Genomic DNA, 57,671 nt, shown 5'->3' with positions numbered 1-57,671 from the left:
TGAACTGGCGCGGATCACAGATTTTCTGCCGGAACTGGACTTCGAAACCTTTCTCGAACGACGCCAGGAAATTCTGCTGGAAAACGGCCTTTCCGGCTTCAATGCGGAGAACAACGTTTTCGTCATGTCCGAACTGACCCGCCGCATGCGCTGAATACGCCGGGCGGCGCAGCCGCCCTACTCCGCCCCGACCCAATAGAACCGCGCCGCCCGCTGTACTTGCTCAGACATCGGCTCATCGCAATCCATCTCGCGCTGAAACACCAGCTCCTGCAAGTCCATCACCGCTTTGGAAATCTCTTCCGAGGCGGCGCGCATACGCTCCACCAGTTTTTCGCCGACCTCCGCCTCCAGCACCTGCAAACGGCTGCCGAACTCGCTGAAGAAACCGCTGATTACCCACTCGCGCAGATACAACGCCTGCTGCAATTGCAGCCAATGATCCTGCGGCAACTCGAGATCAAATATCAGCTCTTCCACGGTTTTTTCCACACCGCCGCTTTCTACGGTGTACAGCATCCTGCGCAATTCGCGACTCCATGTATCCCCCAGTCCATGAGGGCTCGCGCCGTATAAGCAGGCCAGCACATGTTCCAGAGCCTGCACCTCAAAAAACGCCTGCCCCAGCGCCTGCATCAACGCCCCATCCTGATGGATAAGCTCCGCCCCCTGCGACTTGGAGACTGCGGAGAGACTGCCGGTAGTTCCCTGACTCATTTCAGTTGCACCTTTATTATTGAATTTATTGGTTTGCTCAACGGAAGCCGAAGCTCGCCGGAGGTTAAGTAACAATATATTACCTTGCTGATAACCTTTGTGGCTTGTTGGTTACTCGCTTCACTGCTAAGTTTTTACTGGACTGCAGATTACTTCCAGTGTCTTCACGCTTTAATCAGACGTATCAGCCAATTAAACGCGCCCACATGGAAATATCGAACAACGTGAACTCAGATCTGATCTGGGACCTGGACTTGCTCGCCGATCGCAGCAAAGCCCAGGAGTTCGTCTTGAAGTTTGAGAACAAACTATGCGTCTTCTCAGGCTCCGTACGGCAAATCTATACCAATTACAGCATGCACTTCCCTGAAGACTATAACCGTAATCTGGTCATATTGCCCGATCCTTACGCCTTTCACGACACGTTCAACCATATTGAAGAAGAGGCCGTCACCCGCACCGGCTTTCATATTATTCCCGGCGAACTGATCAAACAGAAAGGGATGTTCATGCTGATACAGCCCAAAGACCCGGAAGCGCCGGCAAAGCCCATCGCTATGCGCAAAGCGCTGGAAGTGCTTAATAAAATGCGTACGGAGTCCGACCCTTTCCTGCCCATCCTGGTCAAAGGCGACCTGAAGCCTTTCCAGGACCAAATCCCCTGTCTGCACCTGCATCGCCTGCGCCTGCCTCTACTCCATCGCGCCAGCGAATTCGAAAAAAGCGAGCTGCGCCGGGTCATCCAAACCAAGATGCAGGACATCGGCGAACTCTAAAGCAAATTGATTTGTGACGCTTTTCCGTGACTGCGTTGACCGCTTAAGTCACAATCCCGAGCTATTGCGCCTCCACTCTGGCCGCATGCCGCACCGATAAAAACAACACATGGAAAGCAAAAAATAATGAAGCGCCGCATTCGTCATCCGCGTTCGATCACAACCGTTCTCACCGTATTGGCGGTTTTGCTGGCCAGTCCCGGCAGCCGTGCGGAGGGAGAAAAAGAAGGCAAATCTTATGTCGGGCTGAGCGCCACCCAGTTCGATTTCAAACGAGTCGACGGCAGCAGCAGCGCCAGCACGACAGGCGTCACGCTAACCTATGGCTCCTATCTTACCGACTACGTCAAAACCGAGTTTCGCGCCGGCATGGGACTGGATGAGGAAGAAGCAAAACCGGGGCTGGATATCGGCATGGATTATTTCGCCAGCTGGTATATGGGCGCGCAGTACCCAGCTACGAACTATCTGTCCGTATACGCTCTGTTCGGATTCACTCATATGAAAGGCAAGGTCTCCAAAGATGATCCGGACACATATCAAAGCATCCCAGAAGACCTCACCGAAAGCAGCTTCAGCGTCAGCTACGCGTTAGGAACGGAAATCAAGGTCACTGGCGATCTGTGGGGCGTCCTGGAGTTTGGCCGCATTCACCGCGATACGGAAACGGCGATCCGCACCATGCAGCTCAGCGCCGGCCTGAAATACGAGTTCTAGGCCCGGCGCCAAGCGTCACACGCTCAAGCGCTATGACGGATATGCCAGCACTGGTGAATCCGTTCGTTGCGCTTGAAGTCTTCAGGAATGCTGGCGGCGGTATGATTTTCCACCGCAAAACGCTCTTCAATGCCTGAATCCAGCTTGAAACGTCGATAGTTGCAGGAAAAGATCAACACCCCTCCCGGCGCCAGCAAGCGCATGCAATCTTCAATCAGCCCGGCATGATCCCGCTGGACGTCCAATACATCCTCCATTTTCTTGGAGTTGGAGAATGTAGGGGGATCAAGGAATATCAGATCATATGTATTGCGTTCGGCTTTCAGCCACTCCAGCACGTTGGCGCGCACAAAACGATGGGGACCACTCAGCTTATTGAGGTGGAAGTTGCGCTCCGCCCAACTCAGGTAGGTTTGCGACATATCCACACTGGTGGTGGTCGCAGCGCCGCCCGCCGCCGCATGGACGGACGCCGCTCCGGTGTAACAGAACAGATTCAAAAAGCGCTTACCCGAACTATGCTTTTGAATCCAATAGCGGGTTGGACGATGATCAAGGAAAAGCCCTGAGTCCAGGTAATCAGACAGGTTCACCCAGAACCGGCAACCATGCTCTTCTACTGTACGCTCCTTGCGACTGGAATCCGTTTTCTCATACTGCAGCATGCCTTTTTGTTTTTTACGCTGCTTGAGGAACAGTTGCCCGCCGTCGATTCCCAGCACCGCAGGGGTTACTTCCAACACATCCAGCAGGCGTTGCCGCGCTTTTTCTTCATCCACTGATTTCGGCGGCGCATATTCCTGCACGATGATTCCACCGTCATACCAGTCAATGGCGACAGCATACTCAGGCATATCCGCATCATAGATCCGATAAGCGCTAAGCTGCTGCTTCTTCGCCCATTTGCTCCACTTCGCCAAGTTCTTACTCAGTCGATTGCGGAACATTTGCGCCTGCTCGGAGATACCTTCAAGAGAGGCGTTCTGCGGCTTACGCGGCGCTTCCACTTCTGGCCGGTTACCGTAAACATCGAACAAATAAAGCGTTGTGGCCAGAGGTCCGTTGTAAAGATGGTATTGCTTGTCCGCCCGCAGACCGATTTCTTTCGCCAAGTTGACGCTGGAAGTAAAAATACCCGCTTTCCATTCACCGTATGCGGTTTTCAGCCTCCGTCCCAGCGCCCGGTACAGCGAGCGCAGCTCCAACTCCTGCCCCAAACGTTCACCATAGGGAGGGTTGCACACCAGTAAGCGCTGCCCACATCCTTCCGTATCTGGAGTGAAGTCCATGGCGCTGGACGTTTCCAGCTTCACCCAGCGATCAAGTCCGGCGCGAGACAGATTGCGCTTGGCTGTGCGGATAGCGGCGGGATTCAAGTCGCAGCCAAAGATGGCGCCGCGCCAGCGTCGCTTGCCCAGCACCGCCTTCTCCATCGCCTCTTCGTAGACTCCACGCCAGACTTCCGGATCATGCCAGGGCGCTTTTTCAAACAGAAAATGCGGGTTCAGCAGCCCCGGCGCAACATTCATTGCGATCATCGCCGCCTCCACCACCAAAGTGCCGGAACCGCACATGGGATCAACGAAGCATCCATCCTCTCCACACAACTCCGGCCAGCCGGCGCGATAAAGTATGGCCGCCGCCAAATTCTCTTTTAATGGAGCCGCCGCACCCTCTTGTCGATATCCGCGCTGATGCAGACTTCTTCCCGCCAAATCCAGACCTAGCGTGATAGTCTTCGCCAGATTCAACTGTACGGTCTGTACGCCGGACTGCTTGTCGATAACCGGCAGCTCCAGATCACGGTCGCGAAAATGGTCATTAATGGCGTCTTTGACCACCTGCGCGCCAAAGCGCGAGTGCCGGATATCGCCGCTGGAGCCGAACGCCGCGATCCAATAGCTTTCTCCCGGACGCAGATGCTCGCTCCAATTCACTTCAGAAGCAGCCTGATACAGACCATCCCGCGTGGCTGTGCGGGTGGACTGCAATAATCGCAGTACTCGGTTGGCGAGACGGGAGCCCAGGCAAATTCGGTAAACCCCGGCAAGATCCGCCTTCGCCTCAACGCCAGCGGGATTGGTTTTAAGCACTTCCGCGCCCAGAGTCTTTAATTCGTCTGCAAGCACATACTCCAGTCCTTTGGGGCAGCTCGCAAACAATGAAAATTCATTCATATTCCTACGCCGTTACAAATCGTTGCATATCAAGGGTTAAAGACGGTTCTAAGGCGATCAAGCGCTTAACCGTATTTAATTCCACAAAACTATAAAAAAACCGTCACATAGATGAAATAATTCGTGTACATCGAAATTAAATTTGGCTTAACTTGAAAGTGTAGCGCTATTACTCTGATATATATCCCTCGTACACGATCAGACGATAAGGAGATGCTTTCTAGTCCAAATTCCGATTCAAAAGTTTATCTGTTTGAATTCCTGTCTAACCCAGAAATTGGTGAGGTCATTAAAGAATGAGAAGACAGAAGCGCGATATGTTCGAAAGAGCGTACCTCAAGGGTTACCGTGCCGGCGTAAGCGGCCGGTCAAAAGATTTATGTCCCGCCGCCAATCCTCAAATGCGTCAAGAGTGGATTAACGGCTGGCGCGACGGCCGAGCGGACCATTGGGATGGTTACACCGGCGTATCAGGGATACATAGAAGCCCTGGCATAGCGTCCTGATTCACCTAGACACTCATTCATAAAGGAGGGGTTCACCCAACCCCATTTAGGCCCGCATCGCGGGCCTTTTCATTGAGGGGTTAGCCCTCCAGACCGCCAATCGCTTCAGCCGCTTCCCGCACGAGCACCGGCCCTCGATAGATAAGGCCGCTATACACCTGCACCAGTTTGGCGCCAGCACGTACTTTTTCCACCGCATCCTGGGCGCTCATCACTCCACCGGATGCGATGACAGGAATCCGCCCTTCCAGCGCCGCGCACAACTCTTTCACCACATGAGTGGATCGCTTGGTCAGCGGCGCGCCGCTCAGGCCGCCTTGCTCTTTTCCATGAGCCAGACTCTCAACGCCCTCGCGCGACAAAGTGGTGTTCGTGGCGATGGCGCCGTCCATGTTGTAGTCCAACAGGGTGCGCGCAACCATATGCACCTCGTCGTCAGACATGTCAGGCGCGATTTTTACGACAAAAGGCACATAGCGCCCATGCTGCTGACTCAAACGCTCCTGACAGTCCTTGATATCCTGCAACATGCTGCGCAAGGAGTCGCCGAACTGGAGTGCGCGCAATCCAGGGGTATTAGGCGAAGAGATGTTGATCGTGATATAGGAAGCATAGGGATACACCTTATTGATGCAGGTGATATAGTCCGAAGCAGCTTCCTCGGCGGGAGTGTCTTTGTTCTTTCCGACATTAACGCCGATCACCCCGTCGTATTTTTTCTTGCGCAAGCGCTCCGCCATGTAATCAACGCCATAATTGTTGAATCCCATGCGGTTAATAATTGCGTTGCGTTCCTCCAGGCGAAATAGCCGCGGCAGCGGATTTCCGTCCTGAGGCTTGGGAGTCACTGTGCCGACTTCGATAAAGCCAAAGCCCAGCTTACTCAGGCCATCGATGTAATCGCCGTTTTTATCCAATCCCGCCGCCAGCCCCACCGCGTTGGGGAAGGTAATTCCCATCAACTCGACCGGCCGGGAATACATTTGGGGCATAAACATTCCCAACATGCCGGCGTTATCAGCCATCTTAAGCATTTTCAGGGAAATATTATGGGAGGCTTCCGCTGGAAGGCGAAACAGAAACTGTCGGGCTAACTGATATGACATAAGGCTATTCCACTGCTGTAGAACAGTTTAAAAGAGGGGTGAACTTCAGGCGCGGTATTATAACCAACCAGAATCGCATTAAAAGGTTTATTTCCCATTACCCGCGCGACGCCTATCGGCTCCTGCTTCTCACGAAAAGTAACTTCACATCGCGTTTTGCACTGTTTTTGACCACTAGTCACTACATGTTGGGGATATCTGTGACAGAACTGTAATTTATCCACTAAATCTGTGGATAACTTTGTTAATATCGGTAGGGAAAAATCTCAGACCCCACGAAATTCCAGCTCTCCCAGCGATTTGATCACTTTTTAACCAGCTATTTTTTGCGCTTAAATTTCAACCACTTATTAACCCTGGTTCCCCGAATCCGGGAATAGCGTCATTTTTTGCACCGGAATAGGATACTCAAATCTACCGAAATCGCCGCTTAGGTTTGGCGCGAAATACGGGAAAGTTCGCCGGGATTTCCACAGATTTATATGTAAGTCATTCATTTATAGAGCATGACGAGTTATCCACAGCCGTCAGAACAACAAAAAAGGGAGCTGTCGCTCCCCTTTGTGTCTCAACTGAAAATGTTTAACGTGGGTTTAACCGATAAATGCAATGGCGGGCATCAAACAAAGTTCAAAGCCATTTCATTAGCGCCGCAGCGCACCACTTTCAACGGGACAGTCGGACTGCGTTCCTGCAACAAGCCAACGACTTTCAATGAAACCAGATCTCCGACCTCGGCATTACCGGTAAAGTCACCGGTCACCAATACGCCGCCTTCGGAAAGATCTACTGTTTTCAACTCGTGGAGCCCTGTCACAGGGTGATCAAGCAGAACGCTCATCGACGCGGGTAGTCGTTCAAAACGACGCCTTTCTGTGTGGGAACTCATAGTATGCACCTTTTCCGCTATTTATTATGGTTATTTTTTGACCAGTATAAAAAACTTAAAGCCTCTGGTTCAACTATTATCCTCAGCCCCATCCCACGTAACCACCGTCTCCTGCGCAGGATAGTTGGAACATGCTACAATTCTTCATCGCTCTCACGATAAAGCTTTGTAAAACAGCAGCATGACATACTCTACCCCCGCCGAAAAGACTCGCGCCGCCCATCGCGTCACCTTGATTGGAATGATTCTGGATATTGCGCTGGGGTTGTTGAAAATCATAGTCGGGGTCATCGCACAGTCTCACGCGCTTGTGGCGGACGGTATCCACTCTTTCACTGATGCGGGAACGGATATCCTGGTGATTGTCATCACTCGCTACTCCCACCAGAAGCCCGATCGAGAGCATCCCTACGGTCACGGAAAATTCGAAACGCTGGGCACGGTGGTGCTGGGCTCCATGCTTATCGCCGTCGCCGGGGCCATGGCTTATGACAGCATTCTGCGCCTGTGGGAGCAAGACGCCCAAGTCGCTCCTGGATGGCCAGCGCTACTGGCGGCAGCCCTGTCTATCGCCGGTAAAGAATGGATCTATCGCTACACGCTGGATATCGGCAAGAAACTACGTTCCGACCTGATTATCGCCAACGCCTGGCATTCACGCAGCGACGCCCTTTCCTCGGTTGTCGTTCTGGTCGCATTACTCGGCGTTATTGCCGGTTTCCCCTGGCTCGATGCGGTGGCGGCGATTATTGTGGCGATCCTCGTCGGCAAGATTGGCATTGAGCTGGCGGGCAAAAGCGTCAAAGAGCTGGTGGAAACCGCGCTTCCAGAGGAACAGGTCCGCGCTCTTCGGGAACTTGCGCTGTCAGTGGAAGGCGTTCGCGGCGTGCATGATCTGCGCGGACGTTATGTGGGACCGGACATTGTTATTGACCTGCACTTACAAGTGGACTCAGCGCTAAGCGTCTCTGAGGGGCACTATATTGGCGTGCATGTCGCGAGAAAGATTCAAGAGAAGTTTGAGCATATCAGCGACATCACCTACCACATAGACACAGAGAACGACACTGACGGCAAAAAACGGGCCGGCTCGCCGCTATTGCCGCTACGCCAAGATGTGACAGAGATCCTGCGACAACGCTGGCGCGACCTGACGCCCGAAGACTCAATCAAGCGGCTGATTTTGCACTACATCAATGGCCAAGTGCATGTGGAAGTAATGATTACAGAAAACGAGGACCATCTTTCCCGGGAGATAGTAAAAAGCATGCGGGAAAGTACCGCCGATCTGGCTTGGCTGGGCGAGATCAAAGTCTGGAGAGAAGCGCCCTGAACGGTATGCCCACGGCGCTTCCCTTTAGTTATTGGCTATGGTCCAAGTATGCGCTTTTTCTCCGCCTCAAACTCTTCCTGCGTGAGCGCTCCAGCATCCAATAACTCCTTCAGCTTTTTAATCCGGCTGAGATTATCCTCAATCGCAGGATTTGGCGTCGTAAAGTCAGCATCGCTGGGTGTAGAAGGGCCGGAAGCCGTGGAAAATGAACCAAATTGGTAACTCCCCACAGAAGGAGAAGGCTCCTTCTCTTTATCCACCAGTCCCAGAAAACCGCCAATCTTGCGCAACACCAGCTTCAGGAATCGCCATAATTTCGGCAGCAACCAAATCGCCAGCGCAATAAATAAGCCCAATAACACAAGGAAAACAAACGGGTGATTCAACGCCGCCCACAGACCGGCCAGAACCATGATGTCCTCGCCAATAGAAGCCGCCCAGTTAGTAAAAGGCTCAGGTGAAGTATTGATCGCAAGGCGCGTACCTGCCTTTGTGGCGTGAGACGTCGCCGCCATCGACGCGCCGACCAGTCCAGCCGCGATCTGCAACGCTGGTGAAATATCCCCCACTGCTCCCGCCGCCAGCACCGCGCCGGCAGGGATGCGTATAAAGGTATGCAGCGCATCCCAACCACTGTCCACGCCAGGGGTTTTGTCCGCGAAGAACTCCACACAGTACATAAATCCGGCAGCTGCGATCACCAGCGGATCCTGCAGAGTCTGCAAATCCGGCGGCAAATCGATATGTCCGGTGGCGCCGCCCAGCCCCAGCATCAGCACTGCGGCATACAGGTTCACGCCGCTGGCCCAGGACACGCCCATCATTAATGCAATTGTGGAGACCAAACTATCATAGGTTTCCATTAAACCACCTCAACCACTCTGGGTTATTCATCTCCCACCTGGGGCGCATCGTCAGCGCTACAGGCGGATTTGTCATTACTATCGCTATTACATCCTTTCTTACCTGAACCCTGACTGAATTCATCTTCAAGGTTCAGCATTTCAGGCGGAGAATCCTCGCCACCATAGCCACAACAAACGCAGCGCCAACAACGTCAGCACCCATTTGAACAGTGATTTAAAACGCGCTTCGGGCAGTTTACCGAGAATTTTCAAGCCGACTTTAGTGCCTAGAAACCCCGCCAGCACCATTAAACCCAACAAAGGAAGCCAGGGGGTGAACACAAACCCAGCCACCCCGAACACCATAATTTTCAACAAATGTTGCGCCGTCATACAACTGGAGAAGTTAGCGGTGTAAGTCCAGCGGTCAACGCCACTACGCCCAAGCCAAGCCGACACAAGGGGACCAGTTGCGCCAACGATCATTGTGGCCAGTGTCGTCAATAAACCGCCGCAGAACAGACCTATTTTAGTTTTCCCCAGTCCCAGCTCAGGAATAGGCCCCCAACACAGCCAGATGATGAATAGCGCCACCAGCGGGGGAATCCACAAGGGGTCGACGCGCCCCAATAGCCAGACAGCAGCGAGCGCGGCAATAAGGGCGCCGCTTAAAAAGAAAGCTATCGTACGCGGCTGAATGTGCTTGCGGGTTAAGGCCGCCCGGCTAACGTTGGAGCCCATTTGCACAATACCATGCAAAGGAATCAGAGCTAACGGCGGCACAATATCCGCCATCACTGCGATCAGAAAAGCGCCGCCGCCAACACCGAGCGCTGCAGTCAACATCGAACCCAGGAAACTGCACCCTAACAGCGTTGCGACTTCGAGCCCGGAAAGGCCCGCAAACCATTCCGTCATAAACCAGCGCCGTCACCCAGTGAGAGAGACGCCGTTCGGGAGTCGCCCTCCTCCGACATTTGCGCCCGCTGCAGCGTAGATTCACTCAATTGCTTACCGGCGCGCGCGCCCAACTGCTTCAGTTTCTCCACCCGGGTAATCAAGTTGCCTCGCCCAGTAGCCAAGCGCCCCATGGCGGTGTCATAGGCGCCTTGTGTCTGCTGCAAGCGCTGGCCAACTTCCTCCAGATCCTGTACGAAATTGACGAACTTGTCGTACAGATAACCAGCCTGCCGCGCGATTTCCTGCGCATTTTGAGACTGGTGCTCATAGCGCCAGATATTGTGAATGGTGCGCAAAGTAGCGAGAAGCGTCGAAGGAGAGACAATCACCACATTCTGTTGAAATGCTTCATTGAACAGGCTTTGATCTCCCTGCACCGCCGCCGCAAAGGCGCCTTCGATTGGGATAAACAGCAGTACAAAATCCAATGAGTTCAGACCCAAAGCGTCTTGATAGCGCTTACCACTCAATCCCTTAATATGTTGTCGCACAGACAATACATGCTGTTTCAGGTAGTCCATGCGGGCGCTGTCGTCCGCAGCGTTATGATATTGCTCATAGGCCACCAGACTGACTTTCGAGTCGACGACGACGTTTTTGTTCTCTGGCAGACGAATAATCACATCCGGTTGAATACGGCGCCCAGCCTCATTTCGTTGTGCGCTCTGCACTTCGTACTCGCGCCCTTTCACCAGCCCGGAACGCTCCAGGATGCGCTCCAGAATGACTTCTCCCCAGGTCCCCGCGGCTTTATTGTCGCCTTTCAGCGCATTGGTCAGCTTGATGGCGTCGTCACTGATACGTTCGTTCAGCGTTTGTAGCTTTTTGATTTCCGCAGATAATGAGAAACGCTGCTGCGCTTCCTTGTCGTATACGTCTTCCACTTTCTTACGGAAGTCATTCAACTGCGTATTCAAGGGGTCAAGAATGGTCTTCAGATTGTTCTGGCTGAACTCGGACAGTTTCTGCGTGCTACTCTCGAAGATGCGATTCGCTAACAGTTGAAATTCCTGCGTCAGCGCCTCACGTGACGCTTCCAATAATTTCAGCTTCTCCTGATGATGCAACTGTTCCTTCGCTGCTGCGGTTTTCAAAGACGCCAGCTCACTCTGCGCGGCGCTAAGCGCTTGCGTTAACTCAGATAAATCCGCGTCTTTGTCTCTGGCCGCCGCCTCCGCACTAACATAACGTTCATGGATAGACTCCATCCGCGCTTTCACCGCAGCGTTACTTTGTTGTAGCAAACCAACTTCCCGCTGCAGGGACTCACAGCGTTGCGTTTTTTCCGCACACGCATCCTGAAGACGCGTCACTTCATCTTCACGAGCCAGGAGTTTTTCCATTATTTGAGCATTGCGCAGCTCAAGTTCTCTCCGCTGACGGCGCTGTCTCATCATCCCCATCAACGCAAGCAACGCGAGAGCAAGCCCTATCCCCCCCGCCATCAGGTAGGGCCAATATAATTGTAATAACGCCATTACTTCTTCTTTTATTGCAGGCCTTTTTCTTTCAGTTCTTTGAGTTGATCCCGCAACTGCGCGGCTTTCTCAAACTCCAGATTACGGGCGGCTTCGTACATAGCGGTTTCCAGCTTCTGTATCATTTTCGCGTATTCCTGCGGCGTTCTCGCTTCGGTCTCCACATTATAAGAAGAGGCCGTTTCCGCCACTCTGCGCTGTGAAGCGCCTTTCTTGGAACCGGGAACGCGCGCCCCTTCCATAATGTCAGCGACTTTTTTGTCCAACCCGCGTGGAACAACGCCATGCTCTTCGTTATAGCTGATCTGTTTATTACGCCGACGCTCGGTTTCATCCATCGCTCGCTGCATGGAGCCCGTGATTTTGTCCGCATATAAGATCGCTTTGCCGCGTACGTTCCGCGCCGCCCGGCCGATAGTCTGAATCAACGAACGGTCCGAACGCAGGAAGCCCTCTTTGTCCGCATCCAAAATGGCGACCAGGGAAACCTCCGGCATATCCAAACCTTCACGCAGCAAGTTGATGCCCACCAGCACGTCAAACTCGCCCAGTCGCAAGTCGCGAATAATCTCGACCCGCTCTACGGTTTCCACATCCGAGTGCAGGTAACGCACACGAATGCCTTTGTCCAACAGGAAGTCCGTTAAATCTTCCGCCATTCTCTTGGTCAGCGTGGTCACCAGCACACGCTCGTCACGGGCCACGCGTTCGTGAATCTGCCCCAATAAATCATCAACCTGAGTGGATGCCGGCAATACTTCTATTTCCGGGTCAACCAAGCCCGTGGGGCGCACGACCTGCTCCACCACTTGCCCTTGATGATCGGCTTCATAGTTACCAGGCGTTGCTGAGACAAAAATCATTTGCGGAGCCAGGCGCTCCCACTCGTCAAAGCGTAAAGGACGATTATCCAGCGCAGAGGGCAGTCGGAATCCATAGGACACCAACGTTTCCTTCCGGGAACGGTCGCCGCGATACATAGCGCCGATCTGCGGAATCGTCACGTGAGATTCATCTATAAATAGCAGGGCGTCGGAAGGCAGGTAATCAAATAAGGTAGGCGGCGGCTCACCCGCCTGACGACCGGACAGATATCGAGAGTAGTTCTCAATGCCGTTGCAGTATCCCAGCTCGAACATCATCTCCAGATCATATTTGGTGCGCTCTTCCAACCGCTGGGCTTCCAGCAGCTTGCTGGAACCGCGAAACTGCTGCAAACGCTCCTGCAGCTCCGTCTTTATTTGATCCGTCGCATCCAGTATGACCTGGCGCGGCGTGGCATAGTGAGTTTTCGGATAGATAGTCGCCCGCGGCACTCGCCGGTACACCTCTCCCGTTAAAGGATCAAACCAGGACAGCGATTCAATTTCGTCGTCAAACAGCTCAATACGCAGCGCGTCCGATTCGGATTCCGCAGGAAACACATCAATGACATCCCCCCTCACCCGGTAGTTAGCCCGGTGCAACTCCAGGTCGTTGCGGGTGTACTGCAATTCCGCCAGCCGACGCAACAAAGATCGCTGATCGACTTTGTCGCCCCGATCCAGGTGCAACATCATCTTTTTATAGGACTGCGGATCGCCCAAACCATAGATTGCGGAGACAGTGGCGACGATCACCACATCTTTACGCTCCATCAGCGCTTTGGTCGCCGACAGACGCATTTGCTCAATGTGGTCGTTAATGGAAGAGTCTTTTTCGATATAAGTGTCGGAAGACGGCACATAGGCTTCCGGCTGATAGTAATCATAGTAAGAGACAAAGTATTCCACTGCGCTATCTGGGAAAAACTCTTTGAATTCCCCATACAACTGCGCCGCCAGGGTTTTGTTGTGAGCCATCACCATAGCGGGACGCTGCATTTCCGCAATGACATTGGCCATGGTGAACGTTTTCCCTGAGCCGGTAACCCCCAGCAATGTCTGGTGCAGCAGACCGTCGCGCAGTCCATCTACTAATCCGGCGATGGCGCCGGGTTGATCGCCCGCCGGCTGATAATTCGCTTTAAGCTGAAACTTTTGCATTACTCACTTACGTATGAATCGACGACATTGTAGAATTATACCGTTTGGCCATTGATTGGGCGCGCCGTTCGCCTTAATTCAAGCCATTGGCCAACTTACCAAGCTTAACCACCAAAATCGAGGAATTACTCCGTTGGAAATCGATCTCTCACGCCGTGTTCAAGCAATCAAACCCTCTCCCACTCTGGCTGTCACCAACCGCGCGGCGGAACTCAAAGCCGCCGGGAAAGATATTATTGGTTTAGGCGCCGGAGAACCTGATTTTGATACCCCCCAGCATATTAAGGACGCCGCTATCGCCGCGATTAACGCGGGCCAGACCAAATATACCGCAGTCGATGGAACCCCTGCACTAAAGAACGCGATTATCAGCAAATTCCAACGCGATAATAACCTGAATTACGAAGCCAACCAGATTTTGGTCTCCAGCGGGGGCAAGCAAAGCTTTTTCAATCTAGCTCTGGCGCTCCTGGATGAAGGTGACGAAGTCATTATCCCCGCGCCTTACTGGGTGTCTTACCCCGACATGGTTATTGTCGCGGACGGCAAACCGGTCATCATTGAGACCACCGAAGCAACGCGATTCAAAATCACTGCTGAGCAGTTGGACGCCGCAGTTACCAGCAAAACCCGTCTGGTAGTACTGAACAGCCCTTCCAACCCAACCGGCATGGCCTATAGCAAAGAAGAACTGTCCGCTTTGGGCGAAGTGCTGCGCAAACATCCTTCTGTGATGGTAGCGACTGACGATATGTACGAGCATACGCTGTGGACTGGCGAAGATTTCGTCAATATTTTAAGTGTATGCCCAGACCTTTACGACCGCACTTTTGTCCTCAATGGCGTATCCAAAGCTTACTCCATGACCGGCTGGCGCATCGGTTACGCGGCAGGCCCCGCCAAAGCGATTGCGGCCATGAAAAAAATTCAGTCGCAAAGCACGTCCAACCCCTGCTCCATCTCCCAAGCCGCCGCAGCCGCCGCGCTGAACGGCCCACAGGAGTGCATTGGAGAAATGGTAAAAGAGTTCAAGAAACGCCACGACTTTGTCGTTAAAGCGTTTAACGACATGCCCGGTGTAACTTGCCTGCCCGTGGACGGGACCTTTTATGCATTCCCAGGGTTCCAAGGCGTGATCGATCGTATGGAAAATATCTATAACGACCTGGACCTGGCGGAGTATCTGCTGACCGAAGCTGGCGTCGCCCTGGTTCCAGGCTCCGCTTTTGGCGCGCCTGGACATTTGCGAATCTCCTTCGCCACCAGCATGCAAAATCTGGAACAGGCCATGGAGCGTATCGCGAAAGCGATCAAATAAACGTTTCAGACAGTCTTCAAAAGCGTTAAAAAGCCTGCTGTTCAGCGGGCTTTTTATTTGCTGAAAACACTAAAGAAAAACCACTTCCGAAGTGTTGACCTTTAAATTAAAGGTCATTATTATACGCGCCACTAACGGTTTCATTCCCTGATAGCTCAGTTGGTAGAGCAAATGACTGTTAATCATTGGGTCGCTGGTTCGAGTCCAGCTCGGGGAGCCAAATTTAAAAAGGCTGGTTTTACCAGCCTTTTTTATTGCCTGAATTAAGCCCTCTTTTTATACACCCCATCGGTCGACGAGAAGAACGCCTCCCTCACCCACCAACAGATAACCTAACAATCAGACCGACTCAACCTCTTTGACGATCTGCTGCAATGCATCCAGAGGATTTAACGCCCGGGTAATAGGTCTTCCCACGACCAAATATGAGCTTCCATCAGTAATCGCCTGAGCCGGAGTAACAATTCGCGTCTGATCATCCGCCGCCGCCGCCGCAGGCCTGATACCCGGCGTCACCAAGCAAAATTCCTCGCCGTGCGTACGACGCAACAATGGAGCCTCTTGAGCAGAACATACCACGCCATCCATTCCACTACTTTGCGCCAAGGCCGCAAGCCTGCCGACCATCTCTTGAGCTGAGCAGGGAAACCCTATCTCGACGACCTCGTCATCACTCAAGCTGGTGAGCATCGTAACAGCAATCAGCAACGGTGCATGCGATTCTTGCTCCAACACCTCGCGACACGTCTCCATCATTCTTCTACCACCGGACGCATGCACATTCACCATCCATACCCCCAAACCAGCCGCCGCTTTCACCGCCTGCGCCGTCGTATTGGGAATATCATGAAACTTAAGGTCTAAAAACACCTCAAAACCCCGCGCCTGCAACTGCTCAACTATAGCGGGCCCAAATGTTGTAAACAGCTCTTTGCCAACCTTAAGCCGACATAAACCTGGATCAAGCTTGGCGACAAACTCATCAAGCTGCTTTCTATCAGAAAAGTCCAAAGCCACCACGACTCTTGGTCCACTTACCATCGTCTCACCTTTCTCTCACGTCACTCGTTACCATTACCCCACCACTAGCCGCACCAAACCTACACCCAAGGCAACGGCTTCACCACTCCCCATTTTTTGCAACTGGGACACTGCCAGTGCAAATGACGCCCCGAAAAGCCACAACTTTCACATAAATAGGAGTGATTCTTCTCCAAAAGCGTCTCCAGCACCCCTTTCACAATCATAATCCAACGCTTGGGCTCAGGGTCCGCATAAGGAACCAACAACACCAACAACGCTTTCACACCACCAAGAGTAGGGTGAGCATTTAACTGCCCTAAAAGAAACTCTATCGCCTCTTCCGTATTCTCGTTTTCGTTGAGAGCGCCGGACAGCGCAATCATTACTTTCGCTGACGGCTGCAGCTCCCACATTCTTTGGAGTATCTTCAGCAGTCGCTCCCGCTCATTAAGCTTTTCGCATATCTCTTTCACCAGCCCAACGACTTCCGAGAGAAACATTGGATTCTGCTGCTCAATACGCTTCAATTCCGCCAGCGCTTCAGGATACTGCTCCGTGGCGACACAAACCTGGGCCACTTGAATACTTGCTCGAGCGCAAAACTTGTCGTACATCAGCGCCTCTCGAAGATGGCGCGTTGCGTCTGAATATTCCTTACGCCGCATACTGCGCTCAGCCATCTCACAACAGTATTGAGCCAGCCGCACCTGCACGTCTCGATCCCGCTTAACGTCCAGCGTCAAAGCGCGCTCACGCGCAACCCCCCATTCCTTTTCGTGCTCATAGATTTCAAGAAGACACTCAGTACTCAGCTTCCGCCACTGCCGTGACGCCGCCAGCTCTATGAAAAGAGCTTCAGCCCTGTCGTACAAACCAACAAACATATAGTCCTGTGCTAACTCATAAGTAAGCTGCTCGCCGTGTTTGATTCTTGCGTCTGGATGCGAAAGAAGATTCTGGTGGATCGCCGTCGCTTTTTCGATTTCGCCTTTGCGACGAAAGAAATTGGCGATTGAGAGATGAAGCTGAACCGTATGCTGATTTATCTCCAACTCCTGGATAAAAGAATCCAGAGTCGGCGCATCATACGCCTCAAAAAGATATTGTAAGGATTTTGGATATTCACCGCCCCGCTTGATGGCTCTGGCAGTCTGACCAACTCGCCCCTGAATAAAACAGATCAGCCAACCAATGCCTATTGCGACGGCAATTAACAACAATTGGCCAAGGTATTCCATAAGCCCTTATGATTTGCTGGCGACAACCTGCGTAGATGACTTTATAGCGCGATCACGCCCTTTTTTACCAAAAATTCTCAACTTTAGAACGGTCAAGCTAGTTACCGCCATCCCTAATAGAAACCCTACGGCAAACGCCAAACCGATCAAAATCGAAACGTTCACAGGCCCCGTGTGGTAGAAGAATAGGTCTAGCTCCAACTTGGAATTGTTAAGCAACACAAATACTACACCAACTATCACCATTAAGATGACAAGACATAGCAAAAAGATTTTTTTCAGCTTGGACATTAGCGCACCCGAACCGGTCTAATTGGGTGCACTATCTTACCATACCTGGTTTTGATGTCAGGCATAGAAAAACGTGCACTTACAATTAATTAGCGGTTTGACGCCGGCGATTAATATCCGGCTTTGAGACTTGCGTTAACCTCATCTCTCAATTCCTTACCAGGCTTGAAGTGCGGCACATACTTCGCAGGAAGATGGACAGTCTCACCTGTTTTGGGATTACGCCCTACCCGTGGTGCGCGATAGTGGAGACTGAAACTGCCGAATCCCCGTATTTCTATGCGCTGCCCCTGGGACAGAGATTGTGACATGTACTCTATGATCGTTTTAACCGCGAGCTCAACGTCTTTTATCGAAAGTTGTGGTTGTTTTTGCGCAATAATCTCGACTAACTCTGATTTGGTCATAGAAGCTTCCTTATCGTAGCCTTCGTCAGAAGTGTAGTTAAAGATTTAAAAAAACACAAAAAAAACGGGCATATAGCCCGTTTTTTTAGAGAATATATCTAAGAGAAATTACTGTTGCTGTTGCAATTGCTCTTTGATCAGATCACCGATAGTGGTCGGACCTTGAGCTTCAGTTTGCTTCTCTTTGACATCGCGAATCGCCTGTTTCTCTTCATCAATGTCCTTAGACTTGATGGAAAGATTGATCACGCGGTTTTTACGGTCAACACTGATGATTTTCGCTTCAACTTCGTCGCCTTCTTTCAGCACGTTGCGAGCGTCTTCAACTTTATCACGACTGATTTCAGACGCTTTCAGAGTTGCTTCAACCTCGTCGTTCAGAGCGATCACAGCAGCTTTAGCATCAACGGACTTAACAGTACCGGTAACGATAGAGCCTTTCTCGTTCAACTGAGTGAACTCAGCAAACGGATCGCTCTCCAACTGCTTGATACCCAGGGAAATACGCTCACGCTCAGGATCGATAGACAGGATTACAGTCTCCAGGTCGTCGCCCTTCTTGTACTTGCGAACAGCTTCTTCACCTGGCTCGTTCCAAGAAATGTCGGACAAGTGAACCAGACCGTCGATGCCGCCTTCCAGACCAAGGAAGATACCGAAGTCGGTAATAGACTTGATCTTACCGGAGATACGGTCGCCCTTGTTGTAATTGCCGGAGAACTCTTCCCATGGGTTAGCGTGACACTGCTTGATACCCAGAGAGATACGACGACGCTCTTCGTCGATATCCAGAACCATCACTTCCAGCTCATCGCCCAATTGAACAACTTTGGATGGGTGAATGTTCTTGTTGGTCCAATCCATTTCTGAAACGTGAACCAGACCCTCAACGCCTTCTTCCAGCTCAGCAAAGCAGCCGTAGTCAGTCAGATTGGTAACGCGCGCAGTAACGCGGGTGTTCTCTGGGTAACGCTCTTTGATAGCAACCCATGGATCTTCGCCCAGTTGCTTCAGACCCAGAGATACGCGGTTACGCTCGCGATCGAACTTCAACACCTTAACGGTGATTTCGTCGCCAACGTTAACGATTTCGCTAGGATGCTTGATGCGCTTCCAAGCCATGTCAGTGATGTGCAACAGACCGTCAACACCACCCAGATCAACGAATGCGCCGTAGTCAGTCAGGTTCTTAACGATACCTTTGACTTCCATACCTTCCTGCAGAGTTTGCAGCAGAGCGTCACGCTCAGCGCTGTTTTCCGCTTCCAGAACCGCACGGCGTGAAACAACTACGTTGTTACGCTTTTGATCCAGTTTGATAACTTTGAATTCGAGATCCTTTCCTTCCAGATGCGCTGTGTCGCGAATCGGACGCACATCTACCAAGGAGCCAGGAAGGAATGCGCGGATGCCGCCCAGTTCAACAGTGAAACCACCTTTGACCTTGCCGTTGATAACACCGTTAACAACTTCGTTTGCTTCGAAAGCTTTTTCAAGATCTTTCCAGGCTTCCGCACGCTTCGCTTTTTCGCGAGACAGGCGGGTTTCGCCAAAGCCGTCTTCAACTGCGTCGAGAGCAACCTCAACTTCGTCGCCGACTTGCAGATTCAGCTCCCCTTTCTCGTTCAGGAACTGTGCTACAGGGATTACACCCTCGGACTTAAGGCCTGCGTTTACAGTAACCCAGTCTTCATCGATATCAACCACTACGCCCTTAACGATAGAGCCGGGTTTCATATCAATTTGTTTTAAACTTTCTTCAAAAAGCTCAGCAAAGCTCTCGCTCATTGTGTTTCCTGTTGAACATTTTCATCCGCGCGGCCAGCAAGCACGGTCTGTTCGATTAAAATCTTATTTCGGGCATTACTGGCATACTCCCGAAAAAAGATCGCCGTTAATTAATTTACCGTAGTGATGGATACTCAGGATTGACGGGAAGACCAGATCTGGAGTACTTTCTCCAACACCTCATCCACCGAAAAGTCAGAAGTATCAAGGACTACGGCGTCATCCGCAGGTCGCAGAGGAGCGTTTGACCGATTCATGTCACGCTCATCGCGTTCCTTTATCTCATTTAAAAGGTGCGAAATTTTAACACTCTCGCCTTGCTGCTTCAACTGATCATATCTTCGCCGCGCCCTTACTTCGGCGCTTGCAGTCATAAATATCTTACATGGAGCGTCAGGAAACACGACCGTCCCCATGTCTCGCCCGTCCGCCACTAACCCCGGCGCGGCCTGAAAATCCCGCTGCCGCTGCAACAAAGCGGCGCGCACCAGAGGGTACGCAGCCACCCGTGAGGCCATAGCGCCACAGGTTTCCGTCCTGATTTCCAGAGTCACGTCGTCGCCCATTAAAATAACGGACACCGGCTGACCTGGAGTTCCCGCTTCAAAACGCACATCCAAGGTTTCAGCGACTTTCGCCACAACGCTTTCATCCGCTAAATCAACGCCTTGCCGCTCAGCGCTCAAGGCGGTCAGTCGATACAGTGCGCCGGAGTCCAGAATATTCCATCCCAACGCCCGCGCAGTCAGCTGCGCTATGGTCCCCTTGCCTGAGCCGGAGGGACCATCAAGGGTGATGACAGGAATGCCGGAACTCACCTTCATGCTGTCTCCTCAGTCCGAAGATTAAAACCAACCTCGTTCGCCAGAGTAGTAAACCCTGGGAATGACGTAGCGACGTTAGCGCAATCTTTAATGACAATAGCGCCGGTAGCTCTTAAGGACGCCACAGCAAAAGCCATTGCTATGCGATGATCGCCATGGCTATCCACTGCGCCGCCGCCGATTTCCGCGCCACGCAACACAATACCGTCCTCTTTAACTTCGCTACTGACTCCCAGCGCCGCCAGACCATCCGCCATGGCTTGAATACGGTCGCTCTCCTTGACCCGCAGCTCTTCTGCGCCACTCAACACAGTTTCCCCTTCAGCGCACACAGCGGCGATAAACAGGACAGGAAACTCATCAATCGCCAGAGGCACCTGGTCTTCCGGAATACGAATCCCTTTCAAAGGAGCATAGCGCACACGAATATCGGCCACTGGCTCGCCACCCACTTCTTTGTGATTGGACAACTCAATGTCGGCCCCCATCATTTTAAGAATACTGATTACCCCGACCCGAGTCGGATTAACGCCAACATGGCGCAAGGTCAGATCAGAGCCGGGAGTAATGCTCGCTGCAACGAGGAAAAACGCAGCGGAAGAAATATCAGAAGGGACATCGATTTTGGTAGCGCTCAGCTTATGGCCACCCTCAATCGTTACTTTAGAGCCCTCTACACCCACAGGATAGCCAAAACCACGCAGCATTCGCTCACTATGATCCCGGGTAGGCGCAGGCTCCGTCACGGAGGTTTCACCATCAGCATAAAGCCCTGCGAGGACCAGACTGGACTTAACCTGGGCGCTGGCGACAGGCATGTCATAATGAATGCCATGAAGTTTGGAGCCGCCTTTGATTTTGACAGGAGGGCGTCCGCCCTCAGAAGTGGAAATCTCCGCACCCATTTCCCGCAGCGGCTTCGCAACCCGTTCCATAGGCCGCTTGGACAAGGACTCATCGCCCGTCAACTCAACATCGAACGACTGACCGCTCAGCAAACCAGCAAGCAAACGCATGGAAGTTCCAGAGTTACCCAGATACAGAGGCCCTGGCGGCTGCTTCAGGCCATGCATGCCCACGCCATTTATTCTTACTGAACCGCGATCCGGCCCCTCAATGACGACCCCCATATCCCGGAACGCCTGCAGGGTAGCCAAAGCGTCTTCTCCTTCAAGAAAACCTTCAATTTCCGTAACGCCTTCCGCCAGCGAACCCAACATGATGGAGCGATGGGACATCGATTTATCTCCGGGCACGCGAATATCGCCGCACACCGGACCGCCTTTCCCGGCAACGTAGGTCACATTGTTAGCCATATCAGTCTTGTAAGCCTTTCCTTCAAGCATTTTTGTGAAATGTTCGCGGGCCGCCCGGGCCCGGGTGAACACACCAAGTAACGTTTGTCCGTCCCCATCAGCAATAGCGCTGCGCAGCTTTTTTAAATCCGCATCAAACGCATCCAACACTTTCAGCACCGCATCCCGGTTAGTCAGGTAAACATCCCGCCACATCACCGGATCGCTGGCGGCAATACGGGTAAAATCCCTGAAGCCGCCTGCCGCATAGCGAAATATTTCTTTATTATCATCCGCCCCCGCCAGCGTATCGACCAGCGAAAAAGCGATCAAGTGAGGCAAGTGACTGGTTGCAGCCAACACCTCATCATGGTGAGCCACTGACATGAAGAGCACCTCCGCCCCCATGCCTCGCCACAGAGCCGCCACCACTCCCAGCGCGTGAGAGTCAGTCACCGGAACCGGCGTCAATATGGTTTTATGATTCTCAAACAAAGCGCTATTAGCGGCTTGAACGCCACTCTTTTCAGAGCCCGCGATAGGATGTCCCAGCACAGCATTCGCTGGCATTTCACCAAATACAGAGATAAAGGCTTTTTCTATCTCGCCTTTCACGCTCCCTACATCCGTAAGAATGTGATCGCTTCGCAAAGCTGGCCTCATTTCCTCCAACACTGGAGCAACTGCGCCAACTGGCACAGCCAAAACGACAACATCCGCCCGTGAAGCGAGCGTGACAAGATCCGGGGCAGCCTCATCAACAACCCCCAAACGCACAGCTAACGCCGCCTCAGTATCGCGGCGATCATAACCAATTACCTTGCCCGCCAAACCGCGCTCTTTCACAGCTTTGGCGAACGAGCCGCCGATCAGACCCAGTCCGACAACAGCCAAACATTTAACTCGGGATTGCAACATTGTTAATCAGGCGCGCTTGACGGCCATGTCCGTATAAAAATAAATTGAAACGCCCATCTAGGGCTAAGATATCAAAAAAGCCAACCTACTGAGAACGGCGGACGGCGCGCCTAAAGCACGCCTTTGGGATACGATCCCAGACATCGCACGTCAAGAGCGTCCAGAGATAGCTCCTGAATCGCCACACCAACCTCTGGCAGGTCTTTATGGCCGATAAAGTCCACAAAGAAGTGATAGCGACGCGCGCCACTGAGGGCGGGACGCGAATCAATTCTTGTCAGGCTCAGATTTTGACGATGAAACACGCCCAGCATCTTGTACAGAGCGCCTGGCTCATCGCGAATGGTAACCATCAGAGATGTTTTGTCATCCCCACTTGGCGGAGCCGAATTCTTACCAATAATCAAATATCTGGCGATCTGATCAGGGTGATCTTCAATATTTTTCGCCAGGACTTTCATACCATACAACCTGGCGCAGTGCTCACCGGCCACTGCTGCTGCATCCTGACGCTCAGACGCCCGTTTTACAGCGTCCGCGTGACTGGGGACCGCAATACGCTCCACTCCCGGCCACTTCTCGTCCAGCCACTGTCGGCACAAAGAAAATGACTGCGCCAAGGAGTAAACAACTTTGATATCAGCAGCATCCACTTGTTCTGGGGCTATCAAGAAGTGGTGAGTACGCACTTCCACCTCACCACAGATCAGCAGAGGCGAATTAACAAACACATCCAGAGTGTGACTGATCACACCTTCATTGGAGGTTTCCACTGGGACTACGCCATAATGAGCAGACCCCGCTTCGACCTCGCGAAAAACCTCATCAATAGCGTAATGAGGAAGACAAACACCGGAATGTCCAAAATGCTTGAGCGCAGCCGCGTGGGTAAAGGCGCCTTCAGGCCCCAAAAACGCAATATGCAAAGGCGCTTCCAGGGCAAGACACGCAGACATAACCTCACGAAACAGTCTGGCCACTTCTTCATCACTCAGCGGCCCTGGGTTATCGTCCATGATTTTCCGTAAAACCTGAGCTTCCCGCTCCGGGCGATAAAATACGACATCCTGCCCTGCATTGCCGCGCATTTTTACTTCCGCGACATTTTGTGCGCACTTGGCCCGCTCACAAATCAACGCCAATAGTTGGCGGTCTATCTGATCTATTCGTTCACGCAGCTTGGCGAGTTCGGTCTGCTCAGAGGTCATGAATCAGGCGTTCCTCCCGGCGAAATCTTGCATAAACCCAACCAGCGCATCCACCGCCTCTTCCGGCAATGCGTTATACAAACTGGCGCGCATCCCTCCAACAGAACGATGCCCCTGCAAATTAAGCAAGCCAGCCTCTTCCGCCTCTTGCAGAAACTTCTGATCCAGGCGGTCATCTTTCAGTGTAAAGGGCACATTCATCCAGGAGCGACAAGACAGATCTATCGGGTTCGCATAAAACTCGCTGTCGTCTATGTATGAATAAAGTTTGTCAGCTTTGCGGCAGTTAATCGCCTCCATAGCCTGCACACCGCCCTTTCCTTTCAGCCACTTAAATACCAGGCCAGCCAAGTACCAAGAAAAAGTAGGCGGAGTATTGACCATTGAATCGTTTTCACTGGCTACTTTATAGTTCAGCATGGTAGGCAGACTGTCGGAAGCATATCCCAGCAAGTCTTCCCGCACGATAACCAGCGTCAGGCCAGCGGGACCAATATTCTTCTGCGCGCCGGCGTATATCACCCCGAAGCGGCTGATATCCACGGGACGGGACAATATGGTGGAAGACATGTCCGCCACCAGGGGTTTGTCACCCACGTCGGGAATATCGAGAAACTCAACGCCGCCAATCGTTTCGTTCGGCGTATAGTGCACATAGCCCGCACTTTCACTCAAGCGCCACTCACTACGAGCAGGAATGCGGGAATAGCCATTATCTTTAGCTGACGCGGCAACATTCACCTTAAGGTAGCGCCCCGCTTCAGCAATCGCCTTCTTCGACCAAATACCTGTATCTATATAATCCGCTTCGGCGCCAAGCTTCAGCAGATTAAGCGGCACTGACGCAAACTGGGTCGCAGCCCCACCCTGCACAAAGAGAATCTTGTAATTGTCAGGTACGGACATCAGTTCGCGAAAGTCACGCTCCGCCTCAACCGCCACAGCGACAAAATCGTCGCTGCGATGGCTCATCTCCATAATTGACAGGCCTTTACCCCGCCAATCGAGCAGTTCCGCCTGAGCCTGCAACAACACTTCCGTAGGCAGCGCGGATGGGCCCGCGCAAAAATTAAACTTTCTATCAGCCATACAGGCCGCTCTCCGGTATTTGGTCAAATAAACTTCTCAGACAAGCCAACCGAAGCGAAAGCTACTCTTCCGCCTCGGAGCCTTCCTCACCTGATTCGCCAGAGTCCAACTCATCACCATCAATGACTTCGGCACCTTCACCTTCTTCACCCTGGAAGTCGCTTTCGTCTTCCTCTGGCTCTGCAATCCGCTCGACGCCAACCAGGTCTTCCGATTCAGACAGACGGATCAATCTTACGCCCTGAGTATTTCTTCCGACGATAGAGACTTCGTCAGAACGGGTCCGCACCAATGTTCCCTGGTTACTGATCAACATAAGCTGATCGCCGCTGATTACCTGCACCGCGCTTACCAGATCGCCATTTCGTTCAGAGCACTGGATAGCGATAACGCCCTGACCTCCACGCCCGTATACCGGGAACTCAGACACATCAGTCCGCTTTCCATAGCCTTTGCGACTCGCCGTGAGAATGTAAGCATCTTCTTGCGGAATGATAAGGGAAACGACAGTTTGCCCTTCCGCTATACGAATGCCTCTAACGCCGCGAGCAGTACGCCCCATTGGTCGCACGTCGTCTTCATTGAAGCGGATGGCTTTGCCGCTGCTGCTAAACAGCATGACGTCTTTCTTACCATCAGTAATGGCTGCACCGATCAGCATATCGCCTTCATCCAACGCCAAAGCGATCAGGCCGTTGCTGCGAGGACGCGAGAAATTCTCTAACGGTGTTTTCTTGACCGTTCCCTGACGGGTGGCCATAAACACATAGTGATCGGCCGCATACTCGCGCACCGGCAACATAGTAGTGATGCGCTCATCTTCCGCCAGCGGCAGAATATTTACGATTGGACGCCCGCGAGATATGCGACTTGCCTGTGGGATCTCATAGGTCTTAAGCCAATAGAGCTTGCCGTGAGAGGTAAAGCACAAGATCGTGTCGTGAGAATTGGCGATCAATAGCTTTTCAACGAAATCTTCATCGCGAATCGCTGTAGCGGCCTTGCCTTTACCGCCGCGTTTCTGCGCCTGATAGGCTTCCAACGGCTGAGTCTTCGCGTAGCCTTTGTGGGACAGCGTGACCACCATGTCCTCTTCGGCGATCAGGTCGGCAATCGTGAGGTCGCGCTTGGAAGCGGTAATTTCAGTTACGCGGGCGTCGCCAAACTCTTCGCGGACAGCTTCCAATTCTTCACGGATAACCTCCATCAGACGCTCTGGATTTTGCAGAATCTCCAGCAATTCAGCAATTTGCTCGATAATGCTGCGGTACTCGTCGTTAATCTTTTCGATTTCCAACCCAGTCAGCTTCTGCAGACGCAAGTCCAGAATAGATTGCGCTTGCACTTCAGACAGGTAGTACATGCCATCGCGCAAACCAAACTCCGGAGCAAGGTCATCAGGGCGACAGGCGTCTTCACCTGCGCGCTCCAGCATGCCCGTCACCGCCCCCGGAGACCAGCCTTGCGCCATCAAACGCTCTTTGGCTTCCGCACCAGTGGAAGAAGCCTTGATAACAGCAATAACTGGATCGATATTAGCCAACGCCACCGCCTGGCCTTCCAGAATATGGCCGCGCTCACGGGCTTTACGCAATTCGTAAATGGTCCGACGCGTCACCACTTCACGGCGATGACGCACAAAGCATTCGATACAGTCTTTCAGGTTCAACAGCTTGGGCTCGCCGTTAATCAAGGCGACCATATTGATGCCAAATACAGTTTCCAGCGGCGTAAGGGCGAACAGGTTGTTCATAAGTACGTCCGCGTTTTCACCGCGACGCAACTCAATCACCACCCTCATCCCTTCCTTGCTGGATTCATCACGCAACTCGGTGATGCCTTCAACCTTTTTCTCTTTGACCAGCTCGGCGATTTTCTCAACCAGCTTGGCCTTGTTAACCTGATAAGGAATCTCAGTAATTACAATCGTTTCCTTACTGGTTTTCTTATCCTGCTCAATTTCATAGCGAGCGCGAATATAAATCCGGCCACGACCCGTGCGATACGCTTCCAATATCCCCGCGCGACCATTAATAATGGCGGCGGTGGGGAAATCAGGCCCCGGAATAAACTCCATCAGTTCATCGATGGTTATGTCGCTGTCATCCAGGTAAGCAAGGCATCCATTGACCACTTCGGTCAGGTTATGAGGCGGGATGTTCGTCGCCATCCCTACCGCGATGCCTGAGGACCCATTCACCAGTAGATTGGGCACTTTGGTCGGCAGTACAACGGGAATCTGCTCTGAGCCATCGTAGTTAGGGGCGAAGTCGACCGTTTCTTTATCAAGATCGGCCAGCATTTCATGGGCGATCTTCTCCATGCGGATTTCCGTATAACGCATTGCCGCTGCGCTATCGCCGTCGATGGAGCCGAAGTTGCCCTGCCCGTCCACCAGGGTGTATCGCAGCGAGAATGGCTGCGCCATACGCACAATGGTGTCGTATACGGCAGAGTCGCCATGGGGGTGATATTTACCGATGACGTCACCGACCACACGGGCGGATTTCTTATAGGCCTTGTTCCAATCGTTCCCCAACTCGTTCATCGCAAACAAAACGCGGCGATGCACCGGCTTGAGACCGTCTCGCGCATCCGGCAAGGCACGGCCTACGATAACGCTCATCGCGTAGTCGAGGTAGGATTGTTTCAGTTCATCTTCAATATTGACGGGAAGTATTTCTTTGGCGAGTTCAGCCATAATATAGCAATAACCTATTCTAGAAAGGATAGTTCGGTTCTTGTTCTACCCACAGTCTGTCCAAACCCTGGTTCGCTCGTCTTGCAGTCGTTGAACCCGGCGGGGAGTCAGTTCAAGCGGCATATAATCGCACACTCTTTACTCGACCAAGGGCTGCGCCACAAGCGCTCAAGTCTAGCATAGAAGGCGGCGGCAACGAAGTTAATTAGGGGGAGAAAAAGATATTTTTTAGGCGTAAAAGGCTCTCCCTCCACCAACGGGAGAAGCCAGCTGGCGACACGCATCAGCCGACGCGCGCCACTCTTTTTAGCGAGTCAGGCTGACTGATGAAACCGTTGAGGGGCGACAAAGTCCGCAACAGCGCGCAGCACGTCCTTACGACTGATTTGTCCCACCAACTTTCCCTCTTCCACCACAGGGAAGCGACGCCGGCGATCATTAATGAAGCGTTCACTGACAGCCAGAATATCCTCCTCCGGCCCGACAACATCCACATCCACAGTCATATATTCAGCGACAGCGCCACCCAGAGATTCATAGTCGTAGTAACTGCCGCTCAGAATACTTTTCAGGCAATCCACTTCCGACAACATCCCGACAAGGTTTCCCCTGCCATCGACAACAGGGGCGCCGGAAATACTGTTTTTAAGGAGTTTATGAATAGCTTCAAACAGCTCTGTTTCAGGGGAAAAGACAACCAAATTGGTGGTCATGTAATCGCGCACTTTCACGGATCGCAACATGGGACTCTCCTAAGGCAGGCATTTGCTGATGGTTATTGTTAACCGCCCTGTCAGCGTTTTCCTTTAATTACGCTGATGCCTTAAAGATACGCCCATATACCTGAAACGCCAACCAATGAGCCCGGAGCGAACGCCCCGGGTTTGATGTCAGTCAATAATGACCTTATTCAAATACGATGGTTTTGTTCTCATGAACAATCACCCGGTCTTCCAAGTGATAGCGTAAACCCCGCGCAAGCACTTGCTTCTCCACGTCTTTCCCCAGCCGCACCATGTCTTCAATGGTATCGCTGTGGTTCACCCTGATCACATCCTGCTCAATAATTGGACCTTCATCCAGATCCTGAGTGACATAATGACAGGTTGCGCCAATCAGTTTGACGCCACGCTTGTACGCTTGATGGTATGGACGGGCGCCCGCGAAAGATGGCAGGAAGCTGTGATGGATATTGATGATGCGCCCCGTATACCGATCGCAAAGCTCCGGCGGCAGAATCTGCATGTAGCGCGCAAGAACGACAACCTCCGCATCCAGCGCATCCACCAACCGCTCCACCTCAGCGAATGCGACGGACTTGTCATCTGCATCCACCGGCACGTAATAATAGGGAATGTCATGCCACTCCACCATGCGACGCAAGTCATCATGATTGGAGATAACCCCGACAATCTCTCCATCCATCTCTTTCGCATGCCAGCGATGCAGCAAGTCCGCCAAACAATGGGACTCCTTGCTCGCCATCAGAACAATACGCTTGGGTTGCTGCGAATCCGCCACATGCCAGCACATCTGAAACTCCCGGGCGATAGGCTCAAACGCAATGCGAAATGAGTTCAGATCAAAAGGGAGCGAACTCGCCTTTATCTCATTCCTCATGTAGAACCAGCCGTTGGTTGGATCCGAATGATGGCTCGCTTCGGTCAGCCAGCCATTATAAGTAGCCAGAAATGTGGTTACTTTCGCAACTATACCGACCCGATCAGGGCAGGCGATTACCAGTCGATATGTTCTTTCCATTATTTTCCTACCAGCTGTGAGACGCCAGCGGGACGCGACAGACCTCTATGCGCTAAAGACTGCTTCGCACCGCTTAGCCATCGCAAAGTCCAACTCATGCAGACCTTTAATAGTATGACTCCACCAGGTAACCCTGACCTTACCCCACTCGGTCACCAGCTCAGGGTGGTGGTTAATTTCCTCAGCAATAGCGCCAACTTTGTTGGTGAATTCTAACGCCAAAGCGAAGTTTTTGAATTTGTAGTCACGGCTGATCATTTGCACGCCGTTACGCTCTTCCAAACGCCACTCGGGCACCTGACTCAAGTACTTCTCAAGTTTCGCCGGATCCACCTTTTCGGCGTCAGGTCTGCAGGCCTCGCAGCTTGGAATTGTATCGCTCATGCTTTTTCTCCTTGTTTTGAATTAAGCGTTTGCCGGGGCGCTCGCCCCAGCGTCGCTGTAGCCTAACTCTACAAGAAAGAGATCGCCAACATTTATCTTAGCCGACTATTTTTACAGCGCTTTCCGCAATGCGCTTACGCCATTCAGCTGGACCGGTCTGATGCACAGACTCACCATTTACATCCACCGCCACGGTAACCGGCATATCTTTCACTTCGAACTCGTAGATCGCCTCCATTCCCAGCTCAGGGAAAGCCACAACATTGGAAGAGCGGATCGCTTTAGAAACCAGGTAGGCGGCGCCGCCCACCGCCATCAGATAGACAGCCTTATTGTCACGAATCGCTTCGATCGCCACAGGGCCACGCTCAGCTTTGCCGATCATACCCATAAGACCGGTCTGCTCCAGCATAGTGCGAGTGAACTTATCCATACGTGTGGATGTAGTTGGCCCAGCAGGCCCAACCACTTCATCGCCCACGGGGTCCACAGGGCCTACGTAATAAATGAAGCGATTATTCAAGTCCACCGGCAAGGATTCACCTCGAGCCAGCATATCCACCATTTTTTTATGGGCCGCATCACGACCAGTCAACATTTTTCCTGACAGAAGCACTGTATCGCCGGGACGCCAGGACGCAATTTCCTCGCGAGTGACAGAGTCCATATTCACACGCTTAACGTTGGCGCCCACCTCCCAGGTAATTTCCGGCCATTCATCCAGATTAGGCGGCGTTTGCAGAGAAGGCCCGCTGCCGTCAAGTACGAAATGCGCGTGACGAGTCGCAGCGCAGTTGGGAATAATAGCGACGGGCTTGTTGGCGGCATGGGTCGGGTAGTCTTTTACCTTAACATCCAGCACCGTCGTCAAACCACCCAGGCCTTGCGCCCCGATGCCCAACGCATTTACTTTCTCGAAAAGCTCCAGACGCAACTCCTCGCTGCGGTTAGCTGCGCCACGCGCTTGCAAGTCCTGAATGTCGATAGGATCAAGCAACGCCTCTTTGGCCAATTCCATTGCTTTTTCGGCGGTTCCACCAATACCGATACCCAACATTCCAGGCGGACACCAGCCGGCGCCCATCTTCGGCACCTGCTCCAGCACCCACTCTGCAACAGAATCAGACGGGTTCAGCATAGCGAACTTGGATTTGGCTTCAGAGCCGCCGCCTTTCGCCGCAACGTGCACATCCACTTTGTCGCCAGGAACGACCTTCATGTGAATAATGGCGGGAGTATTGTCTTTCGTGTTTCTGCGCGCGCCATCAGGATCAGCCAAGACGGACGCCCGCAGAATATTGTCGGGGTGCAGGTAGGCGCGACGCACGCCTTCATTAACCATATCCTCGACGCTCATATCCGCATCCCATTGCACATCCATTCCAATGCTCAGGAACACCGTCACGATGCCGGTATCCTGACAGATAGGACGACGCCCCTCGGCGCACATACGCGAGTTGATCAGAATCTGCGCCAGCGCGTCCTTAGCGGCGGTGGACTCTTCGCGCTCATAGGCAGCATGAACCGCTTTGATAAAATCGACGGGATGGTAGTAGGAGATAAACTGCAGCGCATCGAATACGCTGTCGATGAGATCGTCTTGACGGATCACGGTGGTCATGCACGCACTCTCTTGTTACATGGTTCTTGGAGTAGTCACAGCTTTGGCTGACAACGACGCCTCCCAAAGGACGCCAAGTGCCCGCCTTATTTGATTTAGGCGGAAATTGTACCTAATTCGCCCCCCAAGTTCAGCCTTAAACTGTTAACGAATACAGCGCCTTTGCAACCGCAACCCCAAGGGCTGGGCCTAATCTATTTTCCCCATTTGTGAATTAGAGAGTCCACTCATAGAAAAAATGAGCTAAACTCCTGACGATGCATGAGAAAATCACCAAACGCCAGCGCCCTGATGACGCCAACACATCGGGCGAAAGGCTTATTTTATTGTGCGGCGTATGATTTCACTGCTTTAAGGCAGATGAAATCTAACCTATGCTGATAAAACTTTTTTGGCGCGGAACTGGAGCGAATAATTCAGTCACGCCGGGAACATTCTGAAAGCAATAATAAAAGGAAGAAGGTCCTACCTATGTTCAAGAAAACCTTTCTCAGTCTGGCGGTAGCGTCGGCGGTCACTTTATCGGGGTGTGGAGGCAACGGCGGCGGCAATGCTAATGCTGGAGCGCAAAATGAATTTGACGGGGATTTACCCGATTCACTAGAGGGGCAGTTTGAGGGTAAGGTTTGGCCACTGTTCAACCCTATCGCCAGCCTAGTCCCCGTCCCTAATGATCTCCTACTTGACCAGACTGCGGCGGACGGCACTTTTTCAGATTCAACAGCAAATTCAGTCTTGGCGGCCTTGGGGTCTTTAAGCGGCGCATCAACAATCGCCCCAATCGATATACCATTTTCTGGCATGCTGAATGGCGACAGCCTAAGCGCAGCTCCGTTTATTTCTTCTGGCGGAAGCCCAGTCCCAAACCCTAATCAAAACGTTTTTTTACTTGAGCTGGCTTATGCTAGTGGAGAACCAATTCAGGGCTTAACCATTTCCGAGCCCCCCACTATACCTTTAGCAGCTGGCGTATTATTGGCTAAAGCGCAAAGCGACTCCGCCACCGCAGCAGCCATTCTTGGTGCAGCGATAGCGGACGCACCAGCCATCAAAGCATCTGTTATAGAACTATCAAACGCCAGCACTTTAAGAATTCAACCAACCAAGCCGCTCAAGCCCAAGACCCGTTATCTGGTTATAGTCACCAACGAAGTCGAGGACGCCACAGGGCAACCCATATCCATGGATCCCAACTACTACCTTTTAACCGGTAGCGGAAATCTGCCCTCTTCCCAACTTGAACCTGTACGCACCATTATTAACAGCTTCTGGGAGCGAACTGCTGCTAGCTATTTCGCGTTAAATAACTCTACACGATCCAATCTGGGCAAGGACCCACTAACTGTCAACAACATCGCGCTAACGTACTCTTTCACCACATCTGGCGACGAAAAGGTGATGGAGTATATCGCCAATCCCTCAGAGTGGTTTAACGACCAAATAACCAGCTTCATTCGAATTTCTGCCGCTAAAAAGGTTCTTACATCAACCCCGACCGCTGACTATTCTGCTATTAAATCTGCTGCTGACGCAGCAGTAGCAGCATTTCCAACAACCGAGCAAATAGCTGCATTTTCGCCCATTTTCGATTCCGGCTACCCATGCTTTGGCGCAAACGGAGCCACTGCAATTGGTTGCGCCTCATCCGTACTTACGGCCAATTTCTCTTCGCTGCTCCCAACACCAAAAGCCCGGGAACTTAACTACACTAGCAGCAACACACCTGTAAATTTAGTTTCCGCCCTTACCAGCTCTTTGCTGACAACAACCAATAGCATCAACCCACTGGTATCCCAGGGAACCATCTCCACCCCCTATTACTTGGGCATACCAACCAGCGTCGACGGATCCACAATACAATCCAGCACCTGGACCGCCAACAAGCCGTTAGCGGATGCTCTCAATCTGGCATTCAGCAGCGCAGGACTAAAACTTCCTCAGGGAGACAGCAAGGATGATAACGGCAACCCTGTTGCCGCCAAGTCGACAGTTGTCAACTATGTTTTCCCATTCCCCACACAAGCGGACGCAAACACGGCAACACCAGATACTGCTGACCCACTCCCCATTCCGTGGCTGGCGATATACCCAGACAACACCACCGCCTGCCCCAAACCTCTGAAAACTGTGATATTCCAGCACGGCATCACCACAGACAGAAGCGCCGCATTATCAGTCGGCACAGTACTGGCGGAAAATTGTTTCGCCACTATTGCTATCGACCAAGTCGTACATGGCGTAGCTCCCGCATCCACAGAGAAAAAGCAAGGACTTGCAGCAACATTCTTACAGGCGGCTCAAGAGGCGTCACCTCCCCTACCTTCAGATTGGGGGCCAACAAGTACAAACATTCAACATGTGCTTGACGCTAAAATCACACTTGAATTCGTCAAACAGGAGGCAAGTTTAGACGAAGATTCCGCAAAGGCTTTAATACAACAAGTATTGTCAGGTGTTAAAAGCGGTAAGGACGCTCTTGATGCAGGCATTCTCGCCCTTACATCAATAGAAAACACCGTCGCCAATGCCGGCAGCACTATCCCCGGCATCGCCCATACGAGCAACGAGCGCCACTTTGACTACACCGCCAACGCAGCACAGCAGGCGGTGGCGATGAACTTTGATCCAGCCAGCGCTTCTGGCTCATCCGGCAGCCTCTTCATCAACCTGACTGGCTTTATCAACAGCCGCGACAAGAACCGTCAAGGCGTCATCGACCAGTTAAACCTGAGACAAACCATCAGCTCGATTGATCTGGACGGACCTGACGGCGGACTTTATGCTCCCGGCGACCTGGATAACAACAACGTGTTCTTTATGGGACATTCATTGGGCACACTTATTGGCACGCCGTTTGTCGCCGTCGCCAATAGCACGCCGATGGACAACATTAAAGCCGCCGCGCTGTTAACCCCCGCCTCAGGCATCGTGCGCATGCTGGAGAACTCTCCATCATTCGCACCCACTATTATTGGCGGCCTGTCCGCAGCCGGAATCGATCAAAAGACCACCAGCTATGAAACCTTCCTGGGAGTGTTTCAGGCTGCGCTGGACGCCGTTGACCCCATCAGCTTCGCTGATAATTTGAACACGTCGGTCAACTATAGCGGGAATTACCAGACTTCCGCTGACGATACCGGCGTATTGATGATTGAGCTGGCGGGACGCCCTGACGTGAACGGCAACGCCCAAATTGGCTATGTGAGCGATCAGACTAACGTCATTGAGACAGAAACCACCCAATTGACGACCAGCTTTGGAACGCCTTATCCAGACTTGTTATCCGGCGTGGACAAACTGGCTCAGCAAATGGGAGCGACCAACACGCTTGACGCTGCATCGCCTTCAGGCTCGCCCGATACGTTAATCAGCCGTCTGAGCTATGGCTCTCACGCAATGTACGTCCTGCCGATCGTATCCTCGTCGGAAGCCTCGTCCTATCCAGACGCCGCCGCGGAAACTGCACGCCGTAAGGCCTCATTTGCAGAAGGATTAACGGAGTCCATCACATTCTTTACTCTCGGGGGCGAGATTTCATCCGCTGCGGTAGACACCACTGCCGCCTTGGCGGGCGAAACGACCGGCCTGGAGACGGAAGCGGACTATCAAGCCAGAACTAACAAACAACTGAACCTTAGCAACTAAGACAAACAACAAACAAAGCGCCCTCCCTCGCGAGGGCTGCTGGACAGACATAAAAAAACCGCCGTTCAGGCGGTTTTTTATTTTGAGCCGAGTCCGGCGCTATTTCATGCTACGCCCTTTATCGGCCGCAATGCGCATGCGCAGTGCGTTCAGCTTAATAAAACCTTCTGCATCACGCTGATTATATACGCCGCCATCATCTTCAAAAGTAGCGATGCGGTCGTCGAACAGGCTGTCTTCAGACTTACGCCCTGCGACAACCACGTTGCCTTTGTAGAGCTTCACCCGCACCACACCATTAACATGTTGCTGCGATTCATCGATCAACTTCTGCAGAGCGAGGCGCTCTGGCGACCACCAGTAACCGTTGTAAATCAACTCCGCATACTTGGGCATCAGGCTGTCTTTCAAGTGCGCCAACTCTTTATCCAGAGTAATGGACTCAATGGCGCGATGCGCGCGCAGCATGATAGTTCCCCCTGGCGTTTCATAGCAGCCGCGGGACTTCATCCCCACATAGCGGTTCTCAACGATATCGAGACGTCCCACTCCATTAGCGCCACCAATCTTGTTCAACTTTTCGATGACTTCATGCGGGGCCAGAGCCTCGCCATCAATAGCGACGATATCGCCATTTTTATAGGTCAATTCCAGATAGGTCGCCTGATCGGGCGCCGCCTCGGGAGAGACGGACCAGCGCCACATATCTTCTTCCGCTTCCGCCCAAGGATCTTCCAGAATGCCGCCCTCATAAGAAATGTGCAGCAGATTGGCGTCCATGGAATAAGGAGACTTGCCCTTCTTCTTTTCCACCGCAATGTCATGAGTATCGCAATAGGTCAGCAGCTTCTCTCTTGAGGTCAGATCCCACTCACGCCAGGGCGCGATCACTTTAATGCCTGGCTTCAACGCATAGGCGCCCAGCTCGAAGCGTACCTGGTCATTACCTTTTCCGGTGGCGCCATGAGAAATAGCGTCAGCGCCAGTCTCGTTGGCGATCTCCACCAAACGCTTGGCGATCAAGGGGCGCGCGATAGAGGTGCCCAACAGATATTCGCCCTCATAAATAGTGTTGGCGCGGAACATTGGAAAAACAAAGTCACGTGCGAACTCTTCGCGCAGGTCTTCAATGAAGATCTGTTTGACGCCGAGCTTCTCCGCTTTGGCGCGGGCAGGCTCAACCTCTTCACCCTGACCGATATCAGCAGTAAAGGTCACCACTTCACAGTTATAGTTTTCTTGCAGCCACTTAACGATTACCGAGGTGTCCAACCCGCCCGAGTAGGCGAGCACGACTTTGTTGACCTTAGACATGACGATGCTCCCAAGAGATTACGAAAGGCGGTTATTCTAGGCCCTTCGTACAAAGTTTTCTATGGCTGAACAAGGGGACTGCGCCTCTCCATTCAAGGTGAGGCGCAGATTAGGGAGTCTGATTAAAAATGGAGCGCCATTAAAGCTCTTCTGTCGAAATATCCAGCAAATCATCTTTAGCCGGCGGTTCGGTCCCTCTTTCCAGCCTGACCGTAGCGCGACGATTTCGTGCCAGCTCTTTAGGGCCGGCGTTTTTAACCACGGGATAACGCTCACCATGATAGCGGGTGGTGATTTTCTCCGACGCGACGCCCTTCTCCGTCAGATAGGCGGTGACGGCTTCCGCCCGATCTTTGGAGAGTCGACGGTTGTAAATTCTGCGCCCCGTGGAATCCGTGTGTCCGTCGACAAAGATCGCCGTCACAGAAGGGTCAGCCTTCACGTATAAGACCACCTTGTCTAACTCTCTTTTATCCTGATCCGTCAGCACAGACTCATCCAGCTTGAAGAACACCGCCGTGCGTTCAACCTGACGAAAGTTCACAGGCAACAGTCCCGAAACGCAGGATAGATAGTCTTCGTAGTAGCGGGAAAAGTTGATGGAAGAAACCTCCACCCTGACAGTATCGTCATTGAAACGCGCACGACGCGTGAAGGTGGGCATCATCCCTTCCAGCAGACTGTCCATCATTTGCTCTGCTTTAGGATTATCCACGGTAATGGGATGTGGTTTATCCAATACAGCCACATAACCCAAGTCTCTGACGCTAACGCCAGGACGCCAACGCGGGGCCTCCAGCACCAGGGCCGCTTCGCCTTCGCGCATGGGGTTGCGTGAGGTGTCGAGATAGAATCTCAGTGATTCTCCCGCCTCCCGATAGAACACCGCCCTACCGTACTGCGGAATGTTATGCGTCAGCGCGCACTCAAATATGGAAGAAGATAAATACCACTGACTTTTCTCAATGCCCGCCGAAAAAGTCATGGCCTGTGTGGGAGCAGCCCCGCAAAGGGCGATCATGGAGGCGATTGTTAGTTTGCGCACGATAATCTCACTAACACTGTGATCACAACATACATTAACGATATTATCGGCCCGGCGCGGGAATTCTTTACCCTGAATCCTGTTCCATTCTGGTATACTTGCGTGCAGTTTTGTAACCCTGCTTTTCTGCATTGCCCTGGTGGTTGATACTCTATGTCTGACTTAGTCATTACCCGGCCCGACGATTGGCACCTTCACCTGCGCGACGGCGACGCCCTTGCGACGACTGTACCCGCGACAGCGCGCCTGTTTTCCCGCGCCATCGTCATGCCAAATCTGGTTCCTCCGGTCACCCACACAGCGCAGGCGGAAGCCTACCGCAACCGAATTCTGAGTCATATTCCCGCTGGCGCGGCGTTTGATCCGCTGATGACGCTTTATCTGACCAACAATACTTCTCCGGAGGAGATTGTCATCGCTAAGCAAAGCGGGATCGTTTATGGCTGTAAGCTTTATCCCGCAGGCGCCACCACCAACTCCGACGCCGGCGTCACTGATGTCGCCAATGTCTTTTCGGTACTGGAGAAAATGAGTGAAGTCGGCCTCCCGCTGCTGGTGCACGGCGAGGTAGTCCAGGCGGACGTGGATATTTTCGATCGTGAAAAGCGTTTTCTCGATGAAACCCTTGCGCCATTAGCTGAGCGCTTTCCTGATCTGAAGATCGTCTTGGAGCACATCACCACTCGTGATGCGGTGGAGTTTGTCAACCAGGCTGGCGCTAACGTCGCCGCCACCATTACGGCACATCACTTACTCTACAACCGTAACCATATGCTGGTAGGCGGCATTCGCCCGCATTTTTATTGTCTGCCTATTCTGAAGCGCTCTGAGCATCAGCTTGCATTGCGCGACGCCGCCGCATCCGGCAGCGATAAATTTTTCCTGGGCACAGACTCAGCGCCGCATCCCAAAGAAAAGAAAGAAGCGGCTTGCGGTTGCGCCGGCTGTTTCACCGCGCCCTCTGCGCTGGAGTTATATGCGGAAGCTTTCGATGAGCTGGGCGCGCTGGAAAAACTGGAAGGCTTCGCCAGTCTTCACGGCCCGAAGTTTTACGGCCTGCCAGCCAATAGTGGCAAAGTACGCTTGAGTAAACAGGATTGGACGATGCCGACCAGCATGGCGCTGGGCGACTCAACGATAGTTCCTTTCCGCGCTGGAGAGACTATTCGCTGGAAAGCCGAGCTGCTCTGACGCAGCTCCCCGCGCACATGTCTGTCGCGCAAAAATCTTTATTTCTCATAACAGTACAGCAGTGGCGGGAGACGTTCGCCACCTCAACCAAAAGTAGATAACCAGTGTCTGAATCGCAAAACCGCCCCAAATCCCCTCTCGCCAGACGTTTCCGCGGCTTTCTGCCTGTTGTGGTGGATGTCGAGACAGCCGGCTTCAACTCCAAGACCGATGCGCTACTGGAGGTCTCCGCCGTCATTATCAGCATGGAGGATGACGGCATGCTCTATCCTGAACCGCCCGTCAGCTTCAATGTAGAGCCCTTCGCCGGCGCTAATATCGAACAGGCTGCGCTGGAGTTTACTGGAATCGATCCGTTCAACCCTTTACGCGACGCCAAACCCGAGGCCGATGCGCTGAACGAGCTGTTCCGCCCTATTCGCAAGTCCGTGAAGTCCAACGGCTGTAATCGGGCGATCCTGGTTGGCCATAACGCCACCTTTGATCATTCGTTCTTGTTCGCCGCTGCGGAGAGAGGGGATGTAAAACGCAATCCGTTTCACCCATTTTCCACATTCGACACAGCGACATTGGCGGCGCTGGCCTATGGGCATACGGTATTGTCCAGAGCCTGTCAGCTAGCCGGCATTCCCTTCGACAATAAAGAAGCGCACTCCGCAGAATATGATGCAATGAAAACGGCTGAGCTATTCTGCGCTATCGTGAATCGCTGGAAAGAGCTTGGCGGCTGGACTACCGACCAGCAAGACTACGCGGACTGACCTCCGGGTTTTACTCTGTCCATATCGAATCAAAAAGCGCTGTTCACAGCGCTTTTCTTTTTGGAGTTACAGCCCTTCCTTCCAAACGCAAAAAAGGCCGCAAAAGCGGCCTTTTTCGTTAACTCGACAGCGATTACAGCTTGTCGGAGTTTTGAGACAGGTAATTAGCCACACCTTCTGGAGAAGCCTGCATACCTTTATCGCCTTTCTTCCAGCCAGCAGGACATACCTCGCCATGCTCTTCGTGGAATTGCAGTGCGTCAACCAGACGAATCAGCTCGTCTACATTACGGCCCAGCGGCAGGTCGTTAACGATCTGGGAACGCACAACGCCGTCTTTGTCGATCAGGAAAGCGCCACGGAACGCAACGCCGCCAGCGGACTCAACGTCAAACGCCTTGCAGATTTCGTGGTTCAGGTCAGCCGCCAGAGTGTACTTGACGGGACCGATGCCGCCTTTATCCACTGGCGTGTTACGCCATGCGTTGTGAGTGAAGTGTGAGTCGATGGAAACGCCGATCACTTCTACGCCGCGCTCTTTGAACTGCTCTACACGGTGATCCAGTGCAATCAGCTCAGAAGGACATACGAAGGTGAAGTCCAGAGGGTAGAAGAAAATCAGAGCATATTTGCCTTTGATTGCTTCAGACAGCTTGTATTCGTCTACGATCTGACCATCAGCCAGAACAGCGGGAACGGTAAAGTCGGGAGCAGGTTTTCCTACTAGAACGCCCATCGTTGTTTCTCCTAAATTACATTTTCTGTTTTGATGCAAGCATCAAAATACGCTTGTTATTTCAACAAATTATTGCAGCGATATGTTGCTGCGTTCAGAGGGTGAAAGACACCACACAAAAGTGGCGTAATCATACCTTTTCCACTGAACCAAGCCTATTGTCGCGCCATTTAATTTATTAATGGCGAGCATAGGTCCGCCCTATAAAATCACGGGGCCCTGCGAACCGAAATAATGCTAAAAAATTTTCGGGTTACGCAGCCTGAGCCAGCAAGTGTAGGTGTTTTGCCGCCAATTTTCTAATGCACAACAGCTTGATTCAGGCAGACTATGAGGATACTTGATAATGATAAGCAGGGCTCCGGCGCCAAGACCGGAACCCGTTTTCCGACAGCGCTAGAAGTTACCAGTGAATTCCCCGCATGATCGCCGCAAAAGCGACCTGCTCGGTGGAAACCTTGGGCTTCTCGCCGTCTTTACCGCCAGTGGCGGCGCTGGAGTCAGGGAACATCTTGAAGCCGGTGTTCATGATGATCTCACTAAACTTCGGCGCCATGGAATGCAGCACCTGCGCAAATACGCCCAGACGCGTAGCGATGCGCTTCGGACGATGAATAATCGCCTCCGCAATCAGATCCGCCGCTTCCTCTGGCGTCAGCGTTGGCACCGAGTCATAAATCTTGGTGGGGCTGATCATCGGCGTCCGTACTAACGGCATATTGATGGTGGTGAAGGTGACGTTCTTATCGGAGAATTCCGCCGCCGCACAGCGGGAGAACGCATCCAGCGCCGCCTTCGAGGCCACATACGCGGAAAAGCGGGGCGCGTTGGTCAATACGCCGATGGAGGAGATATTCACAATATGCCCCCGCCTCCGCTCCAGCATGCTCGGCGCAAACCCCATAATCAGACGCAATGAGCCGAAGTAGTTGAGTTGCATGGTGCGCTCAAAATCATGGAAACGATCAAACGCATGCTGAATGGAGCGACGAATGGAGCGGCCAGCGTTATTCACCAGTACGTCGACATGTCCCAGATCCTTAAGGACATTAGCGACAAAGCGATCGCAGTCTTCCAGATCAGAGAGGTCGACGGAGTATTCATAAATTTCGCCGCCCAACCCCTCCAGTTCTTTCTTCACTTCCTGCAGTTTTTCCAGGGTGCGCGCGGCGATCACGACTTTAGCCCCCGCCTCCGCCAGCTTGCGGGCGGCGCTCAAACCAATACCAGAGGTGGCGCCGGTGATCACGCAGACGCGTCCTTCCACCGCCCCACGTAAAGTACGGTCCTTATAAAGATCCGGGTCGAGGTGACGCTCCCAGTAATCCCAAATCGCCGGCGCATAATCCTGCAAGCGGGGCACAGAGATGTCGGTTCCTTTAAGCAGGCGCTCAGTCTCGCGATTATCAAAGCGTGTTGGGTAATTGATAAAGCTCATTACCTCGTCCGGAATCCCAAGATCGTTGAGCACAGCGGTTTTCATACGCTGCACTGGGGGCAGACGCGCAATCCCCTGACGAATCATCGGCGGAATAAACCCGAACATACGCGCGTCAATACGCATGGCCATCTTGGGAGCATGGCCGGCTTCCGCAAAAATATTGAGAATTTCGCCCACCTTATGAGGATCAGGATCAGTCAGGTGGAAGCACTTGCCGTCTTCGCCTTCCGCATGCGCGATGTGGTCCATCGCATCTACGACGAAGTCCACAGGCACAATATTGATGCGCCCGCCTTCCAGGCCAATGGTAGGCATCCACTGCGGCAATGCGCTACGCAGTTTCTGGATCAGCTTGAAGAAATAATAAGGGCCGTCGATTTTATCGATCTCACCAGTTTTAGAGTGTCCGACAACCATGCCCGGACGATAGACGCGCCAAGGCGTCTGGCACTCTTCCCGCACCACTTTTTCAGATTCATGCTTGGTGCGCAAATAAGGGTTATTCAGTTTTTCCGCTTCTTCGAACATGTCTTCGCGGAAGATGCCGCGGTAGAGACCCGCCGCCGCGATGGAGCTGACATGATGGAAGCAGCCGGCCTTGAGGCTATCGGCCAGCTTAACCGCATTCCGAGTGCCTTCAATATTCGCCTGCTCCTGACTTTCCGCAGAGGCCTGCATGTCGTAGATGGCCGCCAAATGGAAGAAATGATCCACTTTGCCCTGCAGCATGGCGACATCTTTTTCACTGACGCCAAGCATCGGTTCCGCCAAATCGCCGACAACGCCGACTACCTGCTCATCCGACGCACCCCAGCGTTCACGCAGCTCATCAAGCTTGGAGAGAGACGCCTCCCGCACCAATAAGTATACGGTTCCGCCGCGTTTTAATAATTTGGGAACCAGGAAACGACCGATAAATCCGGTGCCTCCTGTCACGAAGTAGTTCATATCCACTCCATTCCGGTTGATGTTTTTTAACTTTATTAATGAACCCAGCTCCACCGATTCAGTGCAAAGCTTTCCTGTTTTCCAGTTGTATAGCCTTTAAGTATGGCAAAGGTTTTTATTGTCGAATGCCTAGGCTATAAACCTTTACGAGTGTACTTATTTTTATTCCGCAACTCATTGTTTGTGTTAGAGCAATGGCTCGAAATATGGATTAGATCAAAATAACCACAATTTGATAAAGGCGACACTGACGGAAGAGGCTCTTCCGATACGTCCTAACCCGCATTGTAAGCGGGATGATGAGACATTGCGGAGCGTATAAACACCGGAGGCGAATTCAACGGATTTCGCGCAAGAAAAACACAAGGGATTAGAGTATTTGACCGACAAAGAGGCTCCGGCCGCCGCAGCGGCCGGTTCCATCGGAGGCGTCAGTACATGTGCTGGCCGCCATTGATAGACAGGTTGGAGCCGGTGATATAACCCGCCTCTTTCGCTGTCAAAAAGGATACCGCACGGGCGATTTCTTCCGGCTCGGCGAAACGCCCCACTGGAATCTGCGCCTTGATCTTCTCTCTGACTTCTTCCGCCACCGCCATCACCATTGCAGTGGCGACGTAGCCGGGGGAGATGGTGTTCACCGTCACGCCTTTGCGCGCCACTTCCTGCGCCAGCGCTTTGGTGAAGCCATGAATGCCTGCTTTGGCGGCGGAGTAATTCACTTGGCCGAACTGCCCTTTCTGGCCATTGATGGAGGAAATATTGACGATGCGGCCGTACTGCCTTTCCAGCATATCGTCGAGAAACTGCTTGGTGACATTGAAGACGCTGCTGAGGTTGGTGTCGATGACATCCTTCCACTGCTCAAACTGCATTTTTTTCATTACTGCGTCGCGGGTGATGCCGGCGTTATTCACCAACACATCGACCACCCCGTATTTTTCACGAATATCCGCGGCGGCTGCGGCGCAACTTTCGAAACTGGAGACATCCATGAGTTCGATCGCGATATCAAACCCACGCTCCCTCTGCTCAGCCCGCCAGGCTTCCGCATGAGCGCGCTTGGCCGGCGAGCTGCAGGTGGCGATCACTCGAAAGCCGTCCTCCGCCAAACGCTGAGAGATGGCGGTCCCGATACCCCCTGTTCCGCCAGTAACCAATGCAATGTGCTGTTCCATGTCAATCTCCTTATTTGTTTCCAATGCGAGTTTCTGTCCAGTGCGAAAAGTCGCATTTTGGATACTATTTATTCTATGTGACAGCTTAAATTAGACCTTCGCCGAGGGGGCCCGTCTTGACCAGCGTCAAGAGTTCTCCTACTGCCTGCATCCGATTTTTCTCATCGCAATAATGATCACTATTTTCGCGCCTCAAAGAGCCCGCTAAACCGGGCAATAACGTCGTACGGGAGAGATTTCCGCAAGCGGATGAAGTCTCACATTAAGATTCCTTAAGCAGGTCGGACTCAAGAACCATTGTGATATACTCGGCCCATGTTTAACCTGATGTGGCCGCCATGACCAATAAAGACCAGAGATACATCCGCATCGCGCAAGCCTGTTTGCGCGCCATCAACGAAACCTCCACCGACAAGGACGCTCTGCAGGAAAACATCCGCAAAGTTTACGAAGCTATCGATATAGCGTTTAAAAAAGAGTTTCTGATCATTGAACAAAACGCTGGCATCGCTGAAAGCGCGTTGAAAAAAATCAGCGAACTCAGCGCCAGGGAGTCCGTGAGCGAGGCCAAAACCATCGCCTCAGCAGCGCTGGAAGCCCTGCAGCAAGCCAACCAACCCGCCAAACATCATTGAACAAAGTCTTGGCGGGCGTGTCTAAGCTAACCGGATATTGGCTTCGCCGGCATAGCAAAAGACTGCAACGGCCCGCCAATTTATCCCGCAAAACACCTATACTCAGTAAATGGCCTTAAGTTATGCGATCAAGAACCCTTAGCGTTGCAGCCGCCGGCACTTTGATCCTGGTTTTTAGTTTTATTTCCGCTTGCAGCGTTCTCAATAAAAGTCCTAACACTATGCCCTCAGTGAACAACAACATAGCCAAAAGCCCGAATGACAAGCGACTATATCGGGCTGTCACGCTGGACAACGGTTTACAGGCGCTGTTGATATCCGACCCGGAAACCGATAAAGCCGCCGCCGCGATAGATGTGGACGTGGGCAGCGGAGCCGATCCAGTCGGTCGGGAGGGGCTGGCGCACTTCCTGGAGCACATGCTGTTTCTGGGAACGGAAAAGTACCCCCAGCCTGACGAATACCAGTCTTTTATCAACCAGCATGGCGGCTCTCACAACGCCTTCACCGCTTTCGATCACACCAACTATTTCTTCGACGTGGACGCCGACGCGCTGGAGCCAGCGCTGGACCGTTTCAGCCAGCAGTTTGTCGCGCCTTTGTTTTCCGAAGCCTATGTTGAGCGTGAGAAGAATGCCGTACATTCGGAGTACACCTCAAAACTGCGGGAAGACAGTCGCCGCTTTTTCGCTGCGGTCAAACAGGCCATCAATCCGGACCACCCCATGGCCAAGTTCGCCGTCGGCAATCTGGAAACCCTGGCTGACCGTCCTGGCGAAGACGTCCGCGACGCACTGCTCAAGTTTTACGAGCAACACTACTCCGCGGACATCATGAAGCTGACCGTCTATGGCAAAGAGCCATTGGACACGATGGAAGCCTGGGTGAAGGAAAAGTTCAGCGGCGTGAAAAAGCGCGACATCGAGCACAACCAGAAACGGCCTCCGCTATTCAAACCCGGCGCAGCGCCGACACTGTTGTCCGTCAAACCGATCAAAGAAAAGCGCTCGTTACACTTGATGTTTGAAGCGCCGCCGATTGAGCCTTATTACCACGCCAAACCGGTGTATTACCTGACCAACCTCATCGGTCACGAAGGCGAAGGCAGTCTGCTTTCCTGGTTGAAACAGCAGAATCTGGCGGAGGGTCTGTCTTCCGGCCTGTTCACCAGCGAGGAAGACAGCTCCGTAGTCAGCGTCTCCATCACTCTGACCGAGAAAGGCCAAAAGAATTGGATCAAAGTTGTCCGTGACGTATTCACTTACATCAACCTGATCAAGCAACAGGGTATTGAAGAATGGCGCTTCCAGGAGCAGGCGAAGATGCTGGATATCGCCTATCGCTTCCAGGATCAGGCCGCGCCCATTCACTATGTGAGCAGTCTGGCCGGACGCCTGCAGGATCACTCTCCTGAGCAAGTGCTGCGCGCGCCTTACGCCATGGACGACTACGACGCCAAGGTGCTGAAAGAATTCGCCGATCGCTTGAGCCCGGAAAATATGCTGGCGGTGCTGTCCGCGCCTGAAGTCGCCACCGATAAAACTGAGCGTTGGTACGAGACGCCCTACAGCGTGCGCGCTTTCTCCACAGAGGAAGACGCCGAGATCCGCTCACCGGATCAACAGGCCGCCATTCATCTGCCGGGGCCCAATGAATTCATACCAGACGATCTCGACTTGCTGGCCGGCCCGGACATGACCGTGCCCGAGAAGATCTATGAGCATCCGGGATATGAGGTCTGGTTCGCTAAAGACCTGTCTTTCGACTCTCCCAAATCCAGCTTCTACTTGAGTATTCGCTCGCCGCTGGCCAACAAGAGCCCGAGAGATCAGGCGCTGACGGAGCTGTTTATCTCCCTGGCCCGGGACGAGTTAAGCGAATACTCCTACCCCGCCTACCTCGCCGGGCTGGATTTCAAGCTCTACAAGCATTTGCGCGGTATAACGCTTCGCATCGACGGCTTCAGCGACAAACAACCCGTGCTGCTGGAACGGATTCTGACTACGTTAAAGCATCCTGAACTGCGCGAAGACCGCTTCAATCAGTTCAAGAAAGATATGTTGCGCGACCTGAAAAATGCGATTCAGGACAAACCTTTTGAGCGCCTTGCGTCAGAAGCGCGGACTTGGTTGCTGCAACCTTACTGGACGGAACAACAACAGATTGAAGCGCTGAAAAAGATCACGCTGGATGACGTGCGCGCGTTCGCGCCCACTGCGCTCAAGGATATCAATCTGGTCGCGCTCGCCCACGGCAATATCTCCCGTGAGCAGGCGCTGCACGCCGCCAAAGTAGTGGAAACACAACTAATGGCCGGCGCCAATATCGTCAATGTGCAGAAAAGCGCCGTGGTGGACATTCAAGGCGGCGACTGGTTTAAAGAGATCAGCACACCGCACCAGGACTCCGCCTACCTGTATTATGTCCAGGGCCCAGGAAAAACCTATGCGGACCGCGCCGCGTTCGGTTTGATCGCACAGATCATTTCCCCGGAATACTACAACGATATCCGCACAGAAGCGCAGATGGGCTATGTTGTGTTCGCCACGCCTTATACGCTGCTGGATACGCCAGCTCTGGCTTTTATCGTGCAATCTCCGTCGCACACGCCAAAGCAAATCCACACCGCCACCGAGAACTTCATCGCGCGTTTTGCGAAAGAGTTGCGTCTGCTGCCTGAAGCGGAGTTTGAGAAACACAAGGCGGCGTTGAAGGCGCGCCTGATGGAGAAAGATCAAACCCTGGAGCAGCGCTCCGACCGGTTCTGGACGGAAATTGACGTTGGCAATGAGCAGTTCGACACCCTGAACCAGATCGCCAGCGAAGTGGACAAACTCAGCCTTGATCAGCTGGCGAACTACTTCGACAGGCAGTTTGTGACAGATAAGAGCGCGCTGCTGGTGGTCACCGATGGCGACAAGAACGGCGTACACTGGCGTCCCGGAAAAGCGGAGCCGTTGAAGGACAAAGAGAGCTGGCTCAACGCAAACAAGCTGTTTCCGCTTCGAGCCAAATACTGACAGACTCTGCAGCGAAACCCGCTCCAATAAAAAAAGACCCGCATCATGCGGGCCTTTTTCGTTACGCTATCCACTGGCAAGAGTCAGGCGCCGTGGCTATGGCGCCGTCCAGGATCAGAAGTCCATGGGAATAATGGACTCACCGTATAAGTGCAGATCCTGAAGAATGGACAACTGAAACGGCGTGATATCCGGGTTAGCGGCGAGCTGCTCCAGCTTCTTGAAATACGCCTGAAAGCTGATTGAGGCGCCGCTGGATTCCCCCGCTAAACGGTGATAGCGATACCGCTCCCATTTCTCCATTTCTTCTTCATTCAGCGTGCCAGGAAAGTTTCTCGCCCGATAACGGAAGAGCATCTCCTGCAGCCGCGGATCTTCAAAAGGCAGTTCCAGCTCCCCCAGCACTTCCGGCGACTGCTCATGAATAAACGTCATCAGCTCGCGATCGTTGTTACTGAAAAAGCCGCCACTGTAGAGCATCAGGTCCGGATCGGTTTCGCTGTCATCCATAGGCTCGTTGAACACTTCCGCCACCAGTTGCTGAATATTCGCTACCTGTCGCAACGCCTGCAGGTGCGATCTCAACTTGTCGCCGTCCAGCTGGAAACCGCGCAATCTTTCCGGGTCCATGGTCTTGAGAATTTTGCTCTCCACCAGAATCGGGCATTTGTTCAGATGCACGACTTTCAGCGGGATACGCTCCGCGCCTTCAGGAAGGTCCTCATTTGAGGTGAAAATGCGCTCTCGAATCTTCTCCACCGGCAAGTGCGTCCAAGTGGATGGATCGGCGCGCAAATCATAAACGATCACGCCGTTGGGATTAGTTGGATGACGCGCGATGGGCGCCACCATGGCGCAACAGCCCATTGCCGCGGGGAACTTGGAGGAGACATGAAACAGGGGCTTCATGCGTTCGATATCCACCAACCCTTCCAGAACTTTCTTATTGCGATGGCCAAGCACGTAGTCATACAACTTGGGTTGCGCCGTCTTGATCAGACGCGCCACGGCGATGGTGGCGTACACGTCGGACATGGCGTCATGCGCCGCCTCATGCGTCACTCCATTGGCCTTGGTCAACTCTTCCAGGCGAAAACTGGGGACGCCCTCCGCGTTCCTAGGCCAGTTTATGCCCTCGGGCCGCATGGCGTAGGTAAGCCGCACCATGTCGATAACGTCCCAACGGGAGTTGCCGTTTCGCCATTCCCGGCTGTATGGATCGTAGAAGTTGCGATATAGCGTATTGCGGGTGACTTCGTCGTCGAAGCGGATGCTGTTGTAGCCAACCACACAGGTTCCCGGACGCGAAAACTGCTCGTGGATCAGACGGATAAACTCCGCCTCGCTCACGCCCTCCGACAGCGCCTTCTGCGGTGTGATGCCGGTGATCAGGCAGGCTTCCGGTTGCGGCAATACGTCTTCCGCCGGCTTGCAATACATCACCAGCGGCTCTTCGATGGGGTTGAGATCCAAGTCCGTGCGAACGCCCGCAAACTGTGAGGGTCTGTCTCTGCGGGGATCTGCGCCCCAGGTCTCGAAATCGTACCAATAAAAGGTGTCAGCCATTTAACTACTCTGAGTCGTCAATCAGGCGACCATGTTAGCCAATAGCGCCCCGTTCGTCATGTTGGATTCCCGGAGCAATGCTGGCACAGCATTTGAATAAGTTCTGAATATGTCAGGAATACGTGCTTTCCAATGTCGGAAAAAACGCACTCAGAGATAACAAGGTAGCCGTCATGGGTTTAATTCGCACTTTATTTGAATACGGAAATCAGGCGTACGAAGGCCTGAAACAGCCCACCGCCGCCCAGCAGACAAAAGCCGGCGCGGCCATGGACAATCTTCCTGAGCCAGGAACCGTGACCCTGTCGGGCCAGCAGCAGGAACAAAGCTCCCGTCCCCGGGTCATGATCAAAGAGTTCCAACAAGGCGTCGGGCAAGATACTGCCTTTGTACAGCAGACCCTCAGGCAAAAGCTTGCCGAGTATGGCGTCGCCAGCGTACGCGGACAGGTTCGCCTGGGTCGCAGCGAGACCGGCGCGCTGGAAATTTCAGGCGCCATTCCGACGGAAGCCAAGCAGAAGATTGAAGCGGATATCAACCGCAACCCGGATATCAAGCAAACGTTCGTGCGCCTGAGCAATCAGAAGCCCGCACTGGATTACGTTCAGAACGTCATGCGTCTGCAGAATGCCTACGGCGGCGACAACTCACTGTTCAGTTCGCTGCTTTCCTCCAATCCGCAGAACAATTCCCTGCAGGACATCGTGCAGCGCTTCCACAAAATGGGGTCAGCCGCTGCGGAAATGACCGCAAATTCCGGCTCCGCCTTCTCCATCTCGATCAGTTGATGCGAGGCGCCGCCGGGATTCCGGCGGCGCATTCATTCAGAAGCCGGAGATATCGCCTGCGCCTTCCCTTAGGATTACCGGCGCATCGTCGGTCAGATCGACTACCGATGTGGGCTCCATACCGCAGAAACCGCCGTCAATGATCAGATCCACTGCATGCTCCAGCATCTGGCGGATCTCATAAGGATCGGTCATTGGCATTTCTTCGCCAGGCATAATCAGCGTAGAACTCATCAGCGGCTCGCCCAGCTCTTCAAGCAGCGCCTGCGCAATGCGGTTATCAGGCACCCGAATGCCGATCTGCCGTCGTTTCGGATGCAGCAGCCGGCGCGGCACTTCCGAAGTCGCCGTTAAAATGAAGGTATAGGCGCCGGGGGTGTGATTTTTCAACAGGCGATACGTACTGTTATCCACCTTGGCGTAGGTGGAGATGTCGCTCAAGTCCCGGCACACCAGGGTAAAGTTATGCTTATCGTCCAAGCGACGAATGCTCTTGATGCGGTCAGCTGCGCTTTTATCGCCAATGGCGCACCCCAGCGCATAGCCGGAATCCGTGGGGTAAACGATAACGCCCCCGTTGTGGATGATTTCCACCGCCTGACGAACCAGACGGGCCTGCGGGTTATCTTGATGAATCTGGAAAAACTGGCTCATTGACCGCCCTACTCCGTTTTGGCTTTTTTGCTGCCGCCCATGCAGTTGGGCGAGTCCGGGGCCTGGCCTTTTTCCAGCCATTCCTGTGGGGTGAATGTGTGCAGCGCCAGCGCGTGAATGCCCTGTTGCATCAACTCTCCCAGCACCGCATACACCTTCTGATGCCGTTGTACGGAACGCATGTCCGTAAACTGCGGCGTCACCAGCACCACTTTGAAGTGGGTTTCTGAATTGGGAGGAACGCTGTGCATATGGCTTTCATTGATCACCTCCAGGTGCGTCGGAGTGAAAGCCTCTTTTAACTTATTCTCAACAGAGATCTGGATTTTCATATTTTATTCAGCAGATAGGATTAGACAGCAAGCCGCCGCGACGGGACCCGTCGCGGCGTAGATAATGACTACACTATAAACCACTCCGCCGCATTCGACGAGCGGAGCGAGCACCCCCTATCTCACTGTGACGCCCGCTACAACCGGATAGGGCTCCGAGCGATTGGCCGCGTAATCCCGCATCCATACTTTAAAGATATACTTTCCCGGCGCCACGACACTTCCCGTGCCGGAGCGTCCATCCCAGTCAATCACAACATGACGCTCGCCAATCAACGGCTCCCGATACAACTCCCGCACCAGAGAGCCGCCCCGCGCCTCATAGACGTACACCGTCGTCAATGCGCCTTCATTGAGGTCGAACTCCAGCCGCGCCTTGTCATTGGATTGATCGCCGTTGGGGGTGATCACCTCGGGCGTCACACTGATATTGGCCCATTGCGGTGCCACCGTGTCCACAATCACCCGCAACTCACCGTTCACACTGATTCCCTGGGTGTCCGTGGCGGACAGCGCAATCACATAACGGTCATCCGCAACAGTGATTCCACTGAAATCACGGCCGTCCCACTGCTTGTCCAGGGAAACGCCGCTGCCTTGTTGACGGAACAGCTCCACGCCATCGCGGTTTTGATAGCTGAGCGTCCAGTCGAGACTTTTATTGAAGCTCGCTTTTAGCGCAACGCTATCACGCCGCCCATCGCCGTCCGGACCAAATTCCGCATAGTTGGACTCGTAGCTCAACAATTGCGGCGGTTCCGAATCCGATACGGTATTCACGCTGAAATACACCTCCGCCGGCGCCGCCGCCACGCCGTCCACGTCTACGCCTGTAATCAGGAAACGATAGGAGCCGTCAGGGGTCACTACGCCATTGTGGTCGAGGCCGTCCCACGTTAAATCGAAAAGTTCCCCGTTACCGCGAAACACGTTCACAGGTTCATTCTCAGATGTGAGAACGGAGGCTTCCCATTGCAGCGGAGCAGTGAAGTCGGCGCGCACTCTCAACGTATCGTTGGCGCCGTCCCCGTTCGGACTGAAGGGGGACGGCTTGGCGGTGGCGTTCTTGATCGCCGCCAAGCCCTGCATCCCTCGCGCCACGATAATCTCAAAATTCCCACTGCGATTATCGTCCCAGGCGACGAATATGCCGCCGGACTCATTGACCGCGACCTTGGTCACCAGAGAGCCCAGTTCGCTGGGAGAGATGTTGGCGGCGGAAGAGAAAGTCAGCGCTCTGTCGGAGGAATAAGCAAACATCGCTTCGTAATTGCCAGGCGTCGTATCCTGCCACACGACGTACAGCACTCCCTCAGCATCGGTGGTTAAGTCCGGACCGATCGAAGCGCCTGGGTTACGGCTGATGTTGCCAGGCGGCGCAAAGTGCTGCCCGCCGTCCTCGGAGCGCGCCACATAGATCTCCGCCTCATCGTTGATTTGCTCACTCCAGCCGATGTAGACATTGCTGCCCGCGTCCGCCGCCAGCGATACAGAAGACGACACCGCACTGCTAGCGGAAATACTCACCGGCTGAGAAAAACTGCGTCCGCCGTTTCTGGAGTACATATGATAGACATTCTGCGCATTGGTCCAGGCCACGTGGATACGCCGATCGCCGCCCGCCGCCATGCGCACGCTGGAGACAAAGTTAGCTTTGATTCTGGCGACCTGCTGAAAGCTGGCGCCGCTGTCCACGCTCTGGGTCACTATCACTTCTTCCGTTCCGGTGTCGGTCCAGGCCACATAGATCACGTTCGCCGAGTCCACCAGAATGTCCGCCCGCACAGACGCGCTGTCATCTCCAGACAGGCTGACAGCCGGAGTAAAGGTCTTGCCGCCGTCTTCCGAACGCACATAAAGGATCGTAGAGGCGCCGTACAAGGTGTCCTGCCACACCACATGCACGCGACCGCGAGAGTCCACCGCGACATCCGGCGCGCTGGACTGCCCTGAGGGCGACGACAGCTGCTTCGCCGACGTGTAGTTTTCGCCTTTATCGCGAGAGCGCGCGAACATCACTTCCTTCACGCCGGAACTGTTATCGTCCCAGGTCACAAAGAGATTTTCGCCCTGGGTCACCAGACTGGGGTTAAAACTCAAACCGTCTGAATAGGACAGGTTTACAGGCGGGTAAAAATTGATCTCCGCCAGAGTTGGAAGAGCAAAGGCCGTCAACAGCGCAAAAAGGGCCACACCTAAATGAAGCTTACATCCTGTTTCTCGCTTAAAAGTCCTTATTAATTTCATTTTCCTTCTCCACAGCGATCATTGCGATCGCCGCTATTTCCTTATATTCGCCGTCCATCCCTTTATCAGGGCGTCGCGAAGGGGGAACTGCATGCTTCGCTTACACGCATAAGATCCTGACCTCCGATCCCTGCGACCATAGCCCTTCGCCTTTGGACGGTTCCATTTCCTGCTTGAACGCCTGACACCGCTGCGAACGCTCCGGCGCGGAGCGCTGCGCTCATCCCGTTAATTACTCCACGCCTTGGCAAGAGTTTCGGGAGAGCCGCAGCGCCATCATATAACCAACCCCGCCGCCAGGACCATGGCTAAGTCCAAAAGATGTTTACGAATAAGCATTATCGAAGTGAAATTTGAATCGCCATAAACCGTTGAAAACCCCCTTGCGATGCAAAAAGTAGCTTGTTGTTACATTTTTAAATTGCTCACAAAAATCATTTAAGTTGAAGTAGACCTTGCCCTAGTCCGGCTTTTCGCAAGGTTTGCTGTCTGTCGAAAAAGTCGCTGAATCAGGTGCGGCTCAACCCCGTCCGCACATTTTTCGGCAAAAGTTAGCGAGATTGGTGGTTTACTGCCAAACTTAGATATACATCAAACAGTTAGACGAACGCAGACTATGAAAATCGGACTTCTAGAAGACGACCAGAATCTGGCGGACCAGCTATTGCTAAATCTGCGGAACTCAGATTTTCAATGCCGCCATTACAACACGGGGAAAGATTTTTTATTCGCCGTCACCCATGACAGCTTCGATTTGCTCATCATGGACTGGCAACTGCCGGATATGGACGGCATCGATATTCTCCGCAAGGTGCGGCAGCAACAGGAATGGCCGATACCGGTGCTGTTCCTGACGCAGCGCGAGGCGGAAGAGGACATTATTGAGGCGCTGGAGGCCGGCGCCGACGATTACATGGTGAAGCCGGCGCGCGCCGGCGAACTCATCGCCCGGCTCAAAGCGCTGAGTCGGAGAAACCGCACGGAGGAGACTGATGCCGAAGAAGCCAGTTACGGCCCTTTCAGCATCAACCACAAGAAACGGACCATTCAACTGAACGGCGAGCCGCTGACGTTGACGGACAAAGACTTCGACCTGACGACGTTTCTGTTCGAAAACAAAGGCCGCCTGCTGTCGCGCAAGTACCTGCTGGAACGGGTCTGGGGCGTCAGTAGCGATATCAATACCCGCACCGTAGACACGCATATGAGCCGTCTGCGGCGAAAACTGGGAATCAAACCGGAAAACGGATTTCGCATTAAGACCATCTACCAGCACGGTTATCGGCTGGAAGAAGTGGAATAGGCCGCCATTGTCCGGGTATCGCGGCCAACAATTGACGACACGGTGAATATTGGGAGTCTGATTGAAACAGAGCAAACGCCACCTGTTGTGGTTCTGGTTCCTGTGTTGGTTCTCCTTCGCCGGGTTCGCCCAAGAACCCGACAAGATGGAGTGGACCTACACCACCCGGCCCAACGACAGTCTGCAAAGCATCGGTGAACGCTTTCTTGCGCCTAATCGCGGCTGGGACGCGCTCATGCGTTATAACAGTCTCAACGACGCCTGGTCGCTGACGCCCGGCACGCAGCTGAGAATTCCCGTGGCCTGGCTGCGCCACTATCCGCAATCCGCGTCACTACTTAATCTGCGCGGCAAAGTTTGGCTGCGTAAAGCGCATACCTCCCATTACGTGCTGGCGACGCAGGAAGCCAAACTCGAAATCGGAGATGAGATCAAAACCGATGAAGGCTCCGCACTGGTTGGCTTCGCGGATGGCAGCGAACTGACGGTTTCCCGTCAATCTATCGTGATCTTCAATACCCTTACACACTACGGCGATACTGGCATGGTGGATACGCGATTACGTCTGCTGCGCGGCAAAATGCAGCAGAAGGTAACGCCGCGCAGAGGCCCCGCCTCCCGCTACGAAGTCTCCACGCCCTCCGCTGTTGCGGCGGTGCGCGGTACGGCTTTCCGTCTGCGGGCGACCGCCGACGTCACGGTGGCGGAAGTCACCGAGGGCGTGGTGGAAGTCTCTAACGCCACCGCCTCCCGCAAACTGTATAAAGGTCAAGGCGCCACAGTTGGCTCCGGTTCTGTTTTCTCCGAAATTCAATTACCGGAAGCGCCGGAAGTATCCGCCTCGGCAGTGTATAACGCCGCCCCGGTGACCTTGAGCTGGGCCCCGGTGACCAATGCGACGGCATACGTGATCGAAGTATTTAAAGGCGATGGGAAGGAGCTGCCGGTTTTTTCCCAGCAGATTGACGCCCCCCTGGTTGAGTTGCCCGATCTGGGTAACGGCGACTACCGCTTACTGCTGCGAGCGGTGGACCCGGGAGGATTGGAGGGCGTGGATACGGAAGTGCGCTTCAGGGTGGAGCAAAAGGCGGAGCCAGCGCAGCTGATTACCCCGCTGACGGGGGCGCTGCTGCGAGAGCCGCGCCCCGTCTTCCGCTGGCGACTGGACACGCCAACCCAGATGTCCAGCCTTGAAATCTCCGCCGATCCCCAGTTCACCGCCCTCTACACTCGCACCCCCTTCTCTTCGATCTCCAGCGCCCAAGCCGAACGCGACCTGAATGCAGGCGAATATTTCTGGCGCATCGCCACACTGGCCGGCGGCGACGATTTTTCCTACAGCGAGCCGCGGAGATTCACCATTCTGGGAAAGCTTGACGACACCCACGTCATCGCGGTGAACTATTTTGACGAAAAAGCGAAAGTGTTCTGGAAAAGTGTGGCCAATGCAGACCGGTATATACTTCAGTTGGCGGAAGACGAATTTTTCAGCCGGGTCATCGAAGAGCAACAGGTGGAGAAAACCTCCGCCAATCTCCGTCTGACTCCGGAAAAGACCTACTGGATTCGCATCAGACCGGTTGCAGGACCGCTCTATTCGTCGAACTTCGGCGCGATCCAGGCGGTCAGAATAGAGCCGTAGATTCCGCCAGCCCCGTTATCTGCATGAAGCGAATCGGGCGTAAGCAAACTCAGGACGATTTCACTCACAGTAATATTTCACAAACAACACTATTTCGCTCACAACAATAAGGGCCCTTATGGGATGATCCCAGGCAAACCTGATGCGCAGCCCAACCCGCCGCCCCAGCGGGACAACGCTTCCCAAGTCCGTCACAGCCGCGGTTTTCCCGTCACCGAGCGCTATCTCTTCGCCGCCATTCTGGTGGGTCTCTGTTTTCTGTTGATATCCAGCGGCTGGATGCAGCGGCTGGATTACCTGTTCTACGATTTCTGCCTCAAGGTGCGTCCTCTCAGCACCAGCACAACCAGCGTTATCGTCGCTATCGATGAAAAAAGCCTGTTGGAGTACGGCCGCTGGCCCTGGTCGCGAGACCGTCACGCCGCCCTGATCAAACGCCTGCGCAATTCCGGCGCCCGCGCAGTAGCGTTCGATCTGCTGCTGTCAGAACACAGTTCTCCGGAGGCTGACCAGGACTTCGCTCAAGCCATGGCGGAATCCGGCAAGGTGTTTCTGCCCCTGCATATCGATCATGTCGGCAATACCGGCCACCTTACTGAAATTCTGCCCATCGCGCAGTTTATCGACACTGCAGAGGGTCTGGGACACGCCCAGATGGAATTGGACGCCGACGGCATCGCGCGGGGGTTATATCTGTATCAGGGCCTGGGAGACAGCCATTGGCCGAGTCTGGCGCTATCGGTCTATCAGAACCTGTATCCCGACGAACACCAGAAGAAAGAGGAGCAGGATAACGGCGGCGCCTTCAACGTCCGCGAGCAGTATCGCCTGATCCCCTTTATCGGGCCGCCGGGCAGCTTCCCCACGCTGTCTTACAGCGAGGTCATGCATGGCGAGCTTCCTCCTGACTATTTCCAGAACCGGGTCGTATTTGTCGGAGCCACCGCCGCCGGTCTGGGGGATTTCCTGCCGACGCCGGTATCCGGCGCCTCCACCAGCATGGCGGGAGTGGAAGTGCACGCCAACGTCTTCGAGGGATTGGTGCGCAAAAACATGCACCGCCTGATTTCTCCCTCCTGGCAATATCTGCTGTCGCTCAGTCTGGTGCTGATCGCCGCTCTGGTGTATCCACGGGTGTCGCCGGAGAAGAACCTGCCATTGACCCTCGCCCTGGCGCTGTCAGTACTGGTGTTCAGTTATTTGCTGCTGATGATGGACCACCAATGGTATCCGCCGGCGGCGGTCGTGCTCTCCCTGGTGTTCGCCTACCCTTTCTGGAGCTGGCGACGCCTGAGCCGCCTCAATCAGTTTCTGAATCAGGAATTGAAGCGACTGGAGGAGGAGCCGCGTCTGCAACAGGGCGACATCTACGACTCCCCTCAGCAATGGGCGCAACAAGTCACCCGTCTGCTTAAGCCCGCCCTGTGGGAGTTTCGCGAAATCGCCCCGGGGGGACAGCAGCGTATCGATTTGAACGCCGACGCGGGCATGATGGAGATCCTTCTGCCCGTATCTGACGCGGTCGGCAAAATGGCGCTATACATGCGCTTCGAAGATCATCCTGACCAGCTCCAGCAGACCGCCGACTACCTGCAACGTCTGTATCCCCGACTGATGCAGAAAACCACCCTCCGTCAGCCTTCCAGCGAACTTATTGATCGCCGTATATCCCAGGTCCGCTTCGCCATCGCCGCCATCCGCGACATGCGCAAGTTCGTATCCGAAACCATCGCCAACATGCCCGACGGCGTGCTGGTGGGGGATGAAGTCGGCCGTATTTTATATCTGAACGAACATGCCAGCCGCTGGCTCAGCGCCAACGCGACCGCCA

Annotated in this window: 46 protein-coding genes and 1 tRNA gene (2 of these 47 cut by a window edge); 16 read left to right on the top strand and 31 right to left on the bottom strand. The window is 53.4% G+C overall.

What is annotated here, in order from left to right:
* Positions 1-154, top strand: the final stretch of a protein-coding gene (locus EUZ85_RS10645; protein ID WP_127969276.1) for a hypothetical protein. It extends 341 nt beyond the left edge of the window; only the last 154 of its 495 coding nucleotides appear in the window; the start codon falls outside the window, past its left edge; it ends in the stop codon at positions 152-154.
* 23 nt (positions 155-177) lie between these two features.
* On the opposite strand, the gene EUZ85_RS10640 is transcribed toward EUZ85_RS10645, so the two are convergent.
* On the bottom strand, positions 178-717 hold the full coding sequence (locus EUZ85_RS10640) for a hypothetical protein (protein WP_127969275.1): 540 nt from the start codon (positions 715-717) through the stop codon (positions 178-180).
* A 206-nt stretch (positions 718-923) separates the two neighbouring features.
* Between EUZ85_RS10640 and EUZ85_RS10635 the strand changes: the two genes are divergently transcribed.
* On the top strand, positions 924-1,493 hold the full coding sequence (locus EUZ85_RS10635) for a hypothetical protein (RefSeq protein ID WP_127969274.1): 570 nt from the start codon (positions 924-926) through the stop codon (positions 1,491-1,493).
* 126 nt (positions 1,494-1,619) lie between these two features.
* Positions 1,620-2,210 (top strand): porin family protein, encoded by a 591-nt coding sequence (locus EUZ85_RS10630; RefSeq protein WP_127969273.1) that lies wholly within the window; start codon positions 1,620-1,622, stop codon positions 2,208-2,210.
* Positions 2,211-2,233: 23 nt separating this feature from the next.
* On the opposite strand, the gene rlmKL is transcribed toward EUZ85_RS10630, so the two are convergent.
* Complete coding sequence (rlmKL, locus tag EUZ85_RS10625; RefSeq protein WP_127969272.1) at positions 2,234-4,387, bottom strand: bifunctional 23S rRNA (guanine(2069)-N(7))-methyltransferase RlmK/23S rRNA (guanine(2445)-N(2))-methyltransferase RlmL; 2,154 nt, start codon at positions 4,385-4,387, stop codon at positions 2,234-2,236.
* A 296-nt stretch (positions 4,388-4,683) separates the two neighbouring features.
* Here rlmKL and rmf point away from each other — a divergent pair, with 296 nt between their 5' ends.
* Positions 4,684-4,893, top strand: coding sequence for a ribosome modulation factor (rmf, locus tag EUZ85_RS10620; protein ID WP_011398719.1), 210 nt, complete (start codon positions 4,684-4,686; stop codon positions 4,891-4,893).
* 80 nt (positions 4,894-4,973) lie between these two features.
* On the opposite strand, the gene EUZ85_RS10615 is transcribed toward rmf, so the two are convergent.
* Together EUZ85_RS10615 and EUZ85_RS10610 are read right to left on the bottom strand one after the other, a co-directional pair.
* Positions 4,974-5,999: a quinone-dependent dihydroorotate dehydrogenase gene (locus EUZ85_RS10615; RefSeq protein WP_127969271.1), complete on the bottom strand. Its 1,026-nt coding sequence runs from the start codon at positions 5,997-5,999 to the stop codon at positions 4,974-4,976.
* 619 nt (positions 6,000-6,618) lie between these two features.
* Positions 6,619-6,888, bottom strand: a complete 270-nt coding sequence (locus EUZ85_RS10610; protein ID WP_127969270.1) for a PilZ domain-containing protein — start codon at positions 6,886-6,888, stop codon at positions 6,619-6,621.
* A 181-nt stretch (positions 6,889-7,069) separates the two neighbouring features.
* On the opposite strand from EUZ85_RS10610, the gene EUZ85_RS10605 reads away from it, so the two are divergent.
* Complete coding sequence (locus EUZ85_RS10605) at positions 7,070-8,221, top strand: cation diffusion facilitator family transporter (protein ID WP_127969269.1); 1,152 nt, start codon at positions 7,070-7,072, stop codon at positions 8,219-8,221.
* A 35-nt stretch (positions 8,222-8,256) separates the two neighbouring features.
* Here the strand turns inward: EUZ85_RS10605 and EUZ85_RS10600 are convergent, their stop codons facing one another.
* The 4 genes from EUZ85_RS10600 to uvrB form a co-directional block, all read right to left on the bottom strand.
* Entirely contained in the window at positions 8,257-9,084 is an 828-nt protein-coding gene (locus tag EUZ85_RS10600) for a DUF4126 family protein (protein WP_127969268.1), read from the bottom strand.
* A gap of 141 nt (positions 9,085-9,225) precedes the next feature.
* Positions 9,226-9,984 (bottom strand): sulfite exporter TauE/SafE family protein, encoded by a 759-nt coding sequence (locus EUZ85_RS10595; RefSeq protein ID WP_127969267.1) that lies wholly within the window; start codon positions 9,982-9,984, stop codon positions 9,226-9,228.
* Positions 9,981-11,504: a DNA recombination protein RmuC gene (gene rmuC / locus EUZ85_RS10590; RefSeq protein ID WP_127969266.1), complete on the bottom strand. Its 1,524-nt coding sequence runs from the start codon at positions 11,502-11,504 to the stop codon at positions 9,981-9,983. Before rmuC ends, EUZ85_RS10595 begins: the two co-directional genes overlap by 4 nt.
* Before the next feature lie 11 nt (positions 11,505-11,515).
* Complete coding sequence (gene uvrB, locus EUZ85_RS10585; RefSeq protein ID WP_127969265.1) at positions 11,516-13,528, bottom strand: excinuclease ABC subunit UvrB; 2,013 nt, start codon at positions 13,526-13,528, stop codon at positions 11,516-11,518.
* Positions 13,529-13,661: 133 nt separating this feature from the next.
* On the opposite strand from uvrB, the gene EUZ85_RS10580 reads away from it, so the two are divergent.
* Complete coding sequence (locus EUZ85_RS10580; RefSeq protein ID WP_127969264.1) at positions 13,662-14,846, top strand: pyridoxal phosphate-dependent aminotransferase; 1,185 nt, start codon at positions 13,662-13,664, stop codon at positions 14,844-14,846.
* 144 nt (positions 14,847-14,990) lie between these two features.
* Positions 14,991-15,066 (top strand) — tRNA-Asn (locus EUZ85_RS10575).
* A gap of 119 nt (positions 15,067-15,185) precedes the next feature.
* On the opposite strand, the gene pyrF is transcribed toward EUZ85_RS10575, so the two are convergent.
* The 14 genes from pyrF to EUZ85_RS10505 all read right to left on the bottom strand — a co-directional run bounded on the left by pyrF (position 15,186) and on the right by EUZ85_RS10505 (position 31,394).
* Positions 15,186-15,887, bottom strand: coding sequence for an orotidine-5'-phosphate decarboxylase (gene pyrF, locus EUZ85_RS10570; RefSeq protein WP_127969263.1), 702 nt, complete (start codon positions 15,885-15,887; stop codon positions 15,186-15,188).
* Positions 15,888-15,946: 59 nt separating this feature from the next.
* Positions 15,947-17,107, bottom strand: a complete 1,161-nt coding sequence (gene lapB, locus EUZ85_RS10565; RefSeq protein ID WP_127969262.1) for a lipopolysaccharide assembly protein LapB — start codon at positions 17,105-17,107, stop codon at positions 15,947-15,949.
* 6 nt (positions 17,108-17,113) lie between these two features.
* Positions 17,114-17,398, bottom strand: a complete 285-nt coding sequence (locus tag EUZ85_RS10560) for a lipopolysaccharide assembly protein LapA domain-containing protein (RefSeq protein WP_127969261.1) — start codon at positions 17,396-17,398, stop codon at positions 17,114-17,116.
* A gap of 110 nt (positions 17,399-17,508) precedes the next feature.
* On the bottom strand, positions 17,509-17,805 hold the full coding sequence (locus tag EUZ85_RS10555) for an integration host factor subunit beta (protein WP_011398732.1): 297 nt from the start codon (positions 17,803-17,805) through the stop codon (positions 17,509-17,511).
* A gap of 108 nt (positions 17,806-17,913) precedes the next feature.
* A complete protein-coding gene (gene rpsA / locus EUZ85_RS10550) occupies positions 17,914-19,593 on the bottom strand; it encodes a 30S ribosomal protein S1 (RefSeq protein WP_127969260.1) in 1,680 nt (559 codons plus the stop codon).
* Positions 19,594-19,727: 134 nt separating this feature from the next.
* The gene (cmk, locus tag EUZ85_RS10545) at positions 19,728-20,417 is read right to left on the bottom strand and encodes a (d)CMP kinase (protein ID WP_127969259.1); all 690 of its coding nucleotides are present in this window, start codon (positions 20,415-20,417) and stop codon (positions 19,728-19,730) included.
* Positions 20,414-22,630 carry a bifunctional prephenate dehydrogenase/3-phosphoshikimate 1-carboxyvinyltransferase gene (locus tag EUZ85_RS10540; protein ID WP_127969258.1) on the bottom strand — a complete coding sequence of 739 codons (2,217 nt, stop codon included), beginning with the start codon at positions 22,628-22,630 and terminating at the stop codon, positions 20,414-20,416. Before EUZ85_RS10540 ends, cmk begins: the two co-directional genes overlap by 4 nt.
* A gap of 110 nt (positions 22,631-22,740) precedes the next feature.
* Positions 22,741-23,838: a prephenate dehydratase gene (pheA, locus tag EUZ85_RS10535; RefSeq protein WP_127969257.1), complete on the bottom strand. Its 1,098-nt coding sequence runs from the start codon at positions 23,836-23,838 to the stop codon at positions 22,741-22,743.
* Between the two features lie 3 nt (positions 23,839-23,841).
* Positions 23,842-24,927, bottom strand: a complete 1,086-nt coding sequence (gene serC / locus EUZ85_RS10530) for a 3-phosphoserine/phosphohydroxythreonine transaminase (RefSeq protein WP_127969256.1) — start codon at positions 24,925-24,927, stop codon at positions 23,842-23,844.
* Between the two features lie 61 nt (positions 24,928-24,988).
* Positions 24,989-27,628 carry a DNA gyrase subunit A gene (gene gyrA / locus EUZ85_RS10525; RefSeq protein WP_127969255.1) on the bottom strand — a complete coding sequence of 880 codons (2,640 nt, stop codon included), beginning with the start codon at positions 27,626-27,628 and terminating at the stop codon, positions 24,989-24,991.
* A 314-nt stretch (positions 27,629-27,942) separates the two neighbouring features.
* Positions 27,943-28,371, bottom strand: coding sequence for a CBS domain-containing protein (locus EUZ85_RS10520; protein WP_127969254.1), 429 nt, complete (start codon positions 28,369-28,371; stop codon positions 27,943-27,945).
* A gap of 163 nt (positions 28,372-28,534) precedes the next feature.
* On the bottom strand, positions 28,535-29,389 hold the full coding sequence (purU, locus tag EUZ85_RS10515) for a formyltetrahydrofolate deformylase (RefSeq protein ID WP_127969253.1): 855 nt from the start codon (positions 29,387-29,389) through the stop codon (positions 28,535-28,537).
* A gap of 45 nt (positions 29,390-29,434) precedes the next feature.
* Entirely contained in the window at positions 29,435-29,773 is a 339-nt protein-coding gene (locus tag EUZ85_RS10510) for a 4a-hydroxytetrahydrobiopterin dehydratase (RefSeq protein ID WP_127969252.1), read from the bottom strand.
* Between the two features lie 97 nt (positions 29,774-29,870).
* Positions 29,871-31,394 carry a fumarate hydratase gene (locus tag EUZ85_RS10505; protein WP_127969251.1) on the bottom strand — a complete coding sequence of 508 codons (1,524 nt, stop codon included), beginning with the start codon at positions 31,392-31,394 and terminating at the stop codon, positions 29,871-29,873.
* Between the two features lie 471 nt (positions 31,395-31,865).
* Between EUZ85_RS10505 and EUZ85_RS10500 the strand changes: the two genes are divergently transcribed.
* Complete coding sequence (locus tag EUZ85_RS10500) at positions 31,866-35,039, top strand: Ig-like domain-containing protein (RefSeq protein WP_127969250.1); 3,174 nt, start codon at positions 31,866-31,868, stop codon at positions 35,037-35,039.
* Positions 35,040-35,138: 99 nt separating this feature from the next.
* On the opposite strand, the gene EUZ85_RS10495 is transcribed toward EUZ85_RS10500, so the two are convergent.
* Together EUZ85_RS10495 and EUZ85_RS10490 are read right to left on the bottom strand one after the other, a co-directional pair.
* Positions 35,139-36,353 carry an argininosuccinate synthase gene (locus EUZ85_RS10495; RefSeq protein ID WP_127969249.1) on the bottom strand — a complete coding sequence of 405 codons (1,215 nt, stop codon included), beginning with the start codon at positions 36,351-36,353 and terminating at the stop codon, positions 35,139-35,141.
* 139 nt (positions 36,354-36,492) lie between these two features.
* On the bottom strand, positions 36,493-37,398 hold the full coding sequence (locus EUZ85_RS10490) for an OmpA family protein (RefSeq protein WP_241567009.1): 906 nt from the start codon (positions 37,396-37,398) through the stop codon (positions 36,493-36,495).
* 153 nt (positions 37,399-37,551) lie between these two features.
* Between EUZ85_RS10490 and pyrC the strand changes: the two genes are divergently transcribed.
* Both pyrC and rnt read left to right on the top strand, forming a co-directional pair.
* A complete protein-coding gene (gene pyrC / locus EUZ85_RS10485) occupies positions 37,552-38,589 on the top strand; it encodes a dihydroorotase (protein WP_127969247.1) in 1,038 nt (345 codons plus the stop codon).
* 104 nt (positions 38,590-38,693) lie between these two features.
* The gene (rnt, locus tag EUZ85_RS10480; protein WP_127969246.1) at positions 38,694-39,350 is read left to right on the top strand and encodes a ribonuclease T; all 657 of its coding nucleotides are present in this window, start codon (positions 38,694-38,696) and stop codon (positions 39,348-39,350) included.
* A gap of 133 nt (positions 39,351-39,483) precedes the next feature.
* Here the strand turns inward: rnt and EUZ85_RS10475 are convergent, their stop codons facing one another.
* From EUZ85_RS10475 to phbB, 3 genes are all read right to left on the bottom strand, one after another.
* Positions 39,484-40,086: a peroxiredoxin gene (locus EUZ85_RS10475; protein WP_011398748.1), complete on the bottom strand. Its 603-nt coding sequence runs from the start codon at positions 40,084-40,086 to the stop codon at positions 39,484-39,486.
* A gap of 403 nt (positions 40,087-40,489) precedes the next feature.
* On the bottom strand, positions 40,490-42,475 hold the full coding sequence (locus EUZ85_RS10470; RefSeq protein WP_127969245.1) for an SDR family oxidoreductase: 1,986 nt from the start codon (positions 42,473-42,475) through the stop codon (positions 40,490-40,492).
* 431 nt (positions 42,476-42,906) lie between these two features.
* Positions 42,907-43,653, bottom strand: a complete 747-nt coding sequence (gene phbB / locus EUZ85_RS10465; RefSeq protein ID WP_127969244.1) for an acetoacetyl-CoA reductase — start codon at positions 43,651-43,653, stop codon at positions 42,907-42,909.
* Between the two features lie 338 nt (positions 43,654-43,991).
* Between phbB and EUZ85_RS10460 the strand changes: the two genes are divergently transcribed.
* Entirely contained in the window at positions 43,992-44,288 is a 297-nt protein-coding gene (locus EUZ85_RS10460; protein WP_127969243.1) for a hypothetical protein, read from the top strand.
* A 221-nt stretch (positions 44,289-44,509) separates the two neighbouring features.
* Positions 44,510-47,308, top strand: a complete 2,799-nt coding sequence (locus EUZ85_RS10455) for an insulinase family protein (protein WP_241567008.1) — start codon at positions 44,510-44,512, stop codon at positions 47,306-47,308.
* Between the two features lie 114 nt (positions 47,309-47,422).
* On the opposite strand, the gene sbcB is transcribed toward EUZ85_RS10455, so the two are convergent.
* The gene (sbcB, locus tag EUZ85_RS10450) at positions 47,423-48,874 is read right to left on the bottom strand and encodes an exodeoxyribonuclease I (protein ID WP_127969241.1); all 1,452 of its coding nucleotides are present in this window, start codon (positions 48,872-48,874) and stop codon (positions 47,423-47,425) included.
* Positions 48,875-49,047: 173 nt separating this feature from the next.
* Here sbcB and EUZ85_RS10445 point away from each other — a divergent pair, with 173 nt between their 5' ends.
* Positions 49,048-49,662 carry a hypothetical protein gene (locus EUZ85_RS10445; protein WP_127969240.1) on the top strand — a complete coding sequence of 205 codons (615 nt, stop codon included), beginning with the start codon at positions 49,048-49,050 and terminating at the stop codon, positions 49,660-49,662.
* A gap of 36 nt (positions 49,663-49,698) precedes the next feature.
* Here the strand turns inward: EUZ85_RS10445 and EUZ85_RS10440 are convergent, their stop codons facing one another.
* The 3 genes from EUZ85_RS10440 to EUZ85_RS10430 all read right to left on the bottom strand — a co-directional run bounded on the left by EUZ85_RS10440 (position 49,699) and on the right by EUZ85_RS10430 (position 52,895).
* On the bottom strand, positions 49,699-50,316 hold the full coding sequence (locus EUZ85_RS10440; protein ID WP_127969239.1) for an L-threonylcarbamoyladenylate synthase: 618 nt from the start codon (positions 50,314-50,316) through the stop codon (positions 49,699-49,701).
* A gap of 8 nt (positions 50,317-50,324) precedes the next feature.
* Positions 50,325-50,648: a BolA family transcriptional regulator gene (locus tag EUZ85_RS10435; RefSeq protein ID WP_011398756.1), complete on the bottom strand. Its 324-nt coding sequence runs from the start codon at positions 50,646-50,648 to the stop codon at positions 50,325-50,327.
* Positions 50,649-50,765: 117 nt separating this feature from the next.
* A complete protein-coding gene (locus EUZ85_RS10430; RefSeq protein WP_127969238.1) occupies positions 50,766-52,895 on the bottom strand; it encodes a hypothetical protein in 2,130 nt (709 codons plus the stop codon).
* Positions 52,896-53,511: 616 nt separating this feature from the next.
* Between EUZ85_RS10430 and EUZ85_RS10425 the strand changes: the two genes are divergently transcribed.
* The 3 genes from EUZ85_RS10425 to EUZ85_RS10415 form a co-directional block, all read left to right on the top strand.
* Positions 53,512-54,198 carry a response regulator transcription factor gene (locus tag EUZ85_RS10425; protein ID WP_127969237.1) on the top strand — a complete coding sequence of 229 codons (687 nt, stop codon included), beginning with the start codon at positions 53,512-53,514 and terminating at the stop codon, positions 54,196-54,198.
* Positions 54,199-54,259: 61 nt separating this feature from the next.
* Positions 54,260-55,840, top strand: a complete 1,581-nt coding sequence (locus tag EUZ85_RS10420) for a FecR domain-containing protein (RefSeq protein ID WP_127969236.1) — start codon at positions 54,260-54,262, stop codon at positions 55,838-55,840.
* 123 nt (positions 55,841-55,963) lie between these two features.
* Positions 55,964-57,671 carry the 5' portion of a CHASE2 domain-containing protein gene (locus EUZ85_RS10415; protein WP_127969235.1) on the top strand. Its footprint extends 899 nt past the window's final position, so the window shows 1,708 of its 2,607 coding nt (coding positions 1-1,708); the start codon lies at positions 55,964-55,966; its stop codon lies off the right edge, out of view.

This window comes from Hahella sp. KA22 (genome assembly GCF_004135205.1).
Taxonomy (GTDB): domain Bacteria; phylum Pseudomonadota; class Gammaproteobacteria; order Pseudomonadales; family Oleiphilaceae; genus Hahella.
This window is presented reverse-complemented; position numbering and strand designations above follow the sequence as displayed.

Bases quoted from the DNA above. Each gene is read 5' to 3' on its own strand.
- EUZ85_RS10640 (WP_127969275.1), bottom strand. From the start codon at position 717: ATGAGTCAGGGAACTACCGGCAGTCTCTCCGCAGTCTCCAAGTCGCAG.
- EUZ85_RS10635 (WP_127969274.1), top strand. From the start codon at position 924: ATGGAAATATCGAACAACGTGAACTCAGATCTGATCTGGGACCTGGAC.
- EUZ85_RS10630 (WP_127969273.1), top strand. From the start codon at position 1,620: ATGAAGCGCCGCATTCGTCATCCGCGTTCGATCACAACCGTTCTCACC.
- rlmKL (WP_127969272.1), bottom strand. From the start codon at position 4,387: ATGAATGAATTTTCATTGTTTGCGAGCTGCCCCAAAGGACTGGAGTAT.
- rmf (WP_011398719.1), top strand. From the start codon at position 4,684: ATGAGAAGACAGAAGCGCGATATGTTCGAAAGAGCGTACCTCAAGGGT.
- EUZ85_RS10615 (WP_127969271.1), bottom strand. From the start codon at position 5,999: ATGTCATATCAGTTAGCCCGACAGTTTCTGTTTCGCCTTCCAGCGGAA.
- EUZ85_RS10610 (WP_127969270.1), bottom strand. From the start codon at position 6,888: ATGAGTTCCCACACAGAAAGGCGTCGTTTTGAACGACTACCCGCGTCG.
- EUZ85_RS10605 (WP_127969269.1), top strand. From the start codon at position 7,070: ATGACATACTCTACCCCCGCCGAAAAGACTCGCGCCGCCCATCGCGTC.
- EUZ85_RS10600 (WP_127969268.1), bottom strand. From the start codon at position 9,084: ATGGAAACCTATGATAGTTTGGTCTCCACAATTGCATTAATGATGGGC.
- EUZ85_RS10595 (WP_127969267.1), bottom strand. From the start codon at position 9,984: ATGACGGAATGGTTTGCGGGCCTTTCCGGGCTCGAAGTCGCAACGCTG.
- rmuC (WP_127969266.1), bottom strand. From the start codon at position 11,504: ATGGCGTTATTACAATTATATTGGCCCTACCTGATGGCGGGGGGGATA.
- uvrB (WP_127969265.1), bottom strand. From the start codon at position 13,528: ATGCAAAAGTTTCAGCTTAAAGCGAATTATCAGCCGGCGGGCGATCAA.
- pyrF (WP_127969263.1), bottom strand. From the start codon at position 15,887: ATGGTAAGTGGACCAAGAGTCGTGGTGGCTTTGGACTTTTCTGATAGA.
- lapB (WP_127969262.1), bottom strand. From the start codon at position 17,107: ATGGAATACCTTGGCCAATTGTTGTTAATTGCCGTCGCAATAGGCATT.
- EUZ85_RS10560 (WP_127969261.1), bottom strand. From the start codon at position 17,398: ATGTCCAAGCTGAAAAAAATCTTTTTGCTATGTCTTGTCATCTTAATG.
- EUZ85_RS10555 (WP_011398732.1), bottom strand. From the start codon at position 17,805: ATGACCAAATCAGAGTTAGTCGAGATTATTGCGCAAAAACAACCACAA.
- rpsA (WP_127969260.1), bottom strand. From the start codon at position 19,593: ATGAGCGAGAGCTTTGCTGAGCTTTTTGAAGAAAGTTTAAAACAAATT.
- cmk (WP_127969259.1), bottom strand. From the start codon at position 20,417: ATGAAGGTGAGTTCCGGCATTCCTGTCATCACCCTTGATGGTCCCTCC.
- EUZ85_RS10540 (WP_127969258.1), bottom strand. From the start codon at position 22,630: ATGTTGCAATCCCGAGTTAAATGTTTGGCTGTTGTCGGACTGGGTCTG.
- pheA (WP_127969257.1), bottom strand. From the start codon at position 23,838: ATGACCTCTGAGCAGACCGAACTCGCCAAGCTGCGTGAACGAATAGAT.
- serC (WP_127969256.1), bottom strand. From the start codon at position 24,927: ATGGCTGATAGAAAGTTTAATTTTTGCGCGGGCCCATCCGCGCTGCCT.
- gyrA (WP_127969255.1), bottom strand. From the start codon at position 27,628: ATGGCTGAACTCGCCAAAGAAATACTTCCCGTCAATATTGAAGATGAA.
- EUZ85_RS10520 (WP_127969254.1), bottom strand. From the start codon at position 28,371: ATGTTGCGATCCGTGAAAGTGCGCGATTACATGACCACCAATTTGGTT.
- purU (WP_127969253.1), bottom strand. From the start codon at position 29,389: ATGGAAAGAACATATCGACTGGTAATCGCCTGCCCTGATCGGGTCGGT.
- EUZ85_RS10510 (WP_127969252.1), bottom strand. From the start codon at position 29,773: ATGAGCGATACAATTCCAAGCTGCGAGGCCTGCAGACCTGACGCCGAA.
- EUZ85_RS10505 (WP_127969251.1), bottom strand. From the start codon at position 31,394: ATGACCACCGTGATCCGTCAAGACGATCTCATCGACAGCGTATTCGAT.
- EUZ85_RS10500 (WP_127969250.1), top strand. From the start codon at position 31,866: ATGTTCAAGAAAACCTTTCTCAGTCTGGCGGTAGCGTCGGCGGTCACT.
- EUZ85_RS10495 (WP_127969249.1), bottom strand. From the start codon at position 36,353: ATGTCTAAGGTCAACAAAGTCGTGCTCGCCTACTCGGGCGGGTTGGAC.
- pyrC (WP_127969247.1), top strand. From the start codon at position 37,552: ATGTCTGACTTAGTCATTACCCGGCCCGACGATTGGCACCTTCACCTG.
- EUZ85_RS10475 (WP_011398748.1), bottom strand. From the start codon at position 40,086: ATGGGCGTTCTAGTAGGAAAACCTGCTCCCGACTTTACCGTTCCCGCT.
- EUZ85_RS10470 (WP_127969245.1), bottom strand. From the start codon at position 42,475: ATGAACTACTTCGTGACAGGAGGCACCGGATTTATCGGTCGTTTCCTG.
- phbB (WP_127969244.1), bottom strand. From the start codon at position 43,653: ATGGAACAGCACATTGCATTGGTTACTGGCGGAACAGGGGGTATCGGG.
- EUZ85_RS10460 (WP_127969243.1), top strand. From the start codon at position 43,992: ATGACCAATAAAGACCAGAGATACATCCGCATCGCGCAAGCCTGTTTG.
- EUZ85_RS10455 (WP_241567008.1), top strand. From the start codon at position 44,510: ATGCCCTCAGTGAACAACAACATAGCCAAAAGCCCGAATGACAAGCGA.
- sbcB (WP_127969241.1), bottom strand. From the start codon at position 48,874: ATGGCTGACACCTTTTATTGGTACGATTTCGAGACCTGGGGCGCAGAT.
- EUZ85_RS10445 (WP_127969240.1), top strand. From the start codon at position 49,048: ATGGGTTTAATTCGCACTTTATTTGAATACGGAAATCAGGCGTACGAA.
- EUZ85_RS10440 (WP_127969239.1), bottom strand. From the start codon at position 50,316: ATGAGCCAGTTTTTCCAGATTCATCAAGATAACCCGCAGGCCCGTCTG.
- EUZ85_RS10435 (WP_011398756.1), bottom strand. From the start codon at position 50,648: ATGAAAATCCAGATCTCTGTTGAGAATAAGTTAAAAGAGGCTTTCACT.
- EUZ85_RS10430 (WP_127969238.1), bottom strand. From the start codon at position 52,895: ATGAAATTAATAAGGACTTTTAAGCGAGAAACAGGATGTAAGCTTCAT.
- EUZ85_RS10425 (WP_127969237.1), top strand. From the start codon at position 53,512: ATGAAAATCGGACTTCTAGAAGACGACCAGAATCTGGCGGACCAGCTA.